Source organism: Pseudomonas auratipiscis (assembly GCF_036324085.1).
Lineage (GTDB): Bacteria > Pseudomonadota > Gammaproteobacteria > Pseudomonadales > Pseudomonadaceae > Aquipseudomonas > Aquipseudomonas auratipiscis.
Map to the genome: position 1 here is coordinate 1 of NZ_JAZDCU010000020.1, position 56,191 is coordinate 56,191.

Consider the following 56,191-nt stretch of genomic DNA (forward strand, 5'->3'; position numbering starts at 1 on the left):
GTCCAGATGTGGCGAGTGAAGTGCTCGCCAGTGACCTGATACTCATGAAAGGTTTGCTCGACGCTGTCCCACACATATAACCAGCCGTCACGCAGTTGGCGCAGGGTGTAGCTGCGGGTTTTCAGCGTGGGCAGTTGCCCCTGCCAGTTCGGTGGCAGCGGGTTCGGTCCTTGGTTGCTGGCTTTGCTGTGCGGGGACTCATCCAGTGCATAGCGCACCGGAAAGATGCTCACTTGCGGCTGCCTGAACGCGCACTGGGCTACATCGAAGGGTGTGTTGGTGAATTCCTGGTTGCGCCTGGCACGGTGCAGTTCGGCTTCAGAGGCGGGCTTGTGCATCACACGTCCTTGTTCGATTCGAGCTGATGGCGAACAGAGAAAGTGTGTCGTTCGTTGAGCGCGGCATTTACCGGTACGAACGTAGGCTTGCCCTGAACCTGAGAAAAGGAGAGGGCACGCTAACAAGGGTTAAAAAAAATTGATGTAGGACGCTTCCTTAAGTGCTTATAAATGAGTCCTGTTGTCGATTGCCCAGGCGAGCATCAAGGCCCGATCACCTTGTTGCTGCCTGGGGGACTAATGACTCAGACCACGACTTCTGCCGGCGATACGATATTGGTCTTGCCACCGCGCGAGCGTCCCGAGCTCAAGTAGGCGGCGATCGATTCCTGGGTCACTTCGCCAAGAAACACTTGCTCGGCATCGAGCACTGGCAGCCACGAGCGGTTGAACTCGTACATTCGCGACAGCAGGATTCGCAGGTGTTCATCGTGGGCGGCCGTGGCATTGAAGGTACGCAGGAAGTCGCTGCAGCTGCCTTGCTGGCGATGCAGGTCACGTCGGCGCACGTAGCCCATGGCCTTGTTCTGCGCATCGGTAACAACGAGGTAGCGGCGGTCATGTTCGTCCATCAGCTCCAGCGCGTCACTCACCGGCGTCTCGGGGCTTACCGACGGCGCATTGTCGGCAGCGTCTTCGGCGCGTACCAGCAGCAGGCGCTTGAGTGTGCTGTCCTGGCCCACGAAATTGCTGACGAAGTCATCGGCTGGGTGCGCCAACAGGGTGTCGGGATGGTCGATCTGGATCAGTTTGCCCGCGCGGAAAATGGCAATTTTGTCGCCCAACTTGATGGCTTCATCAATGTCATGACTGACCATGATCACGGTTTTGTTCAATGCCCGCTGCATCTCGAAAAACTCGTTCTGAATCATCTCGCGGTTGATCGGGTCGACCGCGCCGAACGGTTCGTCCATCAGCAGCAGGGGCGCTTCAGCGGCCAAGGCGCGGATCACACCGATACGTTGTTGCTGTCCACCGGACAACTCCCGCGGGTAGCGCTGCAGATATTGCTTGGGCTCAAGCTTGATCATGCTCATCAGCTCGCGAGCACGCTCGTGGCATTTTTGTTTGTCCCATCCAAGCAGGCGCGGGACCACGGTGATGTTTTCCTCGATGGTCATGTTGGGGAACAGACCGATCTGCTGAATCACATAGCCAATGCGTCGACGCAGGGTTACTTCGTCAAGGCCGGTAGTGTCTTCGCCATTGATCAGGACCTTGCCGGAGGTGGGTGTGATCAGGCGATTGATCATTTTCAGCGTGGTGCTCTTGCCGCACCCGGACGGGCCGAGGAATACGCAGATCTCGCCTTCGTTGACGGTCAGGCTGACAGCATCGACGGCTTTGACGTCTTTACCGTTGGCGTGAAAGGTCTTGCTCAGGTTCTGAAGTTCGATCATTTGCGCAGTCCTTCTGGAGTCAGGGCACGTTGCAGGGTTTGCAGCAGCAGGTCGGCGAAGATGGCCAGAAGGCTCACCAGCAAAGCACCGACCAGCAGCATCGACATGTCGCTACGGCTGATAGAGGTAAGGATAAGTACACCCAGGCCACCGGCACCGATGGTGGCGGCAATGGTCATGACGCCGATGTTCATCACCACGGCAGTACGCACCCCAGCGAGGATCACCGGCACGGCGATGGGCAGTTCGACCATGCGCAGGCGCTGGCCGAAGGTCATGCCGATACCGCGTGCGGCTTCTCGAATACCGGGCTCGACGTTGGTCAGCGCCAGGTAGGTGTTACGCAGGATCGGCAGCAGTGAATAAAGGAACACGGCGGTGATTGCCGGCAATGGCCCCAGGCCCTGGCCGAATTTGGAGTAGAACGGCAGCAGCAGGCCAAACAACGCGATCGACGGAATGGTCAACAGCACCGTGGCGCACGCCTGCAGGGGGCCGGCCAGGGAAGGGAAGCGTGTCATCAGGATGCCCAGTGGCACGCCGATCAGAATCGCCAGGCTTACGGCAATGCCGACCAGGGCAATGTGTTGCCAGGTCAGATGCAGAACCTCGGCCCAGTCCAGGTGAGTAAAGGTATCGAGCATGATTATGGCTGCTCCTGTGCAGGTGGATGCTGGCGCAGGTATTCGGCGGCGACCTTGCTCGGGCTCTGGTGCTCGACGTCGACTTTGGCGTTGAGCTCGCGCATGGTCTGGTCATCCAGTTGCTCGGCCAGCGGTTTGAGCAGGGTTGCCAGTTGCGGGTGAGCGTCGAGGATTTCCTTGCGCACCACGGGAGCCGCGGTGTAATCGGGGAAGTAGTGTTTGTCGTCTTCGAGCAGCTTGAGGTCGAAGGCGCTCAGGCGTCCGTCCGTGGTGTAGACCAGTCCGCTGAATACCTGGCCATTGCGCAGGGCGGTGTAGACCAGTCCTGCATCCATTTGCCGGATGTTGCGGCGGGTCAGTTGCAGGTCGTAGGTTTCGGTCAGGCCGACAAGGCCGTCGGGACGATTGGCAAACTCGGTATCGAGCGCCACTACATGGTCGCGATCCTTTTCTTCACGCAACACCTGATTCAACTGGCTGATGCTGTTTACTTGTGGATACTGCTCGGCAATCTTGCGCGGCAGTGCCAGGGCGTAGGTGTTGCTGAATTTCGAGGGTGTGAGCCAGATCAGGTTTTTCTTCGCATCCAGCTCCTTGACCTTGGCGTAGGTTGCAGCTGCGCTGGGCATACGCTCATCGATATGGTTGTAGGACACCAGCGACACGCCGGTGTATTCCCAGACCATGTCCAGCTGACCGGTTTCATGGGCGCTACGGGCCAGGCTGCTGCCCAATCCGCCAGTGATGCGCACATCAAAACCATTCTGGTTGAGGTAGCGGGCAGTAATTTCGGCCAGCACAGTCTGTTCCGTGAACACCCGCGCGCCGAGGCGAATTACAGGCTTTGTCGCGGCTTGGGCAAATCCGGAGAACAGCAGGGCCGCGCCCAGAAACAAGGCGATTCTTTTCATTGGAGTTCCTTCGCTTAGTGGGCCAGGCCGCGTTCAAGCCAACGCCGGCTGCCTTGCGCCACCAGGGCGTCGAGCAAGAGGGCGAGCAAAGCGGTGCAGGCCGCGCCGAGCAGCAGTTGCGGCTGATTGTTCAGGGCAATGCCAGGGAAAATCAGACTGCCCAGGCTGTTGGCGCCAATCAGGAACGACAGCGGTGCGGTGCCGACGTTGATTGCCAGGGCGACGCGCACACCGCCGACGATGATTGGCACGGCATTGGGCAGCTCGACACGCCATAAGCTTTGACGAGGCGTCATGCCGATACCGGTGGCGGCTTCCTTGAGCGAGGCGGGAACGTTTTTCAGGCCCTCGTAGGTGTTACGCACGATGGGCAAGAGAGAGGCGAGGAACAATGCAAAGATCGCGGGGCCTGCGCCGATGCCCAGGAAACTCAGGGCAATGGCCAGAACGGCCAAGGGGGGGATGGTGTTGCCAATGTTGAAGAACTGCATGAAGCGTTCGGCGCGGTCGACTCTATGAGGTCGACTCAAGGCAATTCCAGCGGGTATGCCCACGGCTAACGCCGCCACCATCGACAGCAGCACCAACACCAGGTGTGCTTGCAGGTAGAACCATAGATCGGCGCGGTAATGCGCGATCGTATCAATGCCGATCCAGTGGATCAGCAGGGCCAGGATGACGAGCGCGAAGGCACATCCCATCAGCCCCTTGCCATAGCTTTTAGCCACAGGCGGACTCCTTTTGTTGTCGGCGAACACACTCCCGTGGCGGCCACCATTCCAGGCGGCAGGCAGTGTGATCGCGATAAGCAGCGTGTGGCCCGGATCGGAGCCAAACACGCCATAAGCGAAGCCTCGTCAGGCTCGTGTTGCCAGTGAAATCGGCCCTGACGAATGGTTAAAACCAATTGCGAATCAGGGCAGTGGACGCCTCCACAGCCCTAAAGGTTCCCATCTGAAGCGGCATTTGGCCAGCGTTAATCGACCCAACGGTTCAGTTCGCAAGTTAAATTGGGCTATAATCTGCGCCCTTTTTTTGAATCACCTGCCAGGCGATTTCCCATGACCAACCAGGCCGCCGAAGTCGCGAAACGCCGCACCTTCGCTATTATTTCCCACCCCGATGCGGGTAAGACCACCATCACCGAGAAGCTGTTGCTGATGGGCAAGGCGATTGCCGTTGCCGGTACGGTGAAATCGCGAAAGTCCGACCGCCATGCCACCTCCGACTGGATGGAAATGGAGAAGCAACGGGGTATCTCCATCACCACCTCGGTGATGCAGTTCCCGTACCGCGAGCACATGATCAACCTGCTCGACACCCCCGGTCACGAAGACTTCTCCGAAGATACCTACCGCACGCTCACGGCGGTGGACTCGGCGCTGATGGTGCTCGACGGCGGTAAAGGTGTTGAGCCGCGTACCATCGCCCTGATGGATGTCTGCCGTCTGCGTGACACGCCGATTGTCAGCTTCATCAACAAACTCGATCGTGATATCCGTGATCCAATCGAACTGCTCGACGAGATCGAGGCAGTATTGAAGATCAAGGCTGCGCCGATCACCTGGCCGATTGGTTGCTACCGCGATTTCAAGGGCGTGTACCACCTGGCGGGTGACTACATCATTGTCTACACCCCGGGCCACGGCCACGAGCGTACCGAGGTGAAGATCATCGAGAAGCTCGACTCCGACGAAGCCCGCGCCCACCTGGGTGACGAGTACGAGCGCTTCATCGAACAACTGGAACTGGTTCAAGGTGCATGCCACGAATTCGACCAAGGCGAATTCATGCGTGGTGAGCTGACCCCGGTGTTCTTCGGTACCGCACTAGGCAACTTCGGTGTCGATCATGTACTCGACGCCGTCGTCGACTGGGCGCCACGTCCGTTGCCACGTGCTGCCAACGAGCGTAGCGTCGAGCCGACCGAAGAGAAGTTCAGCGGTTTCGTGTTCAAGATTCAGGCGAACATGGACCCCAAGCACCGCGACCGTATCGCGTTCATGCGTATCTGCTCCGGACGCTACGAGAAAGGCATGAAAATGCGCCATGTGCGCACCGGCAAGGACCTGCGCATCGGCGATGCACTGACGTTCTTCTCCTCCGAGCGTGAGCAACTGGAAGAAGCCTGGGCGGGCGACATCATTGGTTTGCACAACCATGGCACCATCCAGATCGGCGACACCTTCACTGAAGGCGAAGCGCTGGGCTTCACTGGTATTCCGCACTTCGCCCCGGAGCTGTTCCGTCGCGTTCGCCTGAAAGATCCACTCAAGTCCAAGCAGTTGCGCCAGGGCTTGCAGCAACTGGCTGAAGAGGGTGCTACCCAGGTGTTCTTCCCTGAACGCAGCAACGACATCATTCTCGGCGCCGTGGGTGTGCTGCAGTTCGATGTGGTCGCCAGCCGCCTGAAGGAAGAGTACAAGGTCGAATGCGCCTACGAGCCAATCACCGTCTGGTCCGCGCGCTGGATCAGCTGTGAGGACAAGAAGAAGCTTGAGGAATTCAAGACCAAGGCAGTGGAGAACCTGGCGATCGACGGCGGTGGTCACCTGACCTACCTGGCCCCGACGCGTGTCAACCTGGCGCTGATGGAAGAGCGCTGGCCAGACGTCAAGTTCCGCGCAACCCGCGAGCATCACTAAAAGCCACAGGCTTTAAGCTACAAGCTGCAAGAGGACAGCAGGCCGGACACCCGCCTGCTTTTTCTTGCAGCTTGAAGCTTGAAGCTTGAAGCTTGAAGCTTGAAGCTTAAAGCTGGCCGAAGGCCGTCAATTCCCCGCTTTGATGCTGGTCCAGATTCGTGTGCGGATGCGGTCGATTTTGGCCGGCATGGCTTCCAGGGCGAACAGCTTGCCGAGCATTTCTTCGCTCGGATAGATCATGGTGTTGGCCTTCATGGTCGGGTCGACCAGGGCGTCCGCCTTGAGGTTGCCGTTGGCGTATTGCACGTGCTCGCTGATGTTGGCCATGACCTCGGGTTGCAGCAGGTAGTTCATGTAGGCATAGCCGGCTTTTTCGTTGGGTGCGTCGACCGGCATGGCAACCATGTCGAACCACATCGGTGCGCCTTCCTTGGGAATCGAATAGCCCACCTTCACACCATTCTTCGCTTCCTCTGCACGGTTCTTGGCCTGCAGCACGTCACCCGAGAATCCCACGACGACGCAGATGTCGCCATTGGCCAGGTCGCCGGTGTATTTCGACGAGTGGAAGTAGTTGATGTAAGGACGTGCCTTCATCAGCAATTCCTTGGCCTTTTCATAATCTTTGGGGTCTTGGCTGTGATGCGGCAAGCCCAGATAGTTGAGGGCAATTGGCAGCAGTTCGGGACCGTTGTCCAGCACCGCTACCCCGCAACTTTTCAGCTTGCTGATGTACTCGGGTTTGAAGATCAGGTCCCAGGAGTCCACCGGGGCGTTGTCGCCCAGAACCGCCTTGACCTTGTCGATGTTGTAGCCAATGCCGGTACTGCCCCACAGGTAGGGGAAACCGTACTGGTTACCAGGGTCGTTGACTTCCAGGGCCTTGAGCAGCACGGGGTTGAGGTTCTGCCAGTTTGGCAGTTGGCTCTTGTCGAGCTTTTTCAGGGCCTTGCCCTGGATCTGCCGGGCCATGAAGTGGTTGGACGGAAATACGACGTCGTAGCCGGAATTGCCAGTCATCAACTTGCCATCGAGGGTTTCGTTGCTGTCGAACACGTCGTAGGTCGGCACGATACCGCTGGCTTGTTGGAAGTTCTTCAGCGTATCGGGGGCAATATAGCTGGACCAGTTGTAGATTTTTACCGAGTCGGCTGCCTGGGCAGCGGCGGTGGCCAACAACAGCGGTGCGATGAGCAATGGGCGCATGTCTGGATTCCTTGCTTTGTCTGTTTTTATCGAAGGAGGCAGGCGATCAAACGATCAGAAAATCAATACATAGGTTTTGCGCACGGTTTCCTGGATATCCCAGATTCCAGTGCTATTGGCTGGCAGCATGATTGCGTCACCGGCCTCGATGGTCAGTGGTTCGCCACCATCCGGGGTAAAGGTGCAGCGGCCCTTGATGAAGTGGCAGAACTCCTGTTGCACAATCTGGCGCCGCCAGCGCCCCGGGGTGCATTCCCAGATGCCGGTTTCAACACCGTCGCTGCGCTCGACAGACGTCACCGAGGCAATTGAAACCGGCTCGCTCAGCGGCACGGCAACTGGATTGGATTCTTGCAGGACTGCAGTGTCGGTGTTCTTGAATTGGGTAATGCTCATACCGGTAAATCCTGTACAGGGGGAACGAAAAGGTCAGCGCATGAAACCTTCCATGAAATCCGCGACACCACTGGCCAAGCGACGGCGCCAAGGGGCGCTGTTCGGGTTGGCGAGGGTCTGGTCTTCATGGACAAAACTTTTGATGATGGCGTTGTAGCCCAGCCAGCGGCACGGCTCCGGCTCCCAGGCGGCGAGGCTGGACAGCGTTCTGTCCGGATGCGCCCACGGCTGCTGGGTAAGCACGCTCGAGCGCTCAAGAATCAGATCGGCCAAGGTACGCCCTGCCAGGTTGGTGGCACCGACGCCTTCGCCACCGTAGCCTCCAGCGAGGGCGATATGCTGTTTGCGGTCACAGAGCATGTGCGGCTGGAAGCGTCGGGCCATGCCCAGATTACCGCCCCAGGAATGGGTGATGGCGACGTCCTTGAGCTGTGGGAACAGCTCACCAAACAAGTAGCGACGCAGTTCTATCTCGCTGGTGGTGAGGTCGAAATCTTCCCGCAGGCGTCCGGCAAAGCGGTAACCGCCACGGGCGCCGAACACCAGACGATTGTCGGCGCTGCGCTGGCCGTAGGTAACCTGACGACTGTTTTCACTGAAGGCCTGGCCACGGCTGAGGCCGATCTTTTGCCAGACCTGTTCAGGCAGCGGCTCGGTTGCCACCAGCAGGCTCTGCACCGGCATCTGGTATCGACCTAGTGGTGGCAGGTTGACCGAATAGCCTTCGACCGCTGGCACCACCCACTGGCATTTGATCCGCGCTTGGGCGGTGCGCACTTCACCGGGTTGCCAGTCGATGACCGGGCTGTTTTCGTAAAGATGAACACCCAGGCGCTCAACGGCTCGGGCCAGGCCGCGAACCAGCTTGGCCGGCTGGATCGTTGCCACATTCGGGTTGAAGATAGCGCCGTAAGGCTTGCTGATGCGCAACTGGGTCGCCAGTTCTTCCGCGTTCATCCAACGGTAATCGTCTTCGGTCAGACCCTGCTTGTAGAGCTTTTTCAGGTAGTCACGCAGCGTGGCTTCCTGCTCCGGGTAACGTGCGGCACAGTACAGTACGCCGCCTTTGCGGTAGTCGCAGTCGATGTCCTCTAGTTCCAGAACACGCTGCACTTCATCGGGTATGCCATGCAGCAAGTCGAAGGATGCCCGGCGCTGTTCGGGGGAGCTGGCAGCCAGCAAGCGATCTTCGCCGAGCAGGTTGCCCATCAGCCAGCCACCGTTGCGCCCGGAGGCTCCGAAGCCGGCAATACTGGCCTCGACAATGGCGATGTTCAGGTGCGGGGCTTGCTGCTTGAGGTAGTAGGCGGTCCACAGCCCGGTGTAGCCGGCACCGATGACGCAGACATCCACGTCCAGGTCCTTGTGCAGGGCTGGGCGGGTAGTCAGCGTCTCGTCCAGCTGGTCCATCCAAAGGCTGATTTTGCGCCATGGCTGCATTATGTTCGGCTCCACATCCGTTACGGTCTGTGGCGATCCTAGAAGCAGGCGGGGGGTGTTGTCTTAGCTGCGTGCACGCAGAGAATTTTGCTTCACCCAGGCCTTTGGCGAGAGGCCGGTATGCTGGCGGAAACACTTGTAGAAGGCCGATAGCGAATTGAACCCGGCGGCAAAGGCCAAGTCATCGATTTTCGCGCTGGACGTCGCTTGCGCCAGGCCATTGAGCAGGTGTTGCAGGCGCGCATGGTTGACGTAGCGGTAGAAGCTCTGGCCCAGCACCTGATTGAGCAGATAGGAAATCTGGTTGCGGCTGTAGCCGCTTTCCTGAGCTACGCGTTGCAGGTCCAGCTCGGGGTCGAGATAGGGTTGCTGGCGCTGGAAATACTGCTCCAGGTCTTGTGCCATGGAACTCAGTTGTCGTGGCGACAGACCGAGTCGGCTGATAGTCGGGCGCACATCGCTCTGGGCCGACTCTGGGTTGGGCTCGCGCACCAGAGATGCGTATTCGTTGACCCGCCAGACCAGGCCGTCACGTACCGTAATCGCCTCACTGGACTGGAAGGCCACCAACCCCTCGCCGCCTTGCAAGGTGACTTGGTACTGGATGAAGGCGGTACAGCCGTCGACGCGGATGCGGTCGCTGTGAACGATGTCTTCATCCACTTCACGAGGCATGCTGGCGCGTACGTACTCACGCAGCTCGGCAAGGTTCAGCACACGGTTTTGAAAGTAGTCGTTGTACTGGATTTTTGGGTGAAACAAGGCCATCACCCCGTCGAGGTCGCGATGCTTCCAGCACAGGTGATAGCGCAGCACGGTAGCGGCGGTTTCCGGGGTCTGTTCCGGGCCGTCGGGGAGGCAGTCAGGGATCATGTCGGAATAGTGATGGAGTGCTTGATCGCGGGTCAAGCCCGCTCCCGCAGGCCAGCATTGAATCCGGCCTGGGGAAGTGGGCTTGCCCCGCGAAGGGTCCTAGAGGAACTGCTCGGCGTAATGACACGCCACCTGCCGAGTCGCCACCTGCCGGAACGCTGGCTCCTCGGAGGAACAGCGCTCGGTGGCATACGGGCAACGCTTGTGAAAGGCGCAGCCAGATGGCGGATTAAGGGGGTTGGGTAGCTCACCGACGATTTTTATCTTCGGCTTGAGCGGGTCCGGGTGAATGGTCGGTGTGGCCGACAGCAGGGCCTGGGTGTAGGGGTGCAGGGGCTTGTTGTAGATGTCTTCCTTGGGCCCCATTTCCGCTGGACGCCCCAGGTACATCACCAGTACCTGATCAGCCACATGACGAACCACTGCCAGGTTATGCGAGATGAACACGTAGGCGGTGTTGAACTCTTTCTGCAGGTCCATGAACAGGTTCAACACCTGGGCTTGAATCGACACATCGAGGGCCGAGGTGGGTTCGTCGGCCACCAGTACCTTGGGTTGCAGCATCATTGCCCGGGCCAGGGCAATACGCTGGCGCTGACCGCCGGAAAACATGTGCGGGTAGCGCTGGTAGTGTTCGGGGCGCAGGCCCACCTGTTGCATCATGGCCTGGACTTTTTCCCGCCGTTCGTTCTTTGACAGCTTGGTATTGATCAGCAGCGGTTCGGCCAGTTGGTCACCGATTTTCTGACGCGGGTTGAGTGAAGCGTAAGGGCTCTGGAACACCATCTGCACGTCTTTGCGCAGTTGTTTGCGCTCGGCCTTGTTGGCCCCGGCCACTTCCTGACCGGCAATTTTCAACGAGCCGGAAGAGGGTTCCTCGATCAGCGTCAGGGCACGTGCCAGGGTTGATTTGCCACAGCCGGACTCACCGACCACGGCCAGGGTCTTGCCCGCTTCTAGTTCAAACGAGACCCCATTGAGTGCACGTACCAGGGCATGGCCTTTGAACAGACCGCGGGAAACTTCGTAGTGACGGGTCAGTTCACGGGCGGTAAGGACGACAGTCATCACGCCACCTCCTGGTTCAACGGGTAGAAACAGCGCACCTGGCTATGGGCCTGGGGATCGAGGGTCGGGCGTTGGCGACGGCAGTTTTCCTGCACGTACGGGCAGCGCGGTGAGAGCAGGCAGCCTTCAGGACGGTCGTAACGGCCGGGAACAATTCCCGGCAGGGTCGCCAGACGCTCGGCGCCTTCACTGTGCTCTGGAATAGCTGCCAGCAGGGCTTCGCTGTAGGGATGCGCAGGCACCTCGAACAGCTCCGGTACCTGACCGACCTCCACGGCTTGACCGGCATACATCACACAGACGCGTTTGGCTGTTTCGGCGACGACAGCCAGGTCGTGGGTGATCAGGATCAGGGCCATGTTCTGTTCTTGCTGCAGGTTGAGCAGCAGCTCCATGATCTGCGCCTGAATGGTGACGTCCAGGGCGGTGGTCGGCTCATCGGCAATCAACAGCTTGGGTTCGCCAGCGATGGCCATGGCGATGGCCACGCGCTGACTCATACCCCCGGACAGTTGATGAGGGTAGGCGTCGAGGCGGCTTTCGGCCGCGGGAATCTCGACTTTCTTGAGCAGTTCCAGAGCGCGTTGGCGCGCGGCCTTGCCACGCAGGCCAAGGTGCTGGCGCAGGACCTCCTCAATCTGGAATCCCACGGTGTAACTGGGGTTCAGGGCGGTCATCGGGTCCTGGAAGACCATTGCCATATCCTTGCCCACCACTTTGCGACGTTGCCGACCGCTGAGGGTGAGCATGTTGACGCCGTCAAAGCTCAGGGCATCGGCGGTGATGCGTCCTGGCGCATCGATCAAGCCCATCAGTGCCATCATGGTGACCGATTTGCCCGAGCCCGACTCGCCGACAATTGCCAGAACTTCGCCTTCGCTGACGGTAAGGTCCAGACCATCGACAACCGGCACCGCGTTGGTGTCGCCGAAGCGCACACTCAAATTCTTGATTTGCAGAAGTGACATGGCGTTCTCCTCAGGCGGCATTCTTGAGTTTTGGATCGAGCGCGTCGCGCAGTCCGTCACCCATCAGGTTGATTGCCAGCACGCTGAGCAAAATGGTCAGCCCAGGCAGGCTAACCACCCACCAGGCACGTTCTATGTAGTCACGGGCCGAGGCCAGCATGGTGCCCCACTCAGGGGTCGGTGGTTGAACACCAAGGCCAAGGAAGCCCAAAGCTGCGGCATCGAGAATCGCCGAGGAGAAACTCAAGGTGGCCTGGACGATCAGCGGCGCCATGCAGTTGGGCAGCACGGTGATGAACATCAGGCGTGGTAGGCCAGCGCCTGCCAGGCGTGCAGCGGTGACGTAGTCACGGTTCAGTTCAACCATTACCGCTGCCCGGGTAAGTCGCACGTAGGAGGGCAACGAAACGATAGCGATGGCAATGACGGTGTTGATCAGGCCAGGGCCGAGGATGGCGACAATCGCCACGGCCAACAACAACGATGGTAGGGCCAGCATCACGTCCATCAGGCGCATGATCGAGGGGCCGAGAATACGCGGGAAAAAACCCGCCAACAGGCCGAGAAAAACACCGGGGATCAGCGAGATCAGCACCGAGGACAGGCCGATCAGCAGCGACAGGCGTGAGCCCTGGATGAGGCGCGAAAGCAGATCGCGGCCCAATTCGTCAGTGCCGAAGATAAATTGCCAGTTGCCGCCCTCAAGCCAAACCGGTGGCGTCAGCAGGAAGTCGCGGTACTGCTCGCTGGGGTCGTGGGGCGCCACCCAAGGAGCGAACAGGGCACAGAACACGATAAGGCTCATGAACATCAGCCCGGCGACCGCGCCCTTGTTGCGCGAAAACGCCTGCCAGAACTCTTTGTAGGGTGACGGGTAAAGCAGGCTGGTATCGACAGCGGTGACCGGGGCGGTGTTAGGTTTGGCAATTGGGGTTGTCATGACGTGGCCCTCAGCGCTGATGACGGATGCGTGGGTTGGCCAGGCCGTAGAGGATGTCCACGACGAAGTTGACCAGGATCACCAGGCAAGCAATCAACAGAATGCCGTTCTGTACCACGGGGTAGTCACGGGCGCCGATAGCTTCGATCAACCATTTGCCGATGCCTGGCCAGGAAAAGATCGTCTCGGTCAGTACCGCACCGGCCAGCAATGTGCCGACCTGCAGGCCGAAAACCGTAAGTACGGGAATCAGCGCATTGCGCAGGCCATGGACAAATACCACCCGAGCAGGCGACAGCCCCTTGGCCCGGGCGGTGCGAATGTAATCTTCGCGCAGCACTTCAAGCATTGAGGAGCGAGTCATCCGCGCGATCACTGCCAACGGAATGGTACCGAGCACAATGGCCGGCAGAATCAGGTGCATAACGGCGTCCTTGAACGCGCCTTCCTCATCGCTGAGCAGGGTGTCGATGAGCATGAAGCCGGTTTTCGGCTCGATGTCGTAGAGCAGGTCGATGCGCCCGGAAACCGGGGTCCAACCAAGGCTTACGGAGAAGAACATGATCAGAATAAGGCCCCACCAGAAGATCGGCATCGAATAGCCAGCCAGGGAAATACCCATTACTCCGTGATCGAACAGCGAACCGCGCTTCAGTGCGGCGATTACCCCCGCCAGCAGGCCGATCACCCCGGCGAACAGCAAGGCTGCCAGGGACAGCTCCAACGTCGCCGGAAACAGGGCAAGAAACTCGGTCCACACGCTTTCACGGGTACGCAGCGATTCACCCAGGTCTCCTTGGGCAAGTTTGCTGACGTAATCCAGATATTGCTCTGGCAGGGGTTTGTTCAGGCCGAGGCGCTCCATGGCCTGGGCATGCATTTCTGGGTCAACCCGGCGTTCACCCATCATCACCTCCACCGGGTCACCGGGTATCAGGCGTATGAGTGCGAATGTAAGCAAGGTAATGCCGAAAAAAGTCGGGATCAAAAGTCCCAGGCGCCGGGCAATAAAACTAAACATCTTATGGTGTACCTCATCAGCCGGTCAGGCAGTCCCGCCAGCGCCCGGGTAGGGCACTGACGGTCGTTCTTGTTCTACTTCACCTGGGTGGTGGCGAAGTTGTTATTGGTGAGGGGGTTGATGTGGTACCCCTCCACGTTGCTACGCATGGCAGTAAACATCTTCGGATGCGCCATGCTGATCCACGGTTGATCTTCATCGTACACCGCCAGGGCCTTTACATAGAGCGCTGCGCGCTCATCTGTGTCGGACACTGTACGTGCCTTGTCGATCAATGCCTGGAATGTCTTATTGCACCAGCGTGCATAGTTCTCTCCGCTTTTGACTGCATCGCAACTGAGCAGGGGAGTCAGGAAATTGTCCGGGTCGCCGTTGTCGCCTGCCCAGCCGGTAGAGACCATATCGGCTTCACCCTTTTTCGCCCGGCGCAGCATTTCGGCCCACTCCATGATACGGATATCGACTTTCAAACCGATCCTGGCAAGGTCGGCCTGAAGCATTTCTGCACTCAGGCGGGGGTTGGGGTTGGTCGGGCCGCCGCCATTGCGGGTGAATAGGGTCAGCACTGTACCGGGCGGTACGCCGGCTTGCTTGAGCAGGTCGCGGGCCTTGTCGAGGTCGCGGGGTGGGTTGCGGTTACTGGTGTTGTAGCCCATCAGTGTTGGCGGATAGGGGTTGATCGCCACGAGCGCATTGCCTTTGCCAAACAACTGGTCGACATGGGTCTGGCGATCGAAGGCGATGTTGATCGCTTTGCGCACGCGCACGTCACTCAAGTATTTGTGTTCGGTATTGAGTGAGATGTAGCCGGTGGTCAACGCCTCCATTTCGGCAACCTTGAGTGTGGGATCTGCCTTGATGCTGTCGATGTCATCCGGCTTGGGATAAAGCGCCACCTGGCACTCATTTGCTTTGAGCTTCTGCAAGCGCACGTTGTTGTCGGTGGCGATGGCGAAGATCAGGGCATCGGCGGGTGGTTTGCCGCGAAAGTAGTCCGGATTGGCTTTATAGCGAACCTGGGCGTCCTTGTTGTAACGCTGGAAGATGAACGGACCGGTGCCAATAGGTTTGCTGTTGAGCGCTGCTGTTTGTCCGGCCTTGAGCAACTGGTCGCCGTACTCCGCCGAGTAGATCGAGGTGAAGGCCATGGCCAGATCAGGCAAGAACGGCGCTTCAGGACGATTAAGGGTAAAGACTACGGTGTGATCATCGGTTTTCTCGACGCTCTTGATCAGGGCCTTGAACCCCATGCTTTCAAAATAGGGAAAGCCGATGCTGGTCTTGTTGTGCCACGGATGGTTGGAGTCCAGCTGGCGACGGAAGCTCCACAGCACATCGTCGGCATTCAGTGGGCGAGTCGGTGTGAAGTAGGCAGTGGTGTGGAACTTCACACCTTCGCGCAAGTGAAAGGTATAGGTCATGCCGTCGGCACTGATCTCCCAGCGCTCGGCCAGGGCCGGCTGGATTTCAGTGGTGCCGGGCTTGAAGTCCACCAGGCGATTGAAAATGGTTTCAGCCGACGCATCGGCAGTCACCGCGGTGGTGTACTGGACGATATCGAAGCCTTCCGGGCTGGCTTCGGTACAGACCACCAACGGCTTGGCCGACAGGCTTGCAGCGGCGCTCAACAGGAGGGCTGTCAGGGCAGCCTGTAGCGGTAGCGATTTCATGAACTCTCCCTGCTATCAATTAAGCCAGCGTAGTCGCCACGACCGATTCAGCGAACCGGTCGTGGCTGCCGTTGCTAGAGAATGTTGAACGGAATGGTGGTCACGATGCGCAGCTCATCGAGACTGCCGTCCGCCTGGGCCTTGCTCGCCCGGTGGGCGGTGTAGGTCGCGCGGACAGTGGTGTCCTTGAGCGCACCGCTCTGCACGGCATAGCTGGTACCGATACCCCACTCATAATGGTTCTCGCCGTCCTGGTTCTGCACGTCATAGCCAGTGCCCTTGTAGTGTGTGCCATCGATGCCCCAGCCGCGTGCGTTGTATAGGTTGAATTTCAAACCTGGTACGCCGTACTGGGCCATGTTCAACACATAAGCTATCTGCATCGATTTTTCGTTCGGACCGTTGAAGTCCGAAAGCAGGGAGTTGGCCAGGAAGATGGCGTTGGTTTCATGCAGGTAGTCGAAGTACTCGTTACCGTTGACCTGCTGGTAGGAGAACGTCAGGTTGTGCGCCTGATGCGTGAGCCCCAGCGACAGGCTGTAGGTATCGTTGTCGATTTCACCAAGTTTGCTGCGTCCCTCGTCCTTGGTCTTGTAGTAGTTCAGCCCGGTGTTCAGGCTCACTACCGAACTGTCGCCCAGCTCATGGTTGGCACTGAAGTAGTACTGGTTCCAGAAATCCTCGACCTTGGAAGCATACAGGCTGGTCCTCAGGCTTTGCAGTGGCTGGTAGGTGATGCCGGCCATGCTGATGCGATCAGTTTCTACACCATTGGCCGCGTACTCGGAGCGGAATTTGCTCAAGCTCTGCTCCGTGCGTGGCGAGACGCGATCAAAGGAGCCGACGTCGAACGACAGGTTGTTGAACTCTTCGCTATGAATGCTCACACCCTGGAAACTTGAGGGCAGGGCGCGGTTGCCGATGTACGCAATCACCGGTGTATCCACCGAGTGGCGGCCGGCGGTCAGGGTAGTGTTGGAGACCCGCGCCTTGACGTTGGCCAGGCCCATCTTGCTCCATTGGCCGATGACATCACCGTCACTATGGGTAAGGGTGCGATTGTTCGGTCCGGCGACGGCGGCACGGCCTTGCTCCAGGGCCACGGCGTTATAGGCTGCGACTTCTGTGGCGAAGCCTACGGTGCCTTGGGTGAAGCCGGAGCTGTAATTGAGAATGGTGCCTTGCAGCCAGTTGTCACGGCTGTGGGTATCGTGGCGAGTGCCATCACTCTTGTAATACTTCCAAAGCGGTGCGCGGGTGGCACGTTCGCGGGCATACCAGTTACGTGTCGAGCCGGACAGGCTGTGTCCCTCGATGAAACCTGTGGCTTGTTCTTGGGCACTGGTGGTTTTGACGCTGAGCGGAACATAGTCCTGGCTCGCGGGTTCGGCCTGGGCCATGGCTGACAAGCCACCAAGGGACAGGGCCAATACTGCAGTTTGGGTTCGTCTCAAGTTGAAGCTCCCTTTTCTTTTCTTTTTTTAGTTGCCGCCTGGCCTCGTGAGCTGGGCGTCTTGCCGGTTGCAGCAAGCCTTGCAAACGTTTGCTTGAGCACAAACGGTCTTATTCGGGCAACGATCGCCCGTGGGGATGGTGTTCACCCCCTTGGACGATCCCGGTTTTTATTCGGTGCTGACGCCTGAGAAGCTGTTACGTCCGAACGGACTGACCTTGAAATCCACGACCTTGGCACTGAGCGGCTGGTTGACCGTCGAGTGCGCAATCGGGGTGATAGGCAATTGCTGTCGCAGCCGTTGTTGCGCCTGTTTGTAGAGAACGGTGCGTTGCTCGCGGTCGGTAACGGTCTTGGCTTGCTTGACCAGAGCGTCATACTGCGGGTCACACCACATTGAATAGTTGTTGCTGCCAATCGCATCACAGCTGTAGAGCGTGCCCAGCCAGTTGTCTGGGTCGCCGTTGTCACCGGTCCAGCCGATCAGCGTTACATCGTGTTCACCATCCTTGGTGCGCTTGAGATATTCCCCCCACTCGTAGCTGACAATCTTCACTTTGAAGCCAATTTTGCTCCAGTCAGCCTGGAGCATTTCAGCCATCAGCTTGGCGTTGGGGTTGTAGGGGCGTTGCACAGGCATAGCCCACAGGGTGACTTCGCTGCCTTCTTTGACGCCTGCAGCCTTGAGCAGCTCGCGGGCCTTGTCCGGGTTGTAATCTGCATCCTTGATGGTGTCGTCGTAGGACCATTGCGTGGGTGGCATGCTGCCGACCGCCAGTTGTCCGGCATGTTGGTACACCGCTTTGACGATGGCCGACTTGTTCACCGCCATATCCATCGCCTGGCGTACTTCGAGCTGGTCGAACGGTTTGTGTTGAACGTTGTAGGCGATGTAGCCGAGGTTGAACCCGGGCTTTTCGATGACCTGCAGTTTTGGATCACGCTTGAGGCTGTCGAGGTCGGCAGGGCGGGGATTGAGGGTGACCTGACACTCGTCCTTGCGCAGTTTTTGGATGCGTACCGAGGGGTCGACGTTGATCGAGAAGATCAGTTGCTCGATCTTGACCTGGCTGGGGTCCCAGTAATCCTTGTTGCCGCGGTAGCGGATCTGCGAGTCCTTCTGATAGCGCTGAAATACGAACGGACCGGTGCCGATGGGTTTCTGGTTGATATCGCTGGGCCGGCCAGAGGTCATCAGCTGGTGGGCGTATTCGGCGGAAAGGATCGAAGCAAAGCTCATTGCCAGGTTCTGCACGAAAGCGGCATCGACGCTGTTGAGGGTGAATACCACTGTCATCGCGTCGGTTCTCTCGATCCGGGCAATGTTTTTGTCCAGGCTCATGCTGGTGAAATAGGGAAACTCGGTGGGATAGGCCTTGCGAAAAGGGTGTTCGCGGTCGAGCATGCGCTTGAAAGTGAATAGCACGTCGTCGGCGTCGAACTCGCGGGTCGGCGTGAATTCCTTGTTGCTGTGAAATTTGACCCCTTCGCGCAGGTGGAAGGTGTAGGTCAGGCCGTCCGGCGAAACCTCCCAGCTTTTTGCCAGCGCTGGCTTTACTGCGGTAGCTCCGCGTTCGAACTCTACCAGGCGGTTATAGATCGGCTCGGCGGCGTCGTTGTCGGTGGCGCTGGTGTATTGGGCGGTGTCGAAACCGCCTGGGCTGCCTTCGGAGCAGAACACCAGGTTCTTGGCCAGCCCCTGGGGGGCCTGGGTGAGCAGGCCGAGGCCCAGTAAAGCTGCAAAAATGGAGGTATGGCGCATGGGCAATCCCTTCTCTCTTGTTTTTTTGAGCGGTTCAAGGCGCACAGCCATGCGGATCGCACCGACTGAAGTGGAGCTTTGACGGTAAGGCCATCAGCGCACTTCAGCGAGGTACAATTCCGTATATATGTGTAGGAAGATTCCGAGAGTGCGGTACGACTTTTCCTTGTCGTTGCACGGGCGGATTGCCTGCCAAGCCTCGGGCTTCAGCCCTGGACGTCATTGCGTCGCAAGGCTGAAGAAGTTGGCGGCTATTTGCTGACGCTGACCCCATAGAAGGAGTTCAAGCCGAATGGGCTGATCTTGAAGTCCTGTACGGTGGCGCGCATAGGTTGATACACCGTCGAGTGAGCGATCGGTGTCATTGGAACCTGGTCTTTGAGGCGATGCTGGGCTTGCTTGTACAGCTCGGTACGCTTGGCTTGGTCAGAAGTGGCCTTGGCCTCTTTGATCAGCTTGTCGTATTCAGGGTCACACCATTTCGAAAAGTTGTTACCGCTGATGGCGTCGCAGCCGAACAGAGTGCCAAGCCAGTTGTCCGGGTCGCCGTTGTCACCGCTCCAACCAATCAGCATTGCGCCGTTCTCGCCGCCCTTGGAGCGCTTGATGTACTCGCCCCACTCGTAGCTGATGATCTTGGCCTTGATGCCGATCTTGCCCCAGTCGGACTGCAGCATTTCGGCCATCAATTTGGCGTTGGGGTTATAGGGGCGTTGAACCGGCATGGCCCATAGGGTGATCTCGGTGCCTTCTTTGACCCCGGCTTCCTTGAGCAACTGTTTGGCTTTTTCCGGATCGTAAGGCACATCTTTGATGGTGGTGTCGTAGGACCATTGGGTTGGCGGCATAGCGTTGACCGCCAGTTGCCCGGCACCTTGGTAGACCGAGTCGATGATCTGCTGTTTGTTCACCGCCATGTCCAGGGCCTGGCGAACCTTGAGTTGAGCCATGGGGTTGGGTTCGTTGCTGCCCTTGATCTTGTCCATCACGTTGTAGGCGATGTAGCCGAGGTTGAAACCGGCCTGGTCGGGCATCTTCAGGTTCGGGTCTGCCTTGAGTGGCTCGATGTCGGCGGGTCGTGGGAACAGCGTGACCTGGCATTCGTTTTTCTTCAGCTTCTGCATCCGCACCGAAGCGTCGGTGGTGATGGCGAAGATCAGGTTATCGATCTTCACGTCATCGGGTTGCCAGTAGTCCTTGTTGCCCTTGAAGCGGATCTGCGCATCTTTCTGGTATTTGCTGAACACGAAAGGGCCGGTGCCGATCGGCTTTTGATTGAGATCGGCGGGTTTGCCCTGCTTGAGCAATTGCTCGGCGTATTCGGCGGACTGGATCGAGGCGAAGCTCATCGCCATGTTCTGGATGAATGCTGCGTCGACACCATTGAGGGTGAACCTGACGGTGTGATCGTCGATCTTCTCGACCTTGGCGATGTTTTTGTCCATGCCCATGTCAGTGAAGTACGGGAACTCGGTTGGATAGGCCTTGCGGAACGGCATGTCCTTGTCGAGCATTCGATTGAAGGTGAACAGGACATCGTCGGCGTTGAATTCGCGGGTTGGCTTGAAGAAGTCGGTGGTATGGAATTTAACCCCTTCACGCAAGTGGAAGGTGTAGGTCAGGCCGTCGGGGGAAACGTCCCAGCTGGTTGCCAGACCTGGAATTACTGCCGTGCCGCCGCGCTCGAACTGGCTCAATCGGTTGAAGACAGTCTCGGCTGAAGCATCGAAGTCTGTTCCGGTGGTGTACTGCCCCGGGTCGAAGCCAGCGGGACTGCCTTCGGAGCAAAACACCAGATTAGTCGCCGCTAGGGCGGATGGAGCGCTGGCAAGCAAGCCGGCGCCGACTAGAAACGGAATGACCGCGTGTTTGAGCATGGTGGCCTCATTGTTGTCATTTTTAATAGAGGTGGCCTTGTGAGCCGACCTTTGGATACTTATGCAGGGCCCGTACCTAATGCAAGAGTGAATTTGATACGTGATGACAAACAGTGGAACGAACGTACAGGAATGTCGCCTCAGTATAATTTTTCTACGGAGTTAAACGTTTGCGCGGTTCAATTTATGGATGTTTCGAAGATGTTACATGTTGGCGGGCGCACCTAAGGCACCACATTGGTGCGTTGAAGTGCTGAATGTAGCGGGGTTCGCGGCAGCCTCAGCTACCGCGAACAGTACAAAAGGTAACGCTACTTAAGGCATCTGGATTTCAATGGTACCGTCGGCACTGAGGGTGACCTGGCTGGTACCCGCTTCGATTTCCGGCGCGGGTGCTGCATCTTCGGCCATGCTCGCTTTCATCATCATAGGCGCACTGCGGGCATACGGATGCGGATAACCGCTGCTATTGAGGTTCAGGTTGACGACTTTGTAGCCCTTGCCACCCAAAGCTTCAGTGGCCAACTGCGCACGGGCCTTGAAGGCGTTGACTGCATCCTTGAGCAAGTCGTCTTCGCTGATCTTGCGCGTTGCCGGGGCGATGGAGAAATCCATGCCGCCCATTTTCAGGTCTTGCAGCAAGGTACCGGTGAGCTTCGACAAGGCCGGGAAGTCGGCGCTTTCCAGGCGCAGTTCGGCACGTTCACGCCATCCAGTGATTTTCTGGCCTTTGTTGTCGTAAATCGGGTAGCTGTTGCGGCTGCCCTGACTGATCTTGATCTCCTTGACGTCGCGGGCCTGCTCCACCGCCTTGTTCATGGTCTCAGTGATCTCTTTTGCCAGCTTGCCCGGGTCGGTGTTCTGCGCTTCGCTGTACAAAGTCACAATCATCAAGTCACGTGCAACTTCTTTGCTGACTTCAGCACGCAGCGAGATCTGGTTGTAGCGTGGCTCTTCTGCCAAGGCAGGAAGGCTGGCAAGCAGGCTGGAGGCCATCACGAGAGCAGCGCTGCGACGGGAATTAAGCATGTATGACTCCTTGAAAATGAGGCGTGGACACTGTGAAATCCATTCCACGCAGGCTCATAAGACTGGCAACAGTGTAGTGAGGTTCAAAAAGGCCATCATTGTTGTGTAAAAAAGTGTGGCGCTTTGCCGCATCCCTGCAGACCACGGTGCAGCTTCGGTATACTCGCCACGATTCGCCCTGGAGCACTCATCAGGAGAGCTCATGCTCGCCCCCGTACAAATGCTTTCTGCAACTCGTCAGAACCTCTGGCGCCTGACCTTCATCCGCATTCTGGTACTGGCTGCCCAGGCAGGCTCGGTGGGCGTCGCCTACTGGACCGATTTGCTGCCGCTGCCTTGGTTGTCGCTGGTCATTACGCTCGGCCTGTCGAGCCTGTTGTGTGCCTTTACGGCCTTGCGCCTGCGTTTGTCGCTGCCGGTCACCGAACTCGAATACGCCTTCCAGCTCGCTTGCGACCTGTTGATCCACAGCGCCTTGTTGTATTACTCCGGGGGCTCGACCAACCCATTCGTTTCTTATTACCTGGTGCCTCTGGCTATTGCCGCGGTGACCTTGCCCTGGGTCTACTCATTGGTGCTCTCGGGCATCGCCCTGGCGGCCTACAGTTTGTTGCTGGTGCAGTTTTACCCGCTGGAAACCTTCCCTATGGCGCGGGAGAAAATGCAGGTCTACGGCATGTGGTTGAGTATTGCCCTGGCTGCTGCGGTGATCACATTCTTTGCGGCGAAGATGGCTGAAGAGTTACGTCGCCAGGAACAGTTGCGTGCAGAGCGGCGCGAAGAAGGGCTGCGCGACGAACAGTTGCTGGCTGTCGCCACTCAGGCCGCCGGTGCTGCCCATGAGTTGGGCACGCCGCTGGCGACCATGAGCGTCCTGATCAAGGAAATGCGCCAGGACCACCACGATCCATTGCTGCAGGAAGACCTGGCGGTGCTGCAGGATCAGGTCAAGTTGTGCAAGGAAACCCTGCAGAATCTTGTGCGCGCTGCAGAAGCCAACCGGCGTATGGCGGTGGAGCTTCAAGATGTTACTGCCTGGCTGGATGAGGCACTCAATCGCTGGCACTTGATGCGTCCCGAGGCCAGCTATCGCTTTCAGCGCCTGGGGCAAGGCAGCGTACCGCAACTGGCGCCACCGCCGGACCTGACTCAGGCGCTACTGAACCTGTTGAACAATGCAGCCGATGCCTGTCCGGATGACCTCGAAGTGCGCCTGGATTGGGACGCCCAGGATGTACTGATCAGCATCCGCGATCATGGCCCGGGCGTGCCGGCTGCCATAGCCGAATCGATCGGAAAACCTTTCTTTACTACCAAGGGCAAGGGTTTCGGCCTAGGCCTGTTCTTGAGCAAGGCCAGCGTTACCCGTGCTGGCGGCTCGGTAAAACTCTATAGTCATGAAGAGGGCGGTACGCTCACTGAGCTACGCCTGCCGCGTGACGCGCGAGGAGATGTGTGATGAGTGATGAAATCCAGGTTGAAGGCGAAGAGCTCCCGCACTTGTTGCTGGTAGACGACGACGCCACCTTTACTCGAGTCATGGCGCGGGCCATGAGTCGCCGAGGTTTTCGCGTGAGCACGGCGGGTTCCGCTGAAGAGGGGTTGTTGCTTGCCCAGCAGGATGTACCGGACTACGCCGCCCTGGATTTGAAGATGGATGGCGACTCGGGCCTGGTGTTGTTGCCCAAGCTGCTTGAACTCGATCCGGAAATGCGCGTGGTGATCCTCACCGGTTACTCGAGTATCGCTACGGCGGTGGAAGCCATCAAGCGCGGCGCCTGCAACTACCTGTGCAAACCGGCCGATGCCGACGATGTACTGGCGGCCTTGTTGTCCACCCACGCAGATCTTGACAGCCTGGTACCGGAAAACCCGATGTCGGTAGACCGTCTGCAGTGGGAACATATTCAGCGCGTGTTGACCGAGCACGAAGGTAATATCTCTGCCACGGCACGTGCCCTGGGTATGCATCGTCGTACCTTGCAGCGCAAACTGCAGAAGCGCCCGGTTCGGCGCTGAAACTTATTCTTGGGTGCCCCAATGGGCGTAGACCTGCTCTGCGATTGCGTGGCGTCGTTGCTGGCGTATCATTAGCCACCTAACGACAACCCACGGAACCCTTGCGCATGCTCGCCCTTTTCCTTCAGACGCTGAACATCACGGCACCTGTGTTTGCCATGTTGTTCATGGGCGTGCTGCTCAAACGTATCCATGCAATCAACGACGGCTTTATCCACACCGCCTCGGCATTGGTGTTCAACGTTTGTATGCCGGCGCTGCTGTTCCTGGGGATTTATCACGCCGACCTGACCACGGCAGTGCAGCCGCAATTGCTGCTCTATTTTGCCGCCGCCACCCTTATCGGCTTTGGTCTGGCCTGGGGCATGGCAATCTGGCGTTGCCCGCGGGAAGACCGCGGGATCTACACCCAAGGTGCGTTTCGCGGCAACAACGGGGTGATTGGTCTGGCGCTGGCGGCGAGCATGTATGGCGACTATGGCATTTCACTCGGCGCTATTCTCGCCGGCCTGGTCATCCTGCTCTACAACTCGCTGTCAGTGGTGGTGCTTGCGGTGTACAGCCCCAGCGCCAAGTCCGATCCCTGGAGTATCTGCAAAAGCATTCTGCGCAACCCACTGATCATCAGTGTGCTGCTCGCGGCTCTGCTCGCTTATGGGCAGGTTGCATTGCCTAATTGGCTGCTGACCTCGAGCGATTACCTTGCACAAATGACCTTGCCGCTGGCACTGATTTGCATCGGTGGCACATTGTCGCTGACGTCCCTGCGCCAAAGTGGCGGGTTGGCGGTGAGTGTCAGTCTGCTGAAAATGGTCTGGCTGCCACTACTGGCCACCGTGGGTGCTTTTCTCTGTGGTTTTCGTGGCGCCGAACTGGGTATTTTGTTCCTCTATTTCGGTAGTCCCACGGCAGCTGCTAGCTATGTGATGGCCCGATCCAGCAATGGCAACCATCAGCTAGCCGCAGCGATCATCGTAATAACTACGCTGATGGCAGCGATTACCACCAATATCGGCATCTTTTTCTTGCAGTGGGGCGGCTGGATCTAGATTCTGTAAAAAAATAATTCCAATACTGCCTCTTACCTTCGAGGACACTTCATGCAAGACGAGATCACCCCAGAACGGCTGCACCGGGGGCTGAAAAACCGCCATATCCAGTTGATTGCGCTGGGGGGCGCTATCGGCACCGGTCTGTTTCTTGGGATTGCACAAACAATCCAGCTGGCCGGCCCCTCAGTATTGCTCGGTTATGCCATTGCCGGTGTGATTGCCTTTTTCATCATGCGCCAGTTGGGTGAGATGGTGGTCGAAGAGCCGGTGTCCGGCACCTTCAGCCACTTCGCTCATCGCTACTGGAGCGAGTTCGCCGGGTTCATGTCCGGCTGGAACTATTGGGTGCTCTACGTACTGGTTGGTATGGCCGAACTGACGGCCGTGGGTATTTACATTCAGTATTGGTGGCCGGGCTTTCCGACCTGGGCGACCGCCGCCATCTTCTTCGCGATAATCAACCTGATCAACCTTAGCCAGGTGAAAGTCTTTGGCGAGATGGAGTTCTGGTTTGCTTTGATCAAGGTCGTTGCCATCGTCAGCATGATTGCCTTTGGTGGCTACTTGCTGATCAGTGGCAATGGTGGGCCTGACGCCAGCGTTGCCAACCTGTGGCAGCACGGCGGCTTTTTCCCCAATGGCATCGGTGGCCTGATGATGGCCCTGGCAGTGATCATGTTTTCCTTCGGTGGCCTGGAACTGGTGGGTATCACCGCCGCTGAAGCCGACAATCCCAAGCACAGCATTCCCCGCGCGACTAACCAGGTTATCTATCGCATTCTGATTTTCTACATTGGTGCCCTTGCAGTGCTGTTGGCATTGTATCCGTGGCAGAAAGTAGTGCAGGGCGGCAGTCCCTTCGTGATGATTTTTCATGCCCTGGACAGCAACGTTGTCGCCACCATCCTCAACCTGGTGGTGCTGACCGCGGCGCTTTCGGTTTACAACAGCTGTGTGTACTGCAACAGCCGCATGCTCTTCGGCCTGGCTGTGCAGGGTGATGCACCCAAGCGTCTGCTCAAGGTCAATGCCAGGGGCGTACCGTTGGCAGCCTTGGGGATTTCAGCGCTGGCGACCGGCTTGTGTGTGGTAATCAACTACCTGATGCCGGCTGAAGCCTTTGGCTTGCTGATGGCGTTGGTGGTGTCATCGCTGGTAATCAACTGGGGCATTATCAGCATTACCCACTTGAAGTTCCGTCGCGCCAAGCATGCTGCAGGCCAAACGACGTTCTACAAGAGCTGGGGCTATCCGCTGACCAACTATGTGTGCCTGGGTTTTCTGGCCCTGATTCTGGTCATCATGTACCTGACCCCAGGCATCCGCATTTCGGTGTTGCTGATTCCAGCCTGGCTGGCGGTACTGGGTGTGGCTTTCTGGTTGAAGAAGAAAGGCCACAAGGCCGCCGTCGCTGCCGATTGACGACCTGTGCCTGGAGGTGATCGATCAGCTGTTCTGGTAGCTATCGATCACTTCCTGGGCGGCGCGAAACGCGTCGATTGCCGCCGGAACACCGGCATACACTGCGCAATGCAGCAACGCTTCACGAATCTCTTCGACACTGCAACCATTGTTCAAGGCGCCGCGTACGTGGCCCTTGAGTTCCTGTGGGCATTTAAGTGCTGTCAGCGCAGCCAGGGTAATCAGGCTGCGGGTTTTCAACGGCAAACCTTCACGGCTCCATACACTGCCCCAGGCATGTTCGTTGACGAAGTCCTGTAGCGGCTGGGTGAACGCTGTGGCATTTCCCAGTGCACGGTCGACAAAGGTGTCGCCCATGACTTGGCGGCGGACCTGCTCGCCGGTTTTGGTGTTGTCGCCCATCTTGTTTTCCTTAGTGTTGGCGGCGCCAGGCGCGCAGGGTGGTATACAGCAAGAGCGCGCCTAGTGCAGGCAGCGCATAGAACAGCATCAGTTTTTCCAAGCGGGTGGCCAATGGCATGCCCGTGGTGAAGGCCACCACGTGCAAACCATAAGCCAGGTACAAGCCAAGAAACACCAGACCTTCGGCGCGGGTCACGCGATAGCCCGAGTAGAACACTGGTAGGCTCAAGGCGGCGACGCCAAGCATTACCGGCAGGTCGAAATCCAGGGCGTTAGGGGAGATGGACAGCGGCTCAGGGGCCAGCAGGGCGGTAAGGCCGAGCACTCCCAGGAGGTTGAACAAATTGCTGCCAATCACGTTGCCCACGGCAATTTCCCGCTCGCCGCGCAGTGCGGCAATCAGCGAGGTGGCCAACTCCGGTAGAGAAGTGCAGACCGCAACGACTGTCAGGCCGATTACGCGTTCAGACAGCCCCAGGTCGCTGGCAACTTCGACAGCGGCTTCCAGCAGCAAATGGCCGGCCACACTCAACAAGCCCAACCCGGCAAGCATCATCAACAGGCTGGTAAGCCAAAACCCGCCGTCTTGCTGCGGGCGTGGGCCGGGAGCAGGGAAGGTGCGTGCATAGTGACGCGACTGATGCCAAAGCACCGCCAGATAGGCGACCAAGGCCAGTAACAGCAACATCCCCTCGAGTCGGCCAAGCAATTCATTGAGTGCCAGCAGGTAGACCAGCAGGCTGGCTCCGATCATCAGCGGTATATCCAGGCGCACCAGTTGGCGCGAGACTCGAAGTGGGATGATCAGGGCTGCGAGGCCGAGGATGACCAGGATGTTGAAAATGTTGCTGCCAATTACGCTGCCCACCGCCACGTCTGGGGCCCCGGTGTAGGCTGCCTGCAGGCTGACCGTCAGCTGCGGCGCACTGCTGCCGAAGGCTACCAGGCTCAAGCCGATGATCAGTGGGCGAACCTGCAGGCTGGCGGCCAGACGCAGGGCCGAACGTACCAGCAGTTCGGCGCCGGTGATGAGCAACAGCAAGCCTACCGCCAGTTGCAGCAGGCTGAAGGTGGGTAAGGCGGCCAGGTCGAAAATGATCGTGCTCCGTAACAGCGTCAGTCGCTGAGACTTTGTACCCGTACACGCGCCGTTCCGCTACGGATCATGCCCAGTTTTTCTGCGGCAGCCCGTGACAGGTCAATCAATCGCCCGCGGGTATGGGGGCCGCGGTCATTGATGCGCACAATTACGCTACGGTCGTTGTTGAGGTTGGTGACCTTGACCTGGGTGCCAAATGGTAAGCTGCGGTGGGCCGCGGTCATGGCATTTTGATTGAAGGGCTCGCCACTGGCAGTACGTTTGCCATGGTGACGGGAGCCGTAATAGGAGGCAGTGCCGGATTTGTCGTAACCGCGAGGATCAATATCGTGGCTGGCGCAACCGGCCAGCAGGGTAAAAAGCGCGAGTGCGCTGAGGGGACGCCACATGTGTGCAGATGCTCCGTGGGGTGGCTTTCGCGGGCACACCAGCTCCTACTGTGTAGGAGCCGGTGTGTCGGCGAAAAGCAGGTGACGCGAATTACCCTTCGAGCTTGCTTTTGAGCAATTGGTTCACTTGCTGCGGGTTGGCCTTGCCCTTGGAGGCTTTCATGGCCTGACCGACGAAGAAGCCGAACATCTTGCCGCGCTTGGCTTCATCGGCGGCACGGTACTGTTCGACCTGCTCGGCATTGGCGGCGAGCATTTCGTCCAGCACCTTCTCGATTGCACCGCTGTCAGTCACTTGCTTGAGGCCTTCGGCTTCGATGATCTGGTCAGCATCACCTTCACCCGCCGCCATCTTCTCGAACACAACCTTGGCAATCTTGCCGCTGATGGTGTTGTCGAGGATACGCTGCAGCATGCCGCCCAACTGCGCTGCAGTGACCGGAGCCTGGTCAATTTCCAGGCCAAGCTTGTTGAGCAGGCTGCCCAACTCGACCATGACCCAGTTGGCGGCCAGTTTGGCGTCGCCGCATACCGTCACTACCTGCTCGAAGTAGTCGGCTTGTTCGCGACTCGAAGCCAGCACGTTGGCGTCGTAGGCCGACAGGCCGAACTGGCTCTGGAAGCGCTCGCGCTTCTGCGGTGGCAGTTCTGGAAGGGTGGCGCGAATGGTGTCGAGGAACGCGCCTTCGATGACCACTGGCAGCAGGTCCGGATCGGGGAAGTAACGGTAGTCGTTGGCTTCCTCTTTGCTGCGCATGGAGCGCGTCTCGTCCTTGTTCGGATCGTACAGACGGGTTTCCTGGACGACCTTGCCGCCATCTTCGATCAGTTCGATCTGGCGCTGGATTTCGCTGTTGATCGCGCGCTCGATGAAGCGGAACGAGTTGACGTTCTTGATCTCGCAGCGGGTGCCGAATTCAACCTGGCCTTTTGGTCTGATCGAAACGTTGCAGTCGCAACGCAGCGAACCTTCAGCCATGTTCCCGTCGCAGATGCCCAGATAACGGACCAGGGCGTGGATAGCCTTGACGTAGGCGACCGCTTCCTTGGCGCTGCTCATCTCCGGTTCGGAAACGATTTCGAGCAACGGGGTGCCGGCACGGTTTAGGTCGATACCGGTGGAGCCGCTGAAATCTTCGTGCAGGCTTTTGCCGGCGTCTTCTTCCAGGTGCGCGCGGGTAATGCCGATACGCTTGACGGTGCCGTCTTCAAGGGCGATGTCCAAGTGGCCCTTGCCGACAATCGGCAGCTCCATCTGGCTGATCTGGTAGCCCTTGGGCAAATCAGGGTAGAAGTAGTTCTTGCGCGCGAAGACGTTGTGATGACCGATCTCGGCGTCAATCGCCAGACCGAACATGCAGGCCATACGCACAGCTTCCTGGTTGAGCACCGGCAGTACGCCGGGCATGCCCAGGTCGATCAGGCTGGCCTGGGTGTTCGGTTCGGAACCGAAGGTGGTGGCGCTGCCGGAGAAAATCTTCGACTGGGTGGCGAGCTGGGTGTGAATCTCCAGCCCGATGACAACTTCCCATTGCATGTGGTGATCCCTCAGAAGCCGTTAGGTGCGCGGGTGTGCCAATCAGTCACTTGCTGATAGCGGTGCGCGACGTTGAGCAGGCGGCCTTCCTGGAAATACGGGGCGAGCAGCTGCACGCCGACCGGCAGACCATCGACAAAACCGGCTGGCATGGACAGGCCCGGCAGGCCCGCCAGGTTGGCGGTGATGGTGTAGACGTCTTCCAGGTACGCAGCGACCGGGTCGTTGTTCTTGGCGCCGATCTTCCAGGCCAGGTTTGGCGTGGTCGGGCCGAGAATCACGTCGACGTCGTTGAACGCTGTCATGAAGTCGTTCTTGATCAGGCGGCGGATTTTCTGCGCTTGCAGGTAATACGCGTCGTAGTAGCCGGCCGAGAGCGCATAGGCACCCACCATGATGCGACGCTGTACTTCGGGGCCGAAGCCTTCGCCTCGGGAGCGTTTGTACAGGTCGGTCAGGTCAGCCGGGTTCTCACAGCGGTAGCCGAAACGTACGCCGTCGAAACGCGACAGGTTGGACGAAGCTTCGGCAGGGGCGATGACGTAGTAGGCCGGAATCCCGTGCTGCATGTTCGGCAGGCTGATTTCCTTGACTACGGCACCGAGCTTTTCCAGCTCCTTGACGCTGGCCTGGATCAGGTCGGCGATACGTGGGTCCAGGCCCGCTCCGAAGTACTCCTTCGGCAGGCCGATGCGCAGGCCTTCGAGCGAGCCGTTCAGGGCGGCGCTGTAGTCGGGTACCGGCTCATCGATGCACGTGGAGTCCTTGGCGTCGAAACCGGCCATGCCTTGCAGCATCAGTGCGCAGTCTTCGGCAGTGCGAGCAAGCGGGCCGCCCTGGTCGAGACTGGATGCGTAGGCGATCATGCCCCAGCGTGAAACACGACCGTATGTCGGTTTCAGGCCTGTGAGGTTGGTCAGCGCAGCCGGCTGTCGGATAGATCCGCCGGTATCAGTGCCGGTAGTCGCCGGCAGCAGGCGCGCAGCTACAGCCGCGGCCGAACCGCCGGACGAGCCGCCCGGTACGTGCTCCAGGTTCCATGGGTTCTTCACCGCGCCGTAATGGCTGGATTCGTTTGCCGAACCCATGGCGAACTCGTCCATGTTGGTCTTGCCAAGGGTCACTGTGCCGGCTTCGGCCAGCTTGCTGACGACGGTGGCGTCATAAGGTGCCTTGAAGTTGTCGAGCATCTTCGAGCCACAGCTGGTGCGGATCCCTTGGGTGCAGAACAGGTCTTTGTGGGCGATTGGCGCGCCGAGCAGAGGGCCATTGTCGCCCGCCGCACGGCGGGCATCAGCCGCACGAGCCTGACTGATGGCCAGCTCTTCGGTGACACTGATGAAACTGTTCAGTTGTGGGTCGAGCTGGTTGATCCGCTCCAGCAGGGTGCGGGTCAGCTCTTCGGAGGAGAAGCTCTTGTCGGCGAGTCCGCGGGCGATCTCGGCCAGGGTCAGTTGGTGCATGGCAGGCTCTATTCCCTTACTCGATGACTTTCGGAACCAGGTACAGGCCGTTTTCCGTCGACGGGGCGATGGCCTGGTAACTGTCTCGATGGTTACTTTCTGTTACCACATCGGCGCGCAGGCGCTGATTGGCTTCCAGCGGATGCGCCAGTGGCTCGATGCCAGTGGTGTCGACTGCTTGCATCTGGTCGACCAGTCCCAGAATACTGTTCAAGGCATCGGTAGTGCGTGGTAGATCGGCTTCATTCAGGCCCAGTCGGGCCAGATGAGCGATCTTTTCCACGTCGCAGCGTTCAAGCGCCATGGGGATCTCCTGGGGAAACAAAAAACGGATTTGGTCCGCGATGAGGAACATGCTGGCGGATTTACGGTCATAAGGCCGCGATTGTGCGCTGGCTTGCTCGGAAAAACTGCCAATTTAACATATTGGCGCCTTGCCCAAAATCCCCGCCGTTGTTAGAGTTTGCCGCACTTTTTTACCCACGCGTTGCCTAGGGTCACTTTCCCATGTTCAAGAAACTGCGTGGCATGTTTTCCAGCGATCTTTCCATCGACCTGGGCACTGCCAACACCCTTATTTACGTGCGTGAGCGCGGTATCGTCCTGAATGAGCCCTCGGTTGTGGCCATTCGTACTCACGGCAACCAGAAAAGTGTCGTCGCGGTAGGTACCGAAGCCAAGCGTATGCTGGGCCGTACGCCCGGCAACATTGCTGCCATTCGTCCGATGAAGGACGGCGTCATCGCCGATTTCAGCGTTTGCGAAAAAATGCTGCAGTACTTCATCAACAAGGTTCACGAGAACAGCTTCCTGCAGCCAAGCCCGCGGGTGCTGATCTGTGTGCCGTGCAAATCGACCCAGGTCGAGCGCCGTGCCATCCGTGAGTCGGCGCTGGGCGCCGGTGCCCGCGAAGTGTTCCTGATCGAAGAACCGATGGCTGCCGCTATCGGTGCCGGCCTGCCGGTCGAGGAAGCTCGTGGTTCGATGGTCGTCGATATCGGTGGTGGTACTACCGAAATCGCGCTGATCTCTCTCAACGGTGTGGTCTATGCCGAATCCGTTCGTGTGGGCGGTGACCGCTTCGACGAAGCGATCGTGACCTATGTGCGTCGTAACTATGGCAGCCTGATCGGTGAGTCCACGGCTGAGCGCATCAAACAGGAAATCGGCACTGCCTACCCAGGTGGTGAAGTGCGTGAAGTCGATGTTCGCGGCCGTAACCTGGCCGAGGGCGTGCCTCGTGCTTTCACCCTGAATTCCAACGAAGTGCTCGAAGCACTGCAGGAGTCCCTTGCGACAATCGTTCAAGCGGTCAAAAGCGCGCTGGAGCAGTCGCCGCCGGAGCTGGCTTCGGACATCGCCGAGCGTGGCCTGGTCCTGACCGGTGGTGGCGCCTTGCTGCGCGATCTGGACAAGCTGCTTGCCCAGGAAACCGGCTTGCCGGTTATCGTTGCCGAAGACCCGCTGACCTGTGTTGCTCGTGGCGGTGGCCGCGCCCTGGAAATGATGGATAAACACACCATGGACCTGCTCTCCAGCGAGTAAGCTGGCTGCAGTAAACATGCCGCCCGGTTTACAGGTAGTGCCCACAGTGCTACCTGTATGTGCTGGGCTGACGTCCGCGTGGGCGTCATTTTCTGTCAATCCGCAAGCAGGCCGGTGCTTTGCCGTATGAATGACCTCTTGAATCGTCTTCCACGAGGAGCGGCTTATTAAACCGCTTTTCGCCAAGGGCCCTTCGCTGGGCGTGCACCTGCTCGTGCTGGTTGTGATGTCTATCACCTTGATGGTGGTCGATGCGCGCTTCCCGTTGCTCAAGCCCGTACGCAGCCAGATGGGTCTGGTGTTGATGGAGTCCTATCACATCACCGACTTGCCGCAGAGCCTGTGGCAGGGTATCGCCAGCCAGTTTGGCAGCCGCACGGAGCTGGTCGCCGAAAACGAAAAACTCAAGACCGAAGCCTTGCTGATGCAAGGGCGCGTACAGAAACTCGCCGCCCTTACCGAGCAGAACGTGCGCCTGCGCGAACTGCTCAACTCCTCAGCATTGGTCAATGAGAAAGTCGAAGTCGCCGAGCTGATCGGTGTCGATCCCAATCCGTTCACGCACCGCATCCTGATCAACAAGGGCGAGCGGGACGGCGTGGTGTTGGGGCAGCCCGTCCTCGATGCCCGGGGCTTGATGGGGCAGGTGGTCGAGTTGATGCCCTACACCGCGCGTGTATTGCTGCTCACCGACACCACCCACAGCATCCCGGTGCAGGTGAACCGTAACGGCTTGCGCGCAATTGCCAGCGGCACGGGTAATCCCGAGCGCCTGGAACTGCGGCATGTCGCTGACACTGCCGACATCAAGGAAGGCGACCTGTTGGTCAGCTCCGGCCTCGGGCAGCGCTTCCCAGCCGGTTATCCGGTGGCCACGGTAAGAGAAGTCATCCACGACTCCGGCCAGCCGTTCGCCATCGTCCGGGCTGTGCCGACTGCAGCACTCAATCGCAGCCGTTACTTGCTACTGGTGTTCACCGACAGCCGTACCCCCGAGCAGCGTGCCGCCGATGCCGCCATGGCTCAGGAGGCAGCGGATCGCCAAGGCTTGCCGGGCAGTGGTGATGCTGCACAGCCCGGCGCTGCTGCTACAGCACCTGCTCCGGCGGCCGGCACAACGCCAGCAGCGCCTGTTAGCAACGGCCAGGCACCAGGCGTAGCGCCCGCACCGGCGACAACTCCGGCCGCAACTGCCCCGACACCTACCCCGGAGAGACACTGATGGTGAGTACTCGCAGCCGTAACGGCTGGGTGGTCTGGCTAACGTTTGTGTTGGGCCTGTTGCTCAGCGTTTCGCCATTGCCGCAGTTCATGGAAGTCTTCCGCCCCATGTGGCTGGCACTGTTGCTGGCGTTCTGGACCCTGGCCCTGCCGCATAAAGTCGGCATGACCACAGCCTTTTTTCTGGGACTTGCCGAAGATGTGCTGTACGGCACCTTGCTGGGGCAGAACGCGCTGGTACTGACCCTGATTACTTTCCTGGTGCTGACCTTGCAACAGCGCCTGCGGATGTTCCCGATGTGGCAACAGAGCCTGGTGATCCTGGTGATCTTCGGTCTGGCCCAACTGGTACAGCTATGGTTGAGCGCACTTACCGGCAACCGTCTGCCGACGCTTGCCCTGATCTGGTCGGCGGTCATCAGTGCCTTGCTATGGCCGTGGATCAGCTTTGCCCTGCGCGGACTGCGACTGCGTCTGAGCATCAACTGAGCCCGCTTCCCGACGTTGACAGGGAGAAGTCACGATGACCCAGCTGTACCTGGCCTCCGGTTCACCCCGCCGCCGCGAGTTGCTGACCCAGATCGGCGTACCCTTCACTACTCTTAGTGCGGCGGTGGACGAAAGTCCGCTGCCCGATGAGGCGGCACCCGCATACGTCGAGCGCCTGGCCGTAGCCAAGGCTAAGGCCGGACTGGCCGCTCTGCCGCCAATGGACACGAGTGCTCACCTGGCGGTGCTGGGTGCAGACACCGCCGTAGTCCTCGATGGCCAGATCCTGGGCAAGCCTGTCGACCGCGACGACGCCTTGGCGATGCTGCTCTCGCTTTCCGGGCGCGAGCACCAGGTGCTGACGGCTGTTGCATTGGCAGACCAACAGCGCTGCCTGAGTGTTTGCGTCGCCAGCCTGGTACGTTTTCGCACGATCTCCAGGCAGGAGGCCGAAGCCTATTGGGCCAGCGGCGAATCCATGGATAAAGCCGGAGCCTATGCCATCCAGGGCCTGGGTGCGATATTCGTTGAGCGTATCGAAGGCAGTTATTCGGCAGTGGTGGGTTTGCCGCTGAGCGAAACCGCCGCATTGTTGGGGCAATTTGCCATTCCTTGTTGGCAGTCGTTGTCGGCCCGTTGATTGAGGACAATGCCGTTGCTAGCCAGTCGCCTCAGAGCGATCCATCATTACTGAAGTCCTTTGACGAGAGCCTGCCATGAGTGAAGAGATTCTGATCAATATCACACCGATGGAATCACGCGTGGCGGTGGTGGAGAACGGTGTTCTTCAAGAGGTGCATGTCGAGCGTACGCAACGGCGCGGTATCGTCGGCAATATCTATAAAGGTAAGGTGGTTCGCGTGTTGCCTGGAATGCAGGCGGCGTTTGTCGATATTGGCCTGGATCGCGCAGCGTTCATTCACGCATCGGAGATTTCCCAGCGCGAAGGGTCGTCTGTGGAAAGCATCAGCGCATTGGTGCATGAAGGCCAGAGCCTGGTAGTGCAGGTCACCAAAGACCCGATTGGCTCCAAGGGCGCACGGCTAACCACTCAGTTGTCGATTCCCTCGCGCTACCTGGTGTACATGCCGCGTACCAGCCACGTCGGTATTTCCCTGAAGATCGAAGACGAAGCCGAACGCGAGCGACTCAAGCAGGTAGTGACCGATTGTGTTGCCCAGGAAAACATTCAGGATGCCGGCGGTTTTATTTTGCGTACGGCGGCAGAAGGGGCGGGCGCCGACGAAATTCTCATGGATATTCGCTATCTGCGCAGGCTTTGGGATCAGATTGGTGCGCAGATCAAGACAGTTGGGGCACCAACGGAAATCTATGAAGACCTCGGTCTGGCGTTGCGGACCCTGCGCGACCTGGTCAACCCGAAAATCGAGAAAATCCGGATTGACTCACGGGAAACCTTCCAGAAAACCACGCAGTTCGTCGGTGAGCTGATGCCGGAAATTGCCGATCGCCTCGAGCACTATCCAGGCGAACGGCCGATTTTCGACCTGTATGGCGTCGAAGATGAAATTCAGCGTGCGCTGGACCGCAAGGTACCGCTCAAGTCAGGCGGTTATCTGGTGGTAGACCCGGCAGAAGCGATGACCACCATCGACGTCAATACCGGGGCGTTCGTCGGCCACCGCAACCTTGAAGAGACCATTTTCAAGACCAACCTCGAAGCCGCCACCGCCATTGCCCGCCAGCTGCGCCTGCGCAACATAGGCGGCATCATCATCATCGATTTCATCGACATGGAAGATGAAGAGCACCAGCGCCAGGTGTTGCGGACCCTGGAAAAGCAATTGGAGCGCGACCACGCCAAGACCAACATCATCGGTATCACCGAACTTGGCCTGGTGCAGATGACCCGTAAGCGTACCCGCGAAAGCCTCGAGCAGGTTCTGTGCGAGCCATGCCATTGCTGCCAGGGGCGGGGCAAGTTGAAAACTCCGGAGACAGTTTGTTACGAGATTTTCCGCGAGATCCTCCGCGAGGCCAGGGCCTATCAGGCTGAAGGCTATAGAGTGCTGGCCAATCAGAAGGTAGTCGACAGGCTGCTCGATGAAGAGTCGGGCAACGTCGCCGAGCTTGAGACCTTCATTGGTCGAACCATTCGTTTCCAGGTCGAGTCAATGTACTCCCAGGAACAATACGATGTGGTGCTGCTCTGACGTCTGAATGCATCCGGTCGCACCGAGGGCTGGAAAAGTACTCGGTTGCGGCCATAGTTAACGCACGAGTTGGAGGGCCATTGCCATGGAACGTCTAATGCGCGTTCTTGGCGCGATGACCCGCTGGGGCCTGGGGATATGTGCCTTGCTGGCGGTGCTGGTAGCACTGTATGTCAGCCTTGGCCGGCAACTGGTGCCGCTGGTGGCCGAATACCGTGCCGAGATTGAAGACAAGGCTCAGCAGGCCTTGGGCATGCCCGTGCACATCGGTAGCCTGGAAGGGCACTGGAATGGCTTGGCCCCAGTGCTGGTGGTCAATGACATTCAAGTGGGCGAGGGCGCCACGGCGTTGCGCCTCGATGGGGTCAAGGCAGTCCCTGATCTGTGGGCCAGCTTGAGCGAGCGACAGGTGCGCCTGGCCAACCTGGAAATAGGCGGCCTGCACGTGAGCCTGCGCGAAGATGAACAGGGGGCCTGGACCCTCGACGGGCTGCCGAAAACCGATGATCAACCGCTCGACCCCGAGCAGTTGCTGCAGCGCATGCAAGCGGTGTCGAAGATTACTGTGCTCGACAGCCAGGTGACCCTCGAGCCGTTCCAGCACGAACCAATGACCCTTACCTATGTCAGCCTTGGCCTGCAGACCGGGAGTGTGCGCCAGCGTCTGGATCTGCGCCTGACCCTGCCGGACGGCCAGCCGGTGGCCATGAGTTTGCGCAGTCGCGTGCGTGCGCAACAATGGCGCGATGGTCAAGTCGATGCCTATCTCAGTCTGCCCCAGAGCGATTGGGCCCGCTGGTTGCCGCCTCGGCTGCTTGGGCAATGGCAGGCCAAGGAGCTCAAAGCGGGTGGTGAGTTCTGGCTGAACTGGGGTAAAGGCCAGATGCAGAGCGCTGTGGTTCGCCTGAACGCGCCTCAATTGCGCGCTGCCTATGGTGATCGCAAAGAAGCCAAGGTGGAAAACCTGGCGCTCAATGGCTGGTTCCAGCGTTCGGCGCAAGGTTTTGATGCAAAGATCGATTCGTTGGCCATGAGCCTGGGCAAGACACGCTGGGAGTCGCGCTTGCAGCTCAGTCAGACCGCGGCCAGTGAAAGTTCAGAAGAAACCTGGAGGGTTCAGGCCGATCGTTTGAACCTGACCCCGCTTACACCGCTGATCGAATCACTGGCACCGTTGCCCGAACAGGGCATGGCCGCGGTCGAGGGGCTCAAGGTTACCGGCAGTTTGCGTAACGTCTTGCTGGATATCCGGCCCAAGGCAAGTGGGGATCAACGCTTGAGTTTCGCTGCCAATCTTGAGCGAGTGGGCTTCGATGCTTATCACGGCGCACCGGCAGCGGGAAATGTCAGCGGCAGTATCAGCGGTGACCTGGGCCACGGCGAGCTGCGCCTGGACACCGACGCCTTCATGCTGCACCTGGACCCTATTTTCGCCAAACCGTGGAATTACCAGAAAGCCAATGCGCTGCTCACCTGGCGTCTCGACCAGGAAGGTTTCACCCTCATCGCGCCGTACCTGAAGGTGTTGGGCGAAGAAGGCAAGATCGCCGGTGACTTCCTCATTCGCCTGCTGTTCGATGAGGCGCGTGAAGACTACATGGATTTGCGTGTCGGCCTGGTCGAGGGCGACGGTCGCTACACCGCCAAGTACTTGCCTGAGGTCTTGAGCCCGGCATTGGATGAATGGCTGCGTACCGCGATTCTCAAAGGCGCAGTCGATGAGGGTTACTTCCAGTACCAGGGCTCGCTCAATCATGGCGCGTCAGAGCAGGCGCGCAGCATCAGCCTGTTCTTCAAGGTTCATGATGCTGCGCTGGATTTCCAGCCTGGTTGGCCGCAGGTACAAAAGGTCGATGGTGAAGTGTTCATCGACGACGATGGCGTGCGGGTCAACGCCAGGAGTGGACAGCTACTCGATACCCAAGTCAGTGATGTACAGGTCAATATCCCGCATGTCGCCAGTGGCGAGCACACTCATATGTACCTGGATGGCGCCTTTGACGGAGGCCTGGGCGACGGCCTGAAAATCCTTCAGGAGGCGCCGATCGGGACCGCTGCCATGTTCGCCGGCTGGGAAGGACAGGGTAGCCTGAACGGCAAGATCAAGTTGGACGTGCCTTTGGCCAAGGGGCAGCAACCGCAAGTAATGGTGGATTTCGACACCAGCGACGCACGATTGAAAATCGCTGCTCCTTTGCTCGAACTGAACCACCTCAAAGGTGCGTTCCGTTTCGATTACGCCAAGGGTCTCAGCGGTCAGAACATCAGTGCGCGGGTATTCGACAAGCCGATCACCGCGCAGATCTTTGCCGAAGGCAAACCCGGCCAATTGCAGACCCGGATCCAGGCCAAGGGTCAGGTTGCACTCACAGCATTGACCCAGTGGTTGCAGGTCAAACAGGCCTTGCCGCTTGCCGGAGAACTGCCGTATCAACTGCAACTGTCATTGGGGAGTCAAGATAACCAACTCAAGGTCGACTCCACACTCAAGGGCCTGACTATCAATTTGCCTGCCCCGTTCGGCAAGACTGCCAACGAAACCCGCGACAGCCAGTTCGGCATGAGCCTGCAGGGGCCTGAGCGACGCTTCAACTTCAGCTTCGCAGACGTCGCCAACATGGTCTATGCCGCGCCCATGGACAAACTTGACCAAGGGCGTGGTGAGCTGGTGTTTGGCAGTGGTAACGCGCAACTGCCTGGAGGCCAGGGCGTGCAGGTGCGTGGTCGCCTGGCTGAACTGGACCTGGCTCCCTGGCAGCAGCAAGCGCAAAGCTTGGGTGGCGATGATCCAAGTGGCAGCGCCCGGCAACTGTTGCGTGGCGTCAACCTGAGTATCAATCGCCTCAAGGGCGTAGGCCTGGAGCTGAACCAGGCGGTGGTAAGCCTGGTGCGAAACAGCAATAACTGGGCACTGCGTCTGGACAGTAAGGAAGTCATCGGAAATGCTCGCCTGCCTGATGCCAAGGGCGCACCGCTGGTGGTCAATCTGCAGACCATTCATTTGCCACCTCAGGACCCGGCCGAAATTACTGTACCCAATGCCCCTGATCCAATGGCCAGTATCGATCCTCGCAAAATTCCTTCTATCGACCTGAGCATCGACAGGCTTTTTCGTGGCGATGATTTACTTGGCAGTGCGGCGGTCAAAGTGCGATCGACGGCCAAGGGCATTGCACTGAATGACCTGGACCTCAACCTCAAGGGCTTGCAGATCGATGGTAGCGGGGGCTGGGAAGGCGCACCGGGCGCCAGTACCAGTTGGTACAAGGGCCGCCTGGAGGGCAAGAACCTCGCGGATGTGCTCAAAGCCTGGAACTTTGCTCCGACCGTTACCAGCCGTGACTTTCGTCTGGATGTCGATGCGCGTTGGCCAGGCTCGCCAGCCTGGGTCAGCCTGGCGCGGCTATCCGGCAGCCTCGATGCCGCCCTGCGCCAGGGGCAGTTCGTTGAAGTCGAAGGGGGCGCCCAGGCGTTGCGAGTATTTGGCCTGCTCAACTTCAATTCCATTGGCAGACGCTTGCGGCTGGACTTCTCCGACCTGTTCGACAAAGGCCTGAGTTACGACCGAGTCAAAGGCCTGCTGGTAGCCAGCGAAGGTGTCTATGTGACACGAGAGCCGATCACCGTGACTGGGCCTTCGAGCAACTTTGAGCTCGATGGTACTCTGGACATGGTGCGTGACCGCGTCGATGCCAACCTGCAGGTGAGTTTGCCGGTCACCAACAACTTGCCGTTGGCGGCCTTGATCGTGGGGGCGCCGGCAGTGGGGGGGGCGCTGTTTCTGGTCGATCGCTTGTTGGGTGACCGAGTGTCTCGCTATGCAAGCGTGCACTATCGCGTCGAAGGTCCCTGGAAAGAGCCTAAAATCAGCTTTGTAAAACCGTTCAACAAGTAGCCTCGGGAGCGCGCATGAAGTCAGCAGTGATCCAGATGGTCAGCCAGAGCGATATTTCGGCCAATCTCGAGCGCGCCCGGCAGTTGCTCGAACAGGCGGCTGAACGCGGTGCACGCCTCGCGGTGTTGCCTGAGAATTTCGCCGCGATGGGACGGCGCGACAGTGCAGCCATCGGCCGCGCCGAAGCACTCGGGCACGGGCCGATTCTGCCCTGGTTGAAACAGGCTGCTCGCGACCTCAAATTATGGGTGGTGGCCGGTACCTTGCCTTTGCCACCGCAAGGACTGCCCGACGCCAAGGCGCATGCGTGTTCGCTGTTGATCGACGATCACGGCCAAACCGTTGCACGCTACGACAAGCTTCACCTGTTCGATGTCGATGTCGCTGACAACCGTGGCCGCTATCGAGAGTCAGATGATTATGCTCACGGCGCCCAGGTGGTAGTGGCGGATACGCCGGTTGGTCGGTTGGGCTTGAGCGTATGCTATGACCTGCGATTTCCCGAACTCTACAGCGCCTTGCGCGCCGCCGGGGCCGAGTTGATCAGTGCGCCCGCGGCATTCACAGCGGTAACCGGTGCGGCTCACTGGGAGGTATTGATTCGCGCTCGGGCGATTGAAACCCAATGCTATGTGCTGGCAGCCGCCCAGGGCGGTACTCACCCGGGGCCGCGTGAAACCTATGGTCATGCGGCGATCATCGATCCTTGGGGGCGTATCGTCGCCGAACAGGCCAGCGGTGAGGCGGTGCTGTTGGCCGAACGCGACAGCAGCGAACAGGCGTCCATTCGGGCGCGGATGCCGGTGGCCTTGCACCGGCGCTTTTTCTCGCAGGACGCCTTGCGGCCTGCGCACACCTCGGAGTGACTATGAGCGAGATGTTATCCACTGTCAGCGAGCACCTGCTGGCGCCGGGGGGGCTCACCCTCGATAGCCTGCAGTCCGTGCTGGGTGAGTTGGCCGGCCCGGGTATCGATGCCGCCGACCTGTATTTCCAGGGACAGATTTCCGAATCCTGGGCACTTGAAGACGGAATCGTCAAAGAAGGCAGCTTCAACCTCGACCAAGGCGTCGGTGTCAGGGCCCAATCCGGTGAAAAAACCGGTTTCGCCTACAGCAACGCCATCAACCTCGAAGCGCTGACGTCGGCTGCCCGAGCCGCTCGCTCGATTTCCCGTGCCGGGCAAAATGGCAGTGTCCAGGCATTCAAGAGTCAGGAGATCGTCCAGCTTTACGGTACCGATAACCCGCTGGAAGTAATCAGCCGGGCAGAAAAGGTCGAGCTGCTCAAGCGTGTCGACGCCGCTACGCGGGCGCTGGATCCACGCATCCAACAAGTCACAGTGAGCATGGCCGGGGTCTGGGAACGTATCTTGATCGCCGCGGCCGATGGCAGCCTGGCTGCGGATGTACGGCCACTGGTGCGTTTCAACGTCAGTGTGATCGTTGAGCAGAACGGCCGGCGTGAGCGCGGTGGTCATGGCGGCGGCGGTCGCACCGACTATCGCTACTTCACCGACGAGCGGGTCATGGGCTTTGCACGTGAGGCGCTGCGCCAGGCCTTGGTCAACCTCGACGCTATTCCTGCACCGGCCGGCACGTTGCCAGTGGTGTTGGGTTCCGGTTGGTCTGGGGTCTTGCTGCACGAGGCGGTAGGCCATGGCCTTGAAGGCGACTTCAATCGCAAAGGCAGCTCAGCCTATAGCGGGATGATAGGCCAGAAGGTCGCCTCCAACCTCTGCACGATTGTCGATGATGGCACCCTGGAAGGGCGTCGTGGCTCGTTGAGTGTGGATGACGAAGGTACCCCGACCGAATGCACCACGTTGATCGAAAACGGCATTCTCAAGGGCTACATGCAAGACAAGCTCAACGCGCGTCTAATGGGTATGGCGGTCACGGGCAACGGTCGTCGCGAATCCTATGCGCACTTGCCGATGCCACGGATGACCAATACGTATATGCGTGCCGGTGAAAGTGATCCTGAAGAAATCATCAAGTCGGTCAAGCGCGGTATCTATTGCGCCAACCTTGGTGGTGGTCAGGTGGATATCACCAGTGGCAAGTTCGTGTTCTCGACCAGCGAAGCCTATCTGATCGAAGACGGCAAGATCACCGCACCGGTCAAAGGTGCGACCTTGATTGGTAATGGTCCGGAGGCCATGAGCCGAGTGTCGATGGTGGGTAATGATTTATCCCTGGACAGCGGCGTCGGCACCTGTGGCAAGGATGGTCAGTCGGTTCCGGTTGGCGTGGGCCAGCCGACGTTGAAGATCGATGCGATCACCGTTGGTGGCACGGGCGCATGAAATTGAGACCGGGCGGGCAGGTTGCCTGCCCGGTAGCAAGGGTCAGCGCAGGCCGCGCTGGCGCTCGTCGAGGTCGCGGATGTACTTGAAGATCTTGCGGCTGGCGGTCGGCGTCTTGTTGGTTTTCAACTCGTGCTGGGCCTGGCGGATCTGCGAGCGCAGTTGCTGGCGATCAGCATCGGGGAATTCCTGGACGAATTTCTCCAGGACATCGTCGGTGCCATTGATCAGTCGGTCGCGCCAGCGTTCAAGGTTGTGGAAACGCTCGTTGTACTGACGGGAGGATGCGTCGAGTTGGTCAAGAAGCGCAGTGATGGCGTCGATGTCCTGATCACGCATGAGCTTGCCGATGAACGACCGATGGCGTCTTTTCGCCTCGTTGGCGGTGTGCCGCTTGTGCTCTTCCAGAGCGGCGCGCAGTTCGTCGGTCAACGGCAATTTGGCCAGGATATCGGGCTTGAGCGTCGTAAGGCGCTCGCCCATCTCGACCAGGGCCTGCATTTCGCGCTTTACCTGAGTTTTGCTTTTTTCGCCGTCAAAGGCGGTGTCGTAAGAATCAACCATGGGGGCAGTCCGCTGAGAATCGCCGCCATGATAACCAGTCGGGGGCCGCTTGTCCGGTCCGGTCGTAGATTGACCCATGCCGAACGCAGAATTTGAGTGGAGAAAACCATGAGTGTAGTCCAGAGCGTAGGTCCACAGGCCCTGCCAGCCTTGCAGGAGCAGGTTGAGCAGATTATTGCCGAAGCCAAGCGCCAGGGGGCCAGCGCCTGTGAAGTGGCGGTCTCGCTGGAGCAGGGTTTGTCGACGTCGGTGCGCCAGCGTGAAGTGGAAACGGTGGAATTCAACCGTGATCAGGGCTTTGGCATCACCCTGTATGTCGGTCAGCGCAAAGGTTCGGCCAGTACCTCGGCCAGTGGTGCCGAGGCCATACGCGAGACCGTCGCGGCCGCCCTGGCAATCGCCAAGCACACCTCCGAAGACGACTGTGCCGGCTTGGCTGACCCGGCGTTAATGGCGCGTGACCTGACGGACTTCGATCTGTATCACGCCTGGGACATCACCCCTGAGCAGGCTATCGAGAAGGCGCTGGCTTGCGAAGCCGCCGCGTTCGACGCCGACACGCGAATCAAGAACGCCGACGGCACCACCCTCAACACCCACCAAGGCTGCCGCGTATATGGCAACAGCAATGGCTTTATCGGTGGCTATGCATCGACTCGCCACAGCCTCAGTTGCGTAATGATTGCCGAAGCCGACGGGCAGATGCAGCGGGACTATTGGTATGACGTGAATCGCCAGGGTGAGTTGCTCGCCGATCCGCGCAGCATCGGCCAGCGTGCCGCACAGCGGGCGGCCAGCCGGCTGGGCGCACGTCCGGTTCCCACGTGCGAAGTGCCGGTGCTGTTTTCCGCTGAACTTGCCGGTGGCTTGTTCGGCAGTTTCCTCTCGGCGATTTCCGGAGGCAGCCTGTATCGCAAGTCGTCGTTCCTGGAGGGGACCATGGGCCAGCGCCTATTTCCCAGCTGGCTGACCCTGGATGAGCGTCCACACCTGATGCGCGCCCTGGGCAGCGCGGCGTTTGATGGCGATGGTCTGGCGACCTACGCCAAACCGTTCGTCGAAAAAGGCGAGTTGGTGTCCTATGTTCTGGGGACTTATTCCGGACGCAAACTTGGCTTGCCGAGCACCGCCAATGCCGGTGGCGTGCATAACCTATACGTAACTCACGGTGTGGAGGATCAGGCGGCACTGATTCGGCGCATGGGCCGAGGGCTGCTGGTGACCGAACTGATGGGGCACGGGTTGAACATGGTGACGGGCGACTACTCACGAGGCGCAGCAGGCTACTGGGTCGAGAATGGCGAAATTCAGTTCGCGGTACAAGAAGTCACGATCGCCGGCAATATGAAAGATATGTTCCAGCAGATTGTCGCGATCGGGAACGACCTGGAAACCCGCAGCAATATTCATACGGGCTCGGTGTTGATTGAACGGATGACCGTCGCCGGCAGCTGATTTACGGATACGCGGGTTTGTCCCGCGAGTGTGTTTGCTCAGTGAAATAATTGAGCGCGGGGCAATCCCGCGCCTCCCCAAGCAGCCCGGCCATGTGTCGGGCTTTTTGTTTTTTCTGCTTTGCTCATCTTGAACTGATTATGATTATCACTTAATAATGAATATCATTATCTAGGCGATGATGTTCATGAAACCTGTCCTTCACGAATTGCCCTACCTTGAAAACTGGCGCTGGCTCAGTCGCCGTATACGTTGTGCGATGGAGCCGGACGAGCCGCGCTTGATCGAACATTACCTGGCTGAAGGTCGCTATCTGGTGTGCTGCACCGAGACTTCGGCATGGACCGTCGCCCTGACCTCATTCCGCTTGCTCCTGGATACCGCTTGCGATCGCATGCTGCCCTGGCATTGGCGCTGCCTGTGCCTGGACCAGGCCTGGAAGCCACTGTTGCAGTTGCGCAAGCTCGATGGTGGCGAGCATGGCCAGCGTTGGCAGCCTCTTGCCCTGCAATTGGCGAACTGCACGCTGCTGCCTTCGATTTCTTTCGCTGAACTGATGCAAGGACTTGATGATGAGTAATACCCGTATCGAGCGTGACAGCATGGGTGAACTGCAGGTGCCGGCCGAGGCCCTGTATGGCGCTCAAACCCAGCGCGCGGTAAACAACTTTCCGGTTAGCCAACAGCGCATGCCCGTCCAGTTCATTCGTGCACTGTTGTTGGCCAAGGCCGCTGCCGCCAAGGCCAACGTCGAACTCGAACAATTGGAAGCAGGCCAGGGCGACGCTATCGTCAAGGCGGTAGAGCAGCTCCTGGCCGGCGATTTTATCCAGCACTTCCCGGTGGATATCTTCCAGACTGGTTCCGGCACCAGCTCGAACATGAACGCCAACGAGGTGATTGCCACTCTTGCGACTCGTATCTTTGGCGACAATATCAACCCGAATGACCACGTCAATTGCGGGCAGAGCAGCAACGACATCATCCCCACCACGATTCATGTGAGCGCCGCTCTGGCATTGCACGAGCAGCTGCTGCCGGCCTTGAAGCATCTGGTACAGGTGATCGAGCGCAAGGCAGTTGAAGTGCATCCATTCATCAAGACCGGTCGCACCCATCTGATGGATGCGATGCCCGTGCGCATGAGCCAGGTGCTCGGTGGATGGGCGGCGCAGATTTCGGCCGCAGTCGCACACCTTGAGTCGACGTTGCCCGCTCTGCAGGCACTGGCCCAGGGCGGTACAGCGGTGGGGACCGGGATTAATGCCCACCCGCAATTCGCTGCGCACTTCAGCCAACAGCTTTCGACGCTCACCCAAGTACCGTTTACGCCGGGGCAAAATCTGTTTGCGTTGATTGGCTCGCAGGACACCGCTGTTGCGTTGTCGGGTCAGCTCAAGACCACTGCCGTCGCTCTGATGAAAATCGCCAACGACCTGCGCTGGATGAACTCCGGGCCACTGGCAGGCTTGGGCGAGATCGAGCTTGAGGGCCTACAACCTGGCTCTTCGATCATGCCCGGCAAGGTCAACCCTGTGATTCCGGAAGCCACTGCGATGGTAGCCGCCCAGGTTATCGGCAATGACGCGACCATTGCCGTGGCCGGTCAGTCGGGCAACTTCGAGCTAAACGTGATGCTGCCGATCATTGCCCAGAACCTGCTCAGCAGCATCGAGCTCATGGCCAATGTCAGCCGCTTACTGGCGGACAAAGCGATTGCCAGCTTCAAGGTCAACGCGCCAAAGCTCAAGGAGGCGTTGGCGCGCAACCCGATTCTGGTCACCGCGTTGAACCCGATCATCGGCTACCAGAAGGCCGCAGAAATCGCCAAGACCGCCTACAAGCAGGGGCGCCCGATTATCGACGTGGCCCTGGAACACACCGATCTGTCGCGTAGCCAACTTGAAGTACTGCTGGACCCGGAAAAGCTCACTGCTGGCGGTATCTGACACCGCCCTGGAGGTTTGTCATGCAGCACTGGAAACGCACCACCGAGATCGCCAACCGCCTGTTCGAACAAGGTGAGCTGGTAGATGCCCGCGAGTTGTATCTGCAGGCCCTGGCCCTGGCCCAGGTGTTATTCGAGCGCTGGCATGACGCCGACGAAGCGGTTGCCGTGTGTGTGATCGCGCATCACAACCTGGCCGATCTGCACTTGCGCCTGAATCAACCGCAGGAGAGCGCGGAATACCTCTGCGCTGTCCACCAGCGGTTGCTGCAGGCCATGCAGGATCAGCGTCTGGCCCCTGCACTGCGGCAAGCGGCGCTACGTCATAGCAGTAAAACCTACACCGAGCTATTGAATTTCATCAGCGAGTACGGGCAGTACCCGCGAACCGAACGCCTGCTTCACAGTCATGGCCCGCAACCGGTGGTACTGGCCGGTCAGGAAAGCGCCGGGTCTTCAGCACACCAATATGGAATCCACTGAGTATGCCTTACACCTTGCCTGCATTGCCTTACGCCTACGATGCGCTGGAACCGCACATCGACACCCAGACCATGCAAATCCACCACAGCAAGCACCACCAGACTTACATCAACAATCTCAATGCCGCGGTCGAAGGGACCGAGTGGGCTGATTGGCCGGTGGAAGCGCTGGTGGCTGCAGTCAAACAATTGCCGCACAAGCTTCAGGCTGCGGTCATCAATCAGGGCGGCGGCCACGCCAACCATTCACTGTTCTGGACGGTAATGTCTCCTCAGGGAGGCGGTGAACCCTTTGGGACGGTGGGCGAGGCGATCGATGCGCAACTGGGGGGCTTTGGGGCCTTCAAGGATGCTTTCACCAAGGCTGCGTTGACCCGCTTCGGCAGCGGCTGGGCGTGGCTGAGCGTAACGCCGGAAAAGACCCTCGTCGTGGAGAGCAGTGGCAACCAGGACAGCCCGCTGATGAATGGCAATACACCAATTCTGGGACTGGATGTCTGGGAGCATGCGTATTACCTGCTGTATCAGAACCGTCGCCCTGAATACATCAATGCTTTCTACAACGTGATCGATTGGTCCGAAGTAGAACGCCGCTATGTAACTGCCCTGGCGTGAGTCGCTCCGGTATGCGTTCAGATGTGATGTCCATTGGCAGCGTGCGCTTGTTTCGCCTGGCGCTGGGTACTGTGTTGTTACTGGTAGGCTTTGCACTGCTGGTGGCCCAGGGTTTTGCCTGGCTCGACCTTGAGCCACGAATGATGCGCGCGCTGGAAGGAGGCGCCTTGTGTGCGCTGGGCACCGCTCTGGGTGCAGTACCGGTGTTGGTAATCCGCAGTATGCCGGTTGCCTTGGCCGATACGTTGCTGGGCTTTGGTGCAGGGGTAATGTTGGCGGCGACTGCGTTTTCCCTGGTCATTCCCGGCCTCGATGCCGCTCAGGCGATTGGCCTGGGCAAATGGGGCGCCGGAGGGATGATCAGCTTCGGTTTGCTGTTCGGTGCGTTCTGTATCTACCTGGTCGACCTGAAAGTCTCCGGCGCATCGCCCGAGGCGTTGGTGGGCAACGCCCAACAGCCGGTGATTGCAGCGCGAATCTGGGTTTTCGTCATTGCCATCGTCGCTCATAACATTCCGGAAGGCATGGCTATCGGCGTGTCGGCAGGCGGTGGGATGGCCGATGCCGACAGTCTGGCGATGGGCATCGCGCTGCAGGACGTGCCTGAAGGTCTGGTGATTGCCCTGGTCTTGGCTGGCGCCGGTATGGCCCGGTTCAAGGCCTTCGCCATTGGTGCGGCATCTGGACTGGTCGAGCCGGTGGCGGCGGTGATTTGTGCCTGGCTGGTGACGGTGGCGCAGGTGCTGTTGCCGCTTGGCTTGGCCTGCGCGGCTGGGGCCATGTTGCTGGTGGTGACCCAGGAGATCATTCCCGAGTCACGCAGCAACGGTCATCATCGCCTGGCAAGCCTGGGGCTTTGCGTGGGCTTCTGCCTGATGATGGTGATGGATACGGCCTTGTCTTGAGAGGCGGGCGAGGGCGCTTACTCGCCCTCGTCGAAGTAGTTGTTGATCAGCTCGATCAGTGCCGTGAGCGCTGCATCTTCATCTTCACCCTCGGTGTGCAAGTGAACCTGGGTACCTTTGCCCGCGGCGAGCATCATTACCGCCATGATGCTCTTGCCGTCCACCAGTTTGTCGGGGGCTCGACCGACGCGCACGGTACAGGGGAAGCGTCCGGCCACGCCGACAAACTTTGCCGCAGCCCGGGCGTGCAGCCCCAGCTTGTTAATGATGGTTATTTCACGAGCGGGCATCGCGGCGGTGGTCCTGTGGGCTAGAGGTCGCGGTGGCGAACCTGGACATTCTTCAAGGATTGCTGCAGCAACTGGCCCAGGCGTTCAGTCAAATAAACCGAACGGTGGTGTCCCCCGGTACAGCCAATGGCAATGGTTACGTAAGCGCGGTTGCTGGCGGCAAAGCGTGGCAACCATTTAAGCAGGTAGCTGGAGATGTCCTGGTACATTTCCTCGACATCAGGCTGTGCAGCGAGGTAATCGATAACAGGCTGTTCGAGCCCGGAGTGATCACGCAGTTCCGGCTTCCAGTAAGGGTTGGGCAGGCAGCGCACATCGAACACGAGGTCGGCATCCACCGGCATGCCGCGCTTGAAACCGAACGACTCGACCAGAAATGCAGTACCAGGCTCCGGCTGGTTGAGCAGGCGTAGCTTGATCGAGTCACGTAACTGATAGAGGTTCAGGTTGGTGGTGTCGATCTTCAGGTCGGCAAGGTCGGCAATCGGCCCCAGCAGGTCGGTTTCGACCTTGATCGCTTCGGCCAGCGAGCGATTGGCGTTAGTCAGCGGATGGCGCCTGCGGGTTTCCGAGAAGCGCTTGAGCAGCGTTTCTTCATCGGCATCCAAGTACAGCACATCACATTGAATGTGCTTGCTTCGGGCGTCCTCCAGAAGTTCCGGGAATCGAGTCAGGTGACTCGGGAGGTTACGCGCATCGATCGACACTGCCACTTTCGGCTGCATCAACTCGGTGTTGATCAGGGCGTTTTCAGCCAGCTGCGGCAGCAGTCCGGCAGGCAGGTTATCGATGCAGTAGTAGCCGTGGTCCTCCAGGACTGCGAGGGCGGTGCTCTTGCCGGAGCCGGATCGGCCACTGACGATAATCAGGCGCATGTTCAGTGCTCGTTCTGTACGTCCAGTACAACCTGGTACAGGGCTTCACTGCTCTGGGCGGCACGTAGCCGGTCACGCACGTCCTTTCGGTCGAGCATGCTGGCAATTTGGCGCAACAGCTCGAGGTGCGCATCGGTAGCCGCTTCGGGAACCAGCAGGACAAACAGCAGATCGACCGGGGCGCCATCGATGGCGTCATAGTCGATCGGTGCTTCCAGGTGTATCAGGGCGCTGATGGGGGAAGTGCAACCTTTGAGGCGGCAATGTGGAATGGCAATGCCATTACCAAATCCGGTCGACCCGAGTTTCTCCCGGGCAAACAGGCTTTCAAAAACGATCTGCATCTCCAGGTCCGGAACTTCCCGGTGGATCAGGGTGGCGACTTCCTGGAGGGCGCGCTTTTTACTGCCACCCGGCGCGTTCACCAAGGAACGGCCGGGGGTCAGGATGGTTTCAAGTCGGATCATGGATGAGGGGGATCAGCGGGCCGCTGCACCTTGCAGCAGGCTTTGCTGTTTTTCCTTGTGTTTTTTCAGTTGGCGGTCGAGCTTGTCGGTCAAGGCGTCGATCGCTGCATACATGTCTGTGTGTTCGGCATTTGCAACCACTTCGCCGCCGGGAATAAACAGCGTTGCTTCAATTTTCTGCTGCAGTTTCTCGACCTTCATGATCACCGTTACGTTGGTAATCTTGTCAAAGTGCCCTTCCAGCCGTTTCAGTTTCTGTTCGACGTACTCGCGCAGCGGCTGGGTGACTTCTACATGCTGTCCACTGATATTGACTTGCATACAGCTTCTCCTTTTGTTGCCCGTGCATAAGAGGCAGGTGTTGCGCCTGCCACTGAACTGCTGTGGCGATCCTAGGGGCTACATCAGTCGCTTGCGTTCACTCGACGGTGCAATGCCGAGGGACTCGCGGTACTTGGCGACGGTGCGACGGGCTACCTGGATGCCTTGTGCCTCCAGTAAACCAGCGATCTTGCTGTCACTCAATGGCTTTTTCTGATTTTCCGCTGCAACCAGTTTTTTGATGATCGCGCGAATCGCTGTAGACGAGCACTCGCCGCCTTCAGAGGTGCTTACGTGGCTGGAGAAAAAGTACTTCAGCTCGTAAATTCCCCGAGGTGTATGCATGTATTTTTGCGTGGTGACCCGAGAAATGGTCGACTCGTGCATGCCCACCGCCTCGGCGATGTCGTGCAGGACCAATGGCTTCATTGCTTCGTCGCCGTGGTCGAGGAAACCACGCTGGTGCTCGACGATCTGGGTGGCAACCTTCATCAGGGTTTCGTTGCGGCTCTGCAGGCTTTTGATGAACCATCGAGCCTCCTGCAACTGGTTGCGCATGAAGGTGTTGTCGGCACTGGTATCGGCGCGGCGCACGAATCCTGCGTACTGCGGGTTGACCCGCAGGCGCGGCACGGCTTCCTGGTTGAGTTCGACCAGCCAGCGCTCGTTGTCCTTGCGTACGATTACGTCGGGGACTACATATTCGGGCTCGCTGGATTCGATCTGCGAGCCCGGGCGAGGGTTGAGGCTCTGGACCAGTTCAATGACCTGGCGCAACTCGTCTTCCTTGAGTTTCATCCTGCGCATCAATTGGCTGTAGTCGCGACTGCCGAGCAGGTCGATGAAGTCTCGCACCAGTCGCTGGGATTCGGCCATCCAGGGGGTATTGGCTGGCAGCTGGCGCAATTGCAGCAGCAAGCACTCACTGAGGTTGCGCGCGCCGATTCCGGACGGTTCGAACTGCTGGATACGGTGCAGCACGGCTTCGACTTCATCGAGCTCGATGTCCAGCTCGGGATCGAAGGACTCGCAGATTTCCTCGAGGGTTTCGTCCAGGTAGCCCTGGCTGTTGATGCAGTCGATCAGGGTAACGGCGATGAGCCGATCGGTATCGGACATCGGCGCCAGGTTCAACTGCCAGAGCAGGTGGCTTTGCAGGCTCTCGCCCGCCGACGTACGGGTGGTGAAGTCCCACTCGTCATCGTCGTTGCTGGGCAGGCTGCTGGCGCTGGTTTGGTAGATGTCTTCCCAGGCGGTATCGACGGGAAGTTCGTTGGGTATGCGCTCGCTCCATTCGCCATCTTCCAGGTTATCCACAGTTTGCGTGGTTTCCTGGAAGCTGCTGTCCTGGACTTCGGCGACAGGCTTGCTTTCGGCGTTATCCGCCATCGGGTCGCTGTTATCGAAGTCCTCGCCTTCTTCCTGGCGTTCGAGCATCGGGTTCGACTCCAGCGCTTCCTGGATTTCCTGTTGGAGGTCCAGGGTAGACAGCTGGAGTAGTCGGATAGCCTGTTGCAACTGAGGAGTCATCGTCAGTTGCTGGCCCATTCTTAGGACGAGCGATGGTTTCATGGCAGGGGCTTAACACCTTTTTCGCCGGCGCACATGCGCCATCCACTACAAGGGCACCGAAGCGCCAACTTTAAGCAAGTTATATGCCTGAAATTGGAGCGTTTGCCTAGGGTGCCGTACCAATTAAGCCGGATTTCACCGGATCAGCAGCCCAAGGCAAATGCTGGTCGCTTCGAACTTACAAGCGGAACTCGTGGCCCAGGTAGACCTCTTTGACCAGGTCGTTGGCCAGGATGGTCTCTGCGTCGCCTTCGGCAATCAGTTGACCATCATTGACGATGTAAGCTGTTTCGCAGATATCCAGGGTCTCTCGGACGTTGTGGTCGGTGATCAACACACCGATGCCCTTGGCCTTGAGGTGGTGGATGATCTGCTTGATGTCACCGACCGAAATCGGGTCGACACCGGCAAAGGGTTCATCGAGCAGGATGAATTTCGGCGCGGTAGCCAGGGCGCGGGCAATTTCCACGCGGCGACGTTCGCCACCGGAAAGGCTCATGCCAAGGTTGTCGCGAATGTGGCTGATGTGAAATTCCTGCAGCAGGCTTTCCAGTTCTTTGCGACGTCCGGCGGTGTCGAGGTCCTTGCGGGTCTCGAGGATCGCCATGATGTTGTCGGCAACCGAAAGCTTGCGAAAGATCGAGGCTTCTTGCGGCAGGTAGCCGATGCCGGCGCGTGCGCGGCCATGCATGGGCTGGTGGCTGACATCCAGGTCGTCGATCAGGACGCGGCCCTGATCGGCCTGGACCAGGCCAACGATCATGTAGAAGCAGGTGGTCTTGCCGGCGCCGTTAGGGCCTAGCAGGCCGACGATCTGGCCGCTGTCGATAGACAGGCTGACGTCGCGTACCACTTGCCGGCTCTTGTAGCTCTTGGCCAGGTGCTGGGCTTTGAGGGTCGCCATTTACTCGGCCTTCTTCTTCGGCTGGATCACCATGTCGATACGTTGGCGCGGCGTGGTCACGTTGCCGCCACGACCGGCAGTCGCTACCTGGGACTTGGTGTTGTAGACGATCTTCTCGCCTTCGGTGGTATTGCCTTCGTTGACTACCTTGGCACGGTCGGTGAGCACGACCAGATCTTTTTGTGCCTGGTACTGGATGGTCACGGCATAGCCTTGCATTTTGTCGGGCTTGGCGGCGCTCTGCTGCTGCTCGAAGTAGGCCAGGTTGCCCACCGAAGTCACCACGTCGATATCGCCGGATTCGGCGCGCGTGATGGTTACGGTATTGCCTTTGATCATCATCGACCCTTGAGTGATGATGACGTCGCCGGTATAGGTGGCAACGCCTTTCTTGTCATCCAGATGCGCGTTGTCGGCCTGGATACGGATAGGCTGATCGCGGTCGTTCGGCAGGGCCCAGGCGCTCGCGCTTCCCAGTGCTGCGCTCAGGCTGAGCAAAAAGGGGAGGGTTTTAACGAGCCTCATACTGTCCTCTTACGTTAGAAAGCAGGTCCATCCTGCCTTCTTTCAAATACGCTTTCATTCCATTGCCCGTAGTGACGCCACCGGCGCCGTCGATTCTAACGGCTTGCTCGGTTTGAGCATATTGCTTCTGCGGGAATACGGTCATGCGACTGCTGGTAATGATCATGGTGCGGTTCTTTTCATCGGTCCGGGCAACCCGTACCGAGTCGATCAGTTCCACTTCAGTGCCGTCAGGATTGACCTCGCCCTTTTCACTTTGCACATGCCAAGGGTAGGTGGTGCCGCGATACATCTGCAGGTCCGGCTTGGTCAGCAAGGTCACTTCGCTGACCATGAGGTGCTCGACCTTATCTGCAGTCATCTCGTACTGCATTTTGCCATCAGGCAGGAACTGCACGCTGTGGGCATTGGTGGCGTAGTAATCGATTGCGTTCTTGTCGACGGTCGCCTGGGGCTTGTCGAGGAAGGTCTCGGGACTGATGTTCCAGTAGCCGACCGCCACCAGCAAGGCGGCGATCACACTGAACAGCGCAATGGTTCGAATCTTTTTACTGAACATGTGTCGCTCTACAGGTAATTGGCATTGGCCGCGTCGAGATTGCCCTGGGCTTGCAGGATCAACTCGCAGAACTCTCGTGCGGCGCCTTCACCGCCACGGGCCTTGGTGATCCCGTGGGCGTGCTCGCGTACGAAGGTTGCGGCATTGGCCACTGCCATGCCCAGGCCGACGCGACGGATCACCGGCAGGTCGGGCAGGTCGTCGCCCAGATAGGCGACCTGTTCATAGCTTAGGTTGAGTTGGCCAAGAAGTTCGTCCAGCACCACCATTTTATCTTCGCGGCCTTGATACAGGTGAGGAATACCGAGGTTCTTGGCCCGGCGTTCGACTACCGGGGTTTTGCGCCCACTGATAATTGCCGTGGTAACGCCCGAGGCCATGAGCATTTTAATGCCTTGGCCATCGAGAGTGTTGAATGTCTTGAACTCGCTGCCATCTTCGAGGAAATACAAACGCCCGTCGGTCAAGACGCCATCAACGTCGAAGACGGCGAGTTTGATGGCCTTGCCACGTTGAAGCAGGTCCTGGCTCATTTACATCACTCCCGCACGCAACAGATCGTGCATGTTCAGGGCGCCAACCGGGCGCTCGTTCTTGTCGATCACAACCAGGGCGCTGATCTTGTGATCTTCCATGATTTTCAGGGCCTCGGCGGCGAGCATTTCGGCACGGGCAGTCTTGCCATGAACGGTCATGACGTCTTCGATCAGGGTTGTGTGCACATCGATGCTGCGATCCAGGCTGCGGCGCAAGTCACCGTCGGTGAAGATCCCGGCCAACCGTCCGTCGGCTTCGAGGACCACAGTCATGCCCAAACCTTTGCGAGACATTTCAAGGAGCGCGTCCTTGAGCAGGGTGCCGCGCTGCACGTGAGGCAACTCCTCGCCTGCGTGCATGACGTTTTCGACTTTCAGCAGCAGTCGACGCCCGAGGGCGCCGCCAGGGTGAGAGAACGCGAAGTCTTCAGCGGTGAAACCGCGCGCCTCGAGCAGCGCAATGGCCAGGGCATCGCCCAATACCAACGCCGCGGTCGTCGAGGACGTCGGAGCCAGGTTGAGCGGACAGGCCTCCTGGGCGACGCGAGCATCAAGATTGACCTCCGCAGCCTTGGCCAGGGGCGAGTCTGGGTTGCCAGTGAGGCTGATCAGTTGGATGCCCAGACGTTTGATCAACGGCAGCAACGTAACGATTTCGGCGGTAGATCCGGAATTGGACAGGGCGAAGATGACGTCGTCACGCGTGATCATGCCCATGTCGCCGTGGCTGGCTTCAGCCGGGTGCACGAAGAATGCCGGGGTGCCGGTGCTTGCCAGGGTGGCGGCGATCTTGTTGCCGATGTGCCCAGACTTGCCCATGCCGACCACTACCACCCGGCCCTTGCTGGCCAGGATCAGTTCGCAGGCCTTGACGAAATCGGCGTCGATGTGGGCCAGCAAGCCCTCAACCGCTTCGAGTTCGAAACGGATGGTGCGTTGCGCGGATTGGATCAGGTCGCTGGATTGGCTCATGTCGAAAATCGGATTGCCTGATGAAAAGGCGGCGATTATAGCGGTAATGCGCAAAACCCTCACCTTGTGATTGTCATACAGTCGCTCAGTTACCTTAACCGTAGCTGAACAAGCACAGCAGCGGCCTTGGGGCGCCGCTATCAGCGATGCTATAGTTCGCCGCCTGTTCGGCCCGCTTCGGGCGTTCGTGCCTCCATGAAGGGGGCGCGCGTCTGAGTGAAAAGGGTGCATCGCAAGGAGTTTAGATGAGCGTTGATAACGCCTACGCGGTCGAATTGAAGGGCCTGTCCTTCAAGCGCGGTTCGCGCAGCATCTTCAATAATGTCGATATACGCATTCCCCGCGGCAAGGTCACCGGCATCATGGGACCCTCCGGGTGCGGCAAGACCACACTGTTGCGTCTGATGGGGGCACAGCTGCGTCCGAGCAGCGGTGAAGTCTGGGTTGCCGGTCAGAATCTGCCGACGCTGTCGCGCAGCGATCTGTTCGATGCACGCAAGCAAATGGGAGTGCTGTTTCAAAGTGGTGCGCTGTTTACGGATCTC

Annotated in this window: 55 protein-coding genes (1 of these 55 cut by a window edge); 20 read left to right on the forward strand and 35 right to left on the reverse strand. The window is 59.0% G+C overall.

Features of this window, described 5'->3' with window-relative positions:
* The 5 genes from V0R60_RS22400 to V0R60_RS22420 all read right to left on the reverse strand — a co-directional run.
* On the reverse strand, positions 1-338 hold a 338-nt coding region (locus tag V0R60_RS22400; RefSeq protein ID WP_330080711.1), incomplete at its 3' end, for a toxin VasX.
* Positions 339-583: 245 nt separating this feature from the next.
* Positions 584-1,738 carry an osmoprotectant ABC transporter ATP-binding protein OsmV gene (locus V0R60_RS22405; RefSeq protein ID WP_330080712.1) on the reverse strand — a complete coding sequence of 385 codons (1,155 nt, stop codon included), beginning with the start codon at positions 1,736-1,738 and terminating at the stop codon, positions 584-586.
* Positions 1,735-2,382 (reverse strand): ABC transporter permease, encoded by a 648-nt coding sequence (locus V0R60_RS22410; protein ID WP_330080713.1) that lies wholly within the window; start codon positions 2,380-2,382, stop codon positions 1,735-1,737. The genes V0R60_RS22405 and V0R60_RS22410 overlap by 4 nt, the downstream gene beginning before the upstream one ends.
* A 2-nt stretch (positions 2,383-2,384) precedes the next feature.
* Positions 2,385-3,293 carry a glycine betaine ABC transporter substrate-binding protein gene (locus V0R60_RS22415; protein ID WP_136478010.1) on the reverse strand — a complete coding sequence of 303 codons (909 nt, stop codon included), beginning with the start codon at positions 3,291-3,293 and terminating at the stop codon, positions 2,385-2,387.
* Between the two features lie 14 nt (positions 3,294-3,307).
* Positions 3,308-4,021: an ABC transporter permease gene (locus V0R60_RS22420; RefSeq protein ID WP_136478009.1), complete on the reverse strand. Its 714-nt coding sequence runs from the start codon at positions 4,019-4,021 to the stop codon at positions 3,308-3,310.
* A 333-nt stretch (positions 4,022-4,354) separates the two neighbouring features.
* On the opposite strand from V0R60_RS22420, the gene V0R60_RS22425 reads away from it, so the two are divergent.
* The gene (locus V0R60_RS22425) at positions 4,355-5,938 is read left to right on the forward strand and encodes a peptide chain release factor 3 (protein WP_330080714.1); all 1,584 of its coding nucleotides are present in this window, start codon (positions 4,355-4,357) and stop codon (positions 5,936-5,938) included.
* A gap of 126 nt (positions 5,939-6,064) precedes the next feature.
* Here the strand turns inward: V0R60_RS22425 and V0R60_RS22430 are convergent, their stop codons facing one another.
* From V0R60_RS22430 to V0R60_RS22490, 13 genes are all read right to left on the reverse strand, one after another.
* A complete protein-coding gene (locus V0R60_RS22430) occupies positions 6,065-7,144 on the reverse strand; it encodes a polyamine ABC transporter substrate-binding protein (protein ID WP_330080715.1) in 1,080 nt (359 codons plus the stop codon).
* Positions 7,145-7,198: 54 nt separating this feature from the next.
* Positions 7,199-7,540 carry a cupin domain-containing protein gene (locus tag V0R60_RS22435; protein ID WP_136478006.1) on the reverse strand — a complete coding sequence of 114 codons (342 nt, stop codon included), beginning with the start codon at positions 7,538-7,540 and terminating at the stop codon, positions 7,199-7,201.
* 33 nt (positions 7,541-7,573) lie between these two features.
* Entirely contained in the window at positions 7,574-8,980 is a 1,407-nt protein-coding gene (locus V0R60_RS22440) for an NAD(P)/FAD-dependent oxidoreductase (protein ID WP_136478005.1), read from the reverse strand.
* A gap of 63 nt (positions 8,981-9,043) precedes the next feature.
* Positions 9,044-9,853: an AraC family transcriptional regulator gene (locus V0R60_RS22445; protein WP_330080736.1), complete on the reverse strand. Its 810-nt coding sequence runs from the start codon at positions 9,851-9,853 to the stop codon at positions 9,044-9,046.
* A 99-nt stretch (positions 9,854-9,952) separates the two neighbouring features.
* A complete protein-coding gene (locus V0R60_RS22450; protein ID WP_330080716.1) occupies positions 9,953-10,921 on the reverse strand; it encodes a peptide ABC transporter ATP-binding protein in 969 nt (322 codons plus the stop codon).
* A complete protein-coding gene (locus V0R60_RS22455) occupies positions 10,921-11,889 on the reverse strand; it encodes an ABC transporter ATP-binding protein (RefSeq protein WP_136478003.1) in 969 nt (322 codons plus the stop codon). Before V0R60_RS22455 ends, V0R60_RS22450 begins: the two co-directional genes overlap by 1 nt.
* A gap of 10 nt (positions 11,890-11,899) precedes the next feature.
* Positions 11,900-12,829, reverse strand: coding sequence for an ABC transporter permease subunit (locus V0R60_RS22460; protein WP_136478002.1), 930 nt, complete (start codon positions 12,827-12,829; stop codon positions 11,900-11,902).
* A 10-nt stretch (positions 12,830-12,839) separates the two neighbouring features.
* Positions 12,840-13,850: an ABC transporter permease subunit gene (locus V0R60_RS22465; RefSeq protein WP_136478001.1), complete on the reverse strand. Its 1,011-nt coding sequence runs from the start codon at positions 13,848-13,850 to the stop codon at positions 12,840-12,842.
* A 74-nt stretch (positions 13,851-13,924) separates the two neighbouring features.
* A complete protein-coding gene (locus V0R60_RS22470; RefSeq protein ID WP_330080717.1) occupies positions 13,925-15,520 on the reverse strand; it encodes an ABC transporter substrate-binding protein in 1,596 nt (531 codons plus the stop codon).
* Positions 15,521-15,594: 74 nt separating this feature from the next.
* Entirely contained in the window at positions 15,595-16,920 is a 1,326-nt protein-coding gene (locus tag V0R60_RS22475) for an OprD family porin (protein WP_136479022.1), read from the reverse strand.
* Positions 16,921-17,142: 222 nt separating this feature from the next.
* The gene (locus V0R60_RS22480; RefSeq protein WP_330080718.1) at positions 17,143-18,735 is read right to left on the reverse strand and encodes an ABC transporter substrate-binding protein; all 1,593 of its coding nucleotides are present in this window, start codon (positions 18,733-18,735) and stop codon (positions 17,143-17,145) included.
* A gap of 251 nt (positions 18,736-18,986) precedes the next feature.
* Positions 18,987-20,612, reverse strand: a complete 1,626-nt coding sequence (locus V0R60_RS22485; RefSeq protein WP_136477998.1) for an ABC transporter substrate-binding protein — start codon at positions 20,610-20,612, stop codon at positions 18,987-18,989.
* A gap of 315 nt (positions 20,613-20,927) precedes the next feature.
* Complete coding sequence (locus V0R60_RS22490; protein ID WP_136477997.1) at positions 20,928-21,641, reverse strand: SIMPL domain-containing protein; 714 nt, start codon at positions 21,639-21,641, stop codon at positions 20,928-20,930.
* 202 nt (positions 21,642-21,843) lie between these two features.
* On the opposite strand from V0R60_RS22490, the gene V0R60_RS22495 reads away from it, so the two are divergent.
* The 4 genes from V0R60_RS22495 (at position 21,844) to V0R60_RS22510 (ending at position 26,134) form a co-directional block, all read left to right on the forward strand.
* Positions 21,844-23,100 (forward strand): ATP-binding protein, encoded by a 1,257-nt coding sequence (locus tag V0R60_RS22495; protein WP_136477996.1) that lies wholly within the window; start codon positions 21,844-21,846, stop codon positions 23,098-23,100.
* Positions 23,100-23,660 carry a response regulator transcription factor gene (locus V0R60_RS22500; RefSeq protein WP_136477995.1) on the forward strand — a complete coding sequence of 187 codons (561 nt, stop codon included), beginning with the start codon at positions 23,100-23,102 and terminating at the stop codon, positions 23,658-23,660. The genes V0R60_RS22495 and V0R60_RS22500 overlap by 1 nt, the downstream gene beginning before the upstream one ends.
* A 107-nt stretch (positions 23,661-23,767) precedes the next feature.
* Positions 23,768-24,709: an AEC family transporter gene (locus V0R60_RS22505; RefSeq protein WP_136477994.1), complete on the forward strand. Its 942-nt coding sequence runs from the start codon at positions 23,768-23,770 to the stop codon at positions 24,707-24,709.
* A 51-nt stretch (positions 24,710-24,760) separates the two neighbouring features.
* A complete protein-coding gene (locus V0R60_RS22510) occupies positions 24,761-26,134 on the forward strand; it encodes an amino acid permease (RefSeq protein WP_136477993.1) in 1,374 nt (457 codons plus the stop codon).
* Between the two features lie 24 nt (positions 26,135-26,158).
* Here V0R60_RS22510 and V0R60_RS22515 read toward each other — a convergent pair whose 3' ends face one another.
* The 6 genes from V0R60_RS22515 to gatC all read right to left on the reverse strand — a co-directional run bounded on the left by V0R60_RS22515 (position 26,159) and on the right by gatC (position 31,328).
* Entirely contained in the window at positions 26,159-26,536 is a 378-nt protein-coding gene (locus tag V0R60_RS22515; RefSeq protein WP_136477992.1) for a carboxymuconolactone decarboxylase family protein, read from the reverse strand.
* Between the two features lie 10 nt (positions 26,537-26,546).
* A complete protein-coding gene (locus V0R60_RS22520) occupies positions 26,547-27,590 on the reverse strand; it encodes a calcium/sodium antiporter (RefSeq protein ID WP_136477991.1) in 1,044 nt (347 codons plus the stop codon).
* Positions 27,591-27,652: 62 nt separating this feature from the next.
* Entirely contained in the window at positions 27,653-28,024 is a 372-nt protein-coding gene (locus V0R60_RS22525) for a septal ring lytic transglycosylase RlpA family protein (protein ID WP_330080719.1), read from the reverse strand.
* Between the two features lie 91 nt (positions 28,025-28,115).
* Positions 28,116-29,561, reverse strand: coding sequence for an Asp-tRNA(Asn)/Glu-tRNA(Gln) amidotransferase subunit GatB (gene gatB, locus V0R60_RS22530; RefSeq protein WP_136477989.1), 1,446 nt, complete (start codon positions 29,559-29,561; stop codon positions 28,116-28,118).
* Positions 29,562-29,572: 11 nt separating this feature from the next.
* A complete protein-coding gene (gene gatA, locus V0R60_RS22535) occupies positions 29,573-31,024 on the reverse strand; it encodes an Asp-tRNA(Asn)/Glu-tRNA(Gln) amidotransferase subunit GatA (RefSeq protein WP_330080720.1) in 1,452 nt (483 codons plus the stop codon).
* A gap of 16 nt (positions 31,025-31,040) precedes the next feature.
* Positions 31,041-31,328, reverse strand: a complete 288-nt coding sequence (gene gatC / locus V0R60_RS22540) for an Asp-tRNA(Asn)/Glu-tRNA(Gln) amidotransferase subunit GatC (protein WP_136477987.1) — start codon at positions 31,326-31,328, stop codon at positions 31,041-31,043.
* 203 nt (positions 31,329-31,531) lie between these two features.
* Between gatC and mreB the strand changes: the two genes are divergently transcribed.
* The 8 genes from mreB (at position 31,532) to tldD (ending at position 42,656) form a co-directional block, all read left to right on the forward strand.
* Positions 31,532-32,569, forward strand: a complete 1,038-nt coding sequence (gene mreB / locus V0R60_RS22545; protein ID WP_008371426.1) for a rod shape-determining protein MreB — start codon at positions 31,532-31,534, stop codon at positions 32,567-32,569.
* A gap of 214 nt (positions 32,570-32,783) precedes the next feature.
* Complete coding sequence (gene mreC, locus V0R60_RS22550) at positions 32,784-33,791, forward strand: rod shape-determining protein MreC (RefSeq protein ID WP_375547296.1); 1,008 nt, start codon at positions 32,784-32,786, stop codon at positions 33,789-33,791.
* Positions 33,791-34,279: a rod shape-determining protein MreD gene (gene mreD / locus V0R60_RS22555; protein ID WP_136477985.1), complete on the forward strand. Its 489-nt coding sequence runs from the start codon at positions 33,791-33,793 to the stop codon at positions 34,277-34,279. Before mreC ends, mreD begins: the two co-directional genes overlap by 1 nt.
* A 34-nt stretch (positions 34,280-34,313) precedes the next feature.
* Positions 34,314-34,919: a Maf family protein gene (locus V0R60_RS22560; protein ID WP_136477984.1), complete on the forward strand. Its 606-nt coding sequence runs from the start codon at positions 34,314-34,316 to the stop codon at positions 34,917-34,919.
* A 76-nt stretch (positions 34,920-34,995) separates the two neighbouring features.
* Entirely contained in the window at positions 34,996-36,453 is a 1,458-nt protein-coding gene (gene rng, locus V0R60_RS22565) for a ribonuclease G (protein WP_045184755.1), read from the forward strand.
* 85 nt (positions 36,454-36,538) lie between these two features.
* Positions 36,539-40,348, forward strand: coding sequence for a YhdP family protein (locus V0R60_RS22570; RefSeq protein ID WP_136477983.1), 3,810 nt, complete (start codon positions 36,539-36,541; stop codon positions 40,346-40,348).
* Between the two features lie 14 nt (positions 40,349-40,362).
* Entirely contained in the window at positions 40,363-41,214 is an 852-nt protein-coding gene (locus tag V0R60_RS22575; protein WP_136477982.1) for a carbon-nitrogen hydrolase family protein, read from the forward strand.
* Positions 41,215-41,216: 2 nt separating this feature from the next.
* Positions 41,217-42,656, forward strand: a complete 1,440-nt coding sequence (gene tldD, locus V0R60_RS22580) for a metalloprotease TldD (RefSeq protein WP_136477981.1) — start codon at positions 41,217-41,219, stop codon at positions 42,654-42,656.
* A 42-nt stretch (positions 42,657-42,698) separates the two neighbouring features.
* Here the strand turns inward: tldD and yjgA are convergent, their stop codons facing one another.
* Entirely contained in the window at positions 42,699-43,220 is a 522-nt protein-coding gene (gene yjgA, locus V0R60_RS22585) for a ribosome biogenesis factor YjgA (protein WP_136477980.1), read from the reverse strand.
* A gap of 108 nt (positions 43,221-43,328) precedes the next feature.
* On the opposite strand from yjgA, the gene pmbA reads away from it, so the two are divergent.
* The 6 genes from pmbA to V0R60_RS22615 all read left to right on the forward strand — a co-directional run bounded on the left by pmbA (position 43,329) and on the right by V0R60_RS22615 (position 48,625).
* The gene (gene pmbA / locus V0R60_RS22590) at positions 43,329-44,675 is read left to right on the forward strand and encodes a metalloprotease PmbA (RefSeq protein WP_136477979.1); all 1,347 of its coding nucleotides are present in this window, start codon (positions 43,329-43,331) and stop codon (positions 44,673-44,675) included.
* 178 nt (positions 44,676-44,853) lie between these two features.
* Positions 44,854-45,255: a FagA protein gene (locus V0R60_RS22595; RefSeq protein ID WP_136477978.1), complete on the forward strand. Its 402-nt coding sequence runs from the start codon at positions 44,854-44,856 to the stop codon at positions 45,253-45,255.
* Positions 45,248-46,624 carry a class II fumarate hydratase FumC gene (fumC, locus tag V0R60_RS22600; protein WP_136477977.1) on the forward strand — a complete coding sequence of 459 codons (1,377 nt, stop codon included), beginning with the start codon at positions 45,248-45,250 and terminating at the stop codon, positions 46,622-46,624. The genes V0R60_RS22595 and fumC overlap by 8 nt, the downstream gene beginning before the upstream one ends.
* Before the next feature lie 20 nt (positions 46,625-46,644).
* Entirely contained in the window at positions 46,645-47,106 is a 462-nt protein-coding gene (locus V0R60_RS22605) for a hypothetical protein (RefSeq protein WP_136477976.1), read from the forward strand.
* Positions 47,107-47,108: 2 nt separating this feature from the next.
* Positions 47,109-47,720, forward strand: coding sequence for a superoxide dismutase (locus V0R60_RS22610; RefSeq protein ID WP_136477975.1), 612 nt, complete (start codon positions 47,109-47,111; stop codon positions 47,718-47,720).
* 11 nt (positions 47,721-47,731) lie between these two features.
* Entirely contained in the window at positions 47,732-48,625 is an 894-nt protein-coding gene (locus V0R60_RS22615; RefSeq protein WP_136477974.1) for a ZIP family metal transporter, read from the forward strand.
* Positions 48,626-48,642: 17 nt separating this feature from the next.
* Here V0R60_RS22615 and V0R60_RS22620 read toward each other — a convergent pair whose 3' ends face one another.
* The 10 genes from V0R60_RS22620 to V0R60_RS22665 form a co-directional block, all read right to left on the reverse strand.
* Positions 48,643-48,915, reverse strand: coding sequence for an HPr family phosphocarrier protein (locus V0R60_RS22620; protein ID WP_136477973.1), 273 nt, complete (start codon positions 48,913-48,915; stop codon positions 48,643-48,645).
* Positions 48,916-48,935: 20 nt separating this feature from the next.
* Positions 48,936-49,790, reverse strand: coding sequence for an RNase adapter RapZ (rapZ, locus tag V0R60_RS22625; protein ID WP_136477972.1), 855 nt, complete (start codon positions 49,788-49,790; stop codon positions 48,936-48,938).
* A 2-nt stretch (positions 49,791-49,792) separates the two neighbouring features.
* Entirely contained in the window at positions 49,793-50,257 is a 465-nt protein-coding gene (gene ptsN, locus V0R60_RS22630; protein WP_136477971.1) for a PTS IIA-like nitrogen regulatory protein PtsN, read from the reverse strand.
* Positions 50,258-50,269: 12 nt separating this feature from the next.
* Positions 50,270-50,578 carry a ribosome hibernation-promoting factor, HPF/YfiA family gene (gene hpf / locus V0R60_RS22635; protein ID WP_028942831.1) on the reverse strand — a complete coding sequence of 103 codons (309 nt, stop codon included), beginning with the start codon at positions 50,576-50,578 and terminating at the stop codon, positions 50,270-50,272.
* Between the two features lie 78 nt (positions 50,579-50,656).
* The gene (locus tag V0R60_RS22640) at positions 50,657-52,150 is read right to left on the reverse strand and encodes an RNA polymerase factor sigma-54 (RefSeq protein WP_136477970.1); all 1,494 of its coding nucleotides are present in this window, start codon (positions 52,148-52,150) and stop codon (positions 50,657-50,659) included.
* 178 nt (positions 52,151-52,328) lie between these two features.
* Positions 52,329-53,054, reverse strand: a complete 726-nt coding sequence (lptB, locus tag V0R60_RS22645; RefSeq protein WP_038614382.1) for an LPS export ABC transporter ATP-binding protein — start codon at positions 53,052-53,054, stop codon at positions 52,329-52,331.
* The gene (gene lptA, locus V0R60_RS22650; RefSeq protein ID WP_133217060.1) at positions 53,055-53,579 is read right to left on the reverse strand and encodes a lipopolysaccharide transport periplasmic protein LptA; all 525 of its coding nucleotides are present in this window, start codon (positions 53,577-53,579) and stop codon (positions 53,055-53,057) included.
* Entirely contained in the window at positions 53,566-54,138 is a 573-nt protein-coding gene (gene lptC, locus V0R60_RS22655) for an LPS export ABC transporter periplasmic protein LptC (protein ID WP_136477969.1), read from the reverse strand. The genes lptA and lptC overlap by 14 nt, the downstream gene beginning before the upstream one ends.
* Before the next feature lie 8 nt (positions 54,139-54,146).
* Positions 54,147-54,671, reverse strand: coding sequence for a KdsC family phosphatase (locus V0R60_RS22660; protein WP_136477968.1), 525 nt, complete (start codon positions 54,669-54,671; stop codon positions 54,147-54,149).
* Entirely contained in the window at positions 54,672-55,646 is a 975-nt protein-coding gene (locus V0R60_RS22665) for a KpsF/GutQ family sugar-phosphate isomerase (RefSeq protein WP_136477967.1), read from the reverse strand.
* Positions 55,647-55,891: 245 nt separating this feature from the next.
* Here V0R60_RS22665 and V0R60_RS22670 point away from each other — a divergent pair, with 245 nt between their 5' ends.
* A protein-coding gene (locus tag V0R60_RS22670; protein WP_136477966.1) for an ATP-binding cassette domain-containing protein crosses the window boundary here: on the forward strand, positions 55,892-56,191 show its start. It continues 510 nt past the right edge of the window; 300 of the gene's 810 nt are visible here — the first part of the coding sequence; it begins with the start codon at positions 55,892-55,894; its stop codon lies beyond the right edge, outside the window.

Coding starts and splice junctions, on each gene's coding strand:
- V0R60_RS22405 (WP_330080712.1), bottom strand. CDS start 1,738: ATGATCGAACTTCAGAACCTGAGCAAGACCTTTCACGCCAACGGTAAA.
- V0R60_RS22410 (WP_330080713.1), bottom strand. CDS start 2,382: ATGCTCGATACCTTTACTCACCTGGACTGGGCCGAGGTTCTGCATCTG.
- V0R60_RS22415 (WP_136478010.1), bottom strand. CDS start 3,293: ATGAAAAGAATCGCCTTGTTTCTGGGCGCGGCCCTGCTGTTCTCCGGA.
- V0R60_RS22425 (WP_330080714.1), top strand. CDS start 4,355: ATGACCAACCAGGCCGCCGAAGTCGCGAAACGCCGCACCTTCGCTATT.
- V0R60_RS22430 (WP_330080715.1), bottom strand. CDS start 7,144: ATGCGCCCATTGCTCATCGCACCGCTGTTGTTGGCCACCGCCGCTGCC.
- V0R60_RS22435 (WP_136478006.1), bottom strand. CDS start 7,540: ATGAGCATTACCCAATTCAAGAACACCGACACTGCAGTCCTGCAAGAA.
- V0R60_RS22440 (WP_136478005.1), bottom strand. CDS start 8,980: ATGCAGCCATGGCGCAAAATCAGCCTTTGGATGGACCAGCTGGACGAG.
- V0R60_RS22445 (WP_330080736.1), bottom strand. CDS start 9,853: ATGATCCCTGACTGCCTCCCCGACGGCCCGGAACAGACCCCGGAAACC.
- V0R60_RS22450 (WP_330080716.1), bottom strand. CDS start 10,921: ATGACTGTCGTCCTTACCGCCCGTGAACTGACCCGTCACTACGAAGTT.
- V0R60_RS22455 (WP_136478003.1), bottom strand. CDS start 11,889: ATGTCACTTCTGCAAATCAAGAATTTGAGTGTGCGCTTCGGCGACACC.
- V0R60_RS22460 (WP_136478002.1), bottom strand. CDS start 12,829: ATGACAACCCCAATTGCCAAACCTAACACCGCCCCGGTCACCGCTGTC.
- V0R60_RS22465 (WP_136478001.1), bottom strand. CDS start 13,850: ATGTTTAGTTTTATTGCCCGGCGCCTGGGACTTTTGATCCCGACTTTT.
- V0R60_RS22470 (WP_330080717.1), bottom strand. CDS start 15,520: ATGAAATCGCTACCGCTACAGGCTGCCCTGACAGCCCTCCTGTTGAGC.
- V0R60_RS22475 (WP_136479022.1), bottom strand. CDS start 16,920: ATGGCCCAGGCCGAACCCGCGAGCCAGGACTATGTTCCGCTCAGCGTC.
- V0R60_RS22480 (WP_330080718.1), bottom strand. CDS start 18,735: ATGCGCCATACCTCCATTTTTGCAGCTTTACTGGGCCTCGGCCTGCTC.
- V0R60_RS22485 (WP_136477998.1), bottom strand. CDS start 20,612: ATGCTCAAACACGCGGTCATTCCGTTTCTAGTCGGCGCCGGCTTGCTT.
- V0R60_RS22490 (WP_136477997.1), bottom strand. CDS start 21,641: ATGCTTAATTCCCGTCGCAGCGCTGCTCTCGTGATGGCCTCCAGCCTG.
- V0R60_RS22495 (WP_136477996.1), top strand. CDS start 21,844: ATGCTCGCCCCCGTACAAATGCTTTCTGCAACTCGTCAGAACCTCTGG.
- V0R60_RS22500 (WP_136477995.1), top strand. CDS start 23,100: ATGAGTGATGAAATCCAGGTTGAAGGCGAAGAGCTCCCGCACTTGTTG.
- V0R60_RS22505 (WP_136477994.1), top strand. CDS start 23,768: ATGCTCGCCCTTTTCCTTCAGACGCTGAACATCACGGCACCTGTGTTT.
- V0R60_RS22510 (WP_136477993.1), top strand. CDS start 24,761: ATGCAAGACGAGATCACCCCAGAACGGCTGCACCGGGGGCTGAAAAAC.
- V0R60_RS22515 (WP_136477992.1), bottom strand. CDS start 26,536: ATGGGCGACAACACCAAAACCGGCGAGCAGGTCCGCCGCCAAGTCATG.
- V0R60_RS22525 (WP_330080719.1), bottom strand. CDS start 28,024: ATGTGGCGTCCCCTCAGCGCACTCGCGCTTTTTACCCTGCTGGCCGGT.
- gatB (WP_136477989.1), bottom strand. CDS start 29,561: ATGCAATGGGAAGTTGTCATCGGGCTGGAGATTCACACCCAGCTCGCC.
- gatA (WP_330080720.1), bottom strand. CDS start 31,024: ATGCACCAACTGACCCTGGCCGAGATCGCCCGCGGACTCGCCGACAAG.
- gatC (WP_136477987.1), bottom strand. CDS start 31,328: ATGGCGCTTGAACGCTGCGACGTGGAAAAGATCGCTCATCTGGCCCGA.
- mreB (WP_008371426.1), top strand. CDS start 31,532: ATGTTCAAGAAACTGCGTGGCATGTTTTCCAGCGATCTTTCCATCGAC.
- mreD (WP_136477985.1), top strand. CDS start 33,791: ATGGTGAGTACTCGCAGCCGTAACGGCTGGGTGGTCTGGCTAACGTTT.
- V0R60_RS22560 (WP_136477984.1), top strand. CDS start 34,314: ATGACCCAGCTGTACCTGGCCTCCGGTTCACCCCGCCGCCGCGAGTTG.
- rng (WP_045184755.1), top strand. CDS start 34,996: ATGAGTGAAGAGATTCTGATCAATATCACACCGATGGAATCACGCGTG.
- V0R60_RS22570 (WP_136477983.1), top strand. CDS start 36,539: ATGGAACGTCTAATGCGCGTTCTTGGCGCGATGACCCGCTGGGGCCTG.
- V0R60_RS22575 (WP_136477982.1), top strand. CDS start 40,363: ATGAAGTCAGCAGTGATCCAGATGGTCAGCCAGAGCGATATTTCGGCC.
- tldD (WP_136477981.1), top strand. CDS start 41,217: ATGAGCGAGATGTTATCCACTGTCAGCGAGCACCTGCTGGCGCCGGGG.
- yjgA (WP_136477980.1), bottom strand. CDS start 43,220: ATGGTTGATTCTTACGACACCGCCTTTGACGGCGAAAAAAGCAAAACT.
- pmbA (WP_136477979.1), top strand. CDS start 43,329: ATGAGTGTAGTCCAGAGCGTAGGTCCACAGGCCCTGCCAGCCTTGCAG.
- V0R60_RS22595 (WP_136477978.1), top strand. CDS start 44,854: ATGATGTTCATGAAACCTGTCCTTCACGAATTGCCCTACCTTGAAAAC.
- fumC (WP_136477977.1), top strand. CDS start 45,248: ATGAGTAATACCCGTATCGAGCGTGACAGCATGGGTGAACTGCAGGTG.
- V0R60_RS22605 (WP_136477976.1), top strand. CDS start 46,645: ATGCAGCACTGGAAACGCACCACCGAGATCGCCAACCGCCTGTTCGAA.
- V0R60_RS22610 (WP_136477975.1), top strand. CDS start 47,109: ATGCCTTACACCTTGCCTGCATTGCCTTACGCCTACGATGCGCTGGAA.
- V0R60_RS22615 (WP_136477974.1), top strand. CDS start 47,732: ATGCGTTCAGATGTGATGTCCATTGGCAGCGTGCGCTTGTTTCGCCTG.
- V0R60_RS22620 (WP_136477973.1), bottom strand. CDS start 48,915: ATGCCCGCTCGTGAAATAACCATCATTAACAAGCTGGGGCTGCACGCC.
- rapZ (WP_136477972.1), bottom strand. CDS start 49,790: ATGCGCCTGATTATCGTCAGTGGCCGATCCGGCTCCGGCAAGAGCACC.
- ptsN (WP_136477971.1), bottom strand. CDS start 50,257: ATGATCCGACTTGAAACCATCCTGACCCCCGGCCGTTCCTTGGTGAAC.
- hpf (WP_028942831.1), bottom strand. CDS start 50,578: ATGCAAGTCAATATCAGTGGACAGCATGTAGAAGTCACCCAGCCGCTG.
- V0R60_RS22640 (WP_136477970.1), bottom strand. CDS start 52,150: ATGAAACCATCGCTCGTCCTAAGAATGGGCCAGCAACTGACGATGACT.
- lptB (WP_038614382.1), bottom strand. CDS start 53,054: ATGGCGACCCTCAAAGCCCAGCACCTGGCCAAGAGCTACAAGAGCCGG.
- lptA (WP_133217060.1), bottom strand. CDS start 53,579: ATGAGGCTCGTTAAAACCCTCCCCTTTTTGCTCAGCCTGAGCGCAGCA.
- lptC (WP_136477969.1), bottom strand. CDS start 54,138: ATGTTCAGTAAAAAGATTCGAACCATTGCGCTGTTCAGTGTGATCGCC.
- V0R60_RS22660 (WP_136477968.1), bottom strand. CDS start 54,671: ATGAGCCAGGACCTGCTTCAACGTGGCAAGGCCATCAAACTCGCCGTC.
- V0R60_RS22665 (WP_136477967.1), bottom strand. CDS start 55,646: ATGAGCCAATCCAGCGACCTGATCCAATCCGCGCAACGCACCATCCGT.